This is a genomic window from Streptomyces sp. NPDC005496 (assembly GCF_042872045.1).
Lineage (GTDB): Bacteria > Actinomycetota > Actinomycetes > Streptomycetales > Streptomycetaceae > Streptomyces.
In genome coordinates, this window is sequence record NZ_JBIAJQ010000003.1 from 285,854 (window position 1) to 340,621 (window position 54,768).

The 54,768-nt window shown below is 71.2% G+C and carries 55 protein-coding genes, 1 pseudogene and 1 riboswitch (3 of these 57 cut by a window edge); of the genes and pseudogenes, 32 read left to right on the top strand and 24 right to left on the bottom strand.

All coding sequences use genetic code 11. From position 1 onward, the window contains the following. On the bottom strand, positions 1-216 hold the 5' end (the start) of the coding sequence (gene lon, locus ACFYQQ_RS09940) for an endopeptidase La (RefSeq protein WP_355785395.1). Its footprint begins 2,211 nt before the window's first position; the window shows 216 of its 2,427 coding nt (coding positions 1-216); the start codon lies at positions 214-216; the stop codon falls past the left edge of the window. Between the two features lie 174 nt (positions 217-390). Here lon and ACFYQQ_RS09945 point away from each other — a divergent pair, with 174 nt between their 5' ends. From ACFYQQ_RS09945 to ACFYQQ_RS09970, 6 genes are all read left to right on the top strand, one after another. Then, positions 391-1,059 carry a GNAT family N-acetyltransferase gene (locus ACFYQQ_RS09945; RefSeq protein ID WP_355785392.1) on the top strand — a complete coding sequence of 223 codons (669 nt, stop codon included), beginning with the start codon at positions 391-393 and terminating at the stop codon, positions 1,057-1,059. Positions 1,060-1,100: 41 nt separating this feature from the next. After that, positions 1,101-1,778 carry a spermidine synthase gene (locus ACFYQQ_RS09950; protein WP_355785389.1) on the top strand — a complete coding sequence of 226 codons (678 nt, stop codon included), beginning with the start codon at positions 1,101-1,103 and terminating at the stop codon, positions 1,776-1,778. 113 nt (positions 1,779-1,891) lie between these two features. Next, entirely contained in the window at positions 1,892-2,629 is a 738-nt protein-coding gene (locus tag ACFYQQ_RS09955) for a response regulator transcription factor (protein WP_054236710.1), read from the top strand. A gap of 40 nt (positions 2,630-2,669) precedes the next feature. Next, positions 2,670-3,770: a HAMP domain-containing sensor histidine kinase gene (locus ACFYQQ_RS09960; RefSeq protein WP_355785386.1), complete on the top strand. Its 1,101-nt coding sequence runs from the start codon at positions 2,670-2,672 to the stop codon at positions 3,768-3,770. Between the two features lie 280 nt (positions 3,771-4,050). After that, entirely contained in the window at positions 4,051-7,875 is a 3,825-nt protein-coding gene (locus ACFYQQ_RS09965) for a multifunctional oxoglutarate decarboxylase/oxoglutarate dehydrogenase thiamine pyrophosphate-binding subunit/dihydrolipoyllysine-residue succinyltransferase subunit (RefSeq protein WP_356168614.1), read from the top strand. A 180-nt stretch (positions 7,876-8,055) separates the two neighbouring features. Further along, complete coding sequence (locus ACFYQQ_RS09970) at positions 8,056-8,238, top strand: DUF6104 family protein (RefSeq protein ID WP_005312030.1); 183 nt, start codon at positions 8,056-8,058, stop codon at positions 8,236-8,238. A gap of 187 nt (positions 8,239-8,425) precedes the next feature. On the opposite strand, the gene ACFYQQ_RS09975 is transcribed toward ACFYQQ_RS09970, so the two are convergent. Then, a complete protein-coding gene (locus tag ACFYQQ_RS09975; protein WP_356168610.1) occupies positions 8,426-9,364 on the bottom strand; it encodes a hypothetical protein in 939 nt (312 codons plus the stop codon). Between the two features lie 180 nt (positions 9,365-9,544). Between ACFYQQ_RS09975 and ACFYQQ_RS09980 the strand changes: the two genes are divergently transcribed. Both ACFYQQ_RS09980 and ACFYQQ_RS09985 read left to right on the top strand, forming a co-directional pair. Next, positions 9,545-10,399 carry a DUF4097 family beta strand repeat-containing protein gene (locus ACFYQQ_RS09980; RefSeq protein WP_355786278.1) on the top strand — a complete coding sequence of 285 codons (855 nt, stop codon included), beginning with the start codon at positions 9,545-9,547 and terminating at the stop codon, positions 10,397-10,399. Between the two features lies 1 nt (position 10,400). Next, positions 10,401-11,483 carry a helix-turn-helix transcriptional regulator gene (locus ACFYQQ_RS09985; RefSeq protein WP_355786281.1) on the top strand — a complete coding sequence of 361 codons (1,083 nt, stop codon included), beginning with the start codon at positions 10,401-10,403 and terminating at the stop codon, positions 11,481-11,483. Between the two features lie 307 nt (positions 11,484-11,790). Here the strand turns inward: ACFYQQ_RS09985 and ACFYQQ_RS09990 are convergent, their stop codons facing one another. The 4 genes from ACFYQQ_RS09990 to ACFYQQ_RS10005 all read right to left on the bottom strand — a co-directional run bounded on the left by ACFYQQ_RS09990 (position 11,791) and on the right by ACFYQQ_RS10005 (position 15,318). Continuing rightward, positions 11,791-12,357 carry a Clp protease N-terminal domain-containing protein gene (locus ACFYQQ_RS09990; RefSeq protein ID WP_356168606.1) on the bottom strand — a complete coding sequence of 189 codons (567 nt, stop codon included), beginning with the start codon at positions 12,355-12,357 and terminating at the stop codon, positions 11,791-11,793. Then, entirely contained in the window at positions 12,357-12,566 is a 210-nt protein-coding gene (locus ACFYQQ_RS09995) for a helix-turn-helix domain-containing protein (protein ID WP_010984411.1), read from the bottom strand. Before ACFYQQ_RS09995 ends, ACFYQQ_RS09990 begins: the two co-directional genes overlap by 1 nt. A 132-nt stretch (positions 12,567-12,698) precedes the next feature. Continuing rightward, positions 12,699-13,664 (bottom strand): zinc-binding dehydrogenase, encoded by a 966-nt coding sequence (locus tag ACFYQQ_RS10000; RefSeq protein WP_355788302.1) that lies wholly within the window; start codon positions 13,662-13,664, stop codon positions 12,699-12,701. A gap of 430 nt (positions 13,665-14,094) precedes the next feature. Beyond that, on the bottom strand, positions 14,095-15,318 hold the full coding sequence (locus ACFYQQ_RS10005; RefSeq protein ID WP_355788304.1) for an NADP-dependent malic enzyme: 1,224 nt from the start codon (positions 15,316-15,318) through the stop codon (positions 14,095-14,097). Between the two features lie 540 nt (positions 15,319-15,858). Between ACFYQQ_RS10005 and ACFYQQ_RS10010 the strand changes: the two genes are divergently transcribed. The 3 genes from ACFYQQ_RS10010 to ACFYQQ_RS10020 are packed head-to-tail and all read left to right on the top strand — an operon-like array spanning position 15,859 to position 18,569. After that, a complete protein-coding gene (locus ACFYQQ_RS10010) occupies positions 15,859-16,812 on the top strand; it encodes an ABC transporter substrate-binding protein (protein WP_355788307.1) in 954 nt (317 codons plus the stop codon). A 30-nt stretch (positions 16,813-16,842) separates the two neighbouring features. Then, positions 16,843-17,781 carry an amino acid ABC transporter permease gene (locus ACFYQQ_RS10015; protein WP_355788310.1) on the top strand — a complete coding sequence of 313 codons (939 nt, stop codon included), beginning with the start codon at positions 16,843-16,845 and terminating at the stop codon, positions 17,779-17,781. Next, entirely contained in the window at positions 17,778-18,569 is a 792-nt protein-coding gene (locus ACFYQQ_RS10020) for an amino acid ABC transporter ATP-binding protein (protein ID WP_356168598.1), read from the top strand. Before ACFYQQ_RS10015 ends, ACFYQQ_RS10020 begins: the two co-directional genes overlap by 4 nt. Before the next feature lie 79 nt (positions 18,570-18,648). On the opposite strand, the gene ACFYQQ_RS10025 is transcribed toward ACFYQQ_RS10020, so the two are convergent. Continuing rightward, positions 18,649-19,428: a class I SAM-dependent methyltransferase gene (locus ACFYQQ_RS10025; RefSeq protein ID WP_355786291.1), complete on the bottom strand. Its 780-nt coding sequence runs from the start codon at positions 19,426-19,428 to the stop codon at positions 18,649-18,651. Between the two features lie 100 nt (positions 19,429-19,528). On the opposite strand from ACFYQQ_RS10025, the gene ACFYQQ_RS10030 reads away from it, so the two are divergent. Next, a complete protein-coding gene (locus ACFYQQ_RS10030) occupies positions 19,529-20,158 on the top strand; it encodes a CGNR zinc finger domain-containing protein (protein ID WP_356168594.1) in 630 nt (209 codons plus the stop codon). Here ACFYQQ_RS10030 and sodX read toward each other — a convergent pair. Next, positions 20,062-20,496 carry a nickel-type superoxide dismutase maturation protease gene (gene sodX, locus ACFYQQ_RS10035; protein WP_355792300.1) on the bottom strand — a complete coding sequence of 145 codons (435 nt, stop codon included), beginning with the start codon at positions 20,494-20,496 and terminating at the stop codon, positions 20,062-20,064. The genes ACFYQQ_RS10030 and sodX overlap by 97 nt on opposite strands. A gap of 145 nt (positions 20,497-20,641) precedes the next feature. Between sodX and sodN the strand changes: the two genes are divergently transcribed. The 4 genes from sodN to ACFYQQ_RS10055 all read left to right on the top strand — a co-directional run bounded on the left by sodN (position 20,642) and on the right by ACFYQQ_RS10055 (position 22,971). Further along, entirely contained in the window at positions 20,642-21,037 is a 396-nt protein-coding gene (gene sodN, locus ACFYQQ_RS10040; protein ID WP_023546844.1) for a superoxide dismutase, Ni, read from the top strand. A gap of 171 nt (positions 21,038-21,208) precedes the next feature. Then, complete coding sequence (locus tag ACFYQQ_RS10045; RefSeq protein ID WP_355792294.1) at positions 21,209-21,634, top strand: helix-turn-helix transcriptional regulator; 426 nt, start codon at positions 21,209-21,211, stop codon at positions 21,632-21,634. 61 nt (positions 21,635-21,695) lie between these two features. Continuing rightward, positions 21,696-22,112: a VOC family protein gene (locus ACFYQQ_RS10050; RefSeq protein ID WP_355792291.1), complete on the top strand. Its 417-nt coding sequence runs from the start codon at positions 21,696-21,698 to the stop codon at positions 22,110-22,112. 100 nt (positions 22,113-22,212) lie between these two features. Beyond that, positions 22,213-22,971 (top strand): VOC family protein, encoded by a 759-nt coding sequence (locus ACFYQQ_RS10055; protein WP_355792288.1) that lies wholly within the window; start codon positions 22,213-22,215, stop codon positions 22,969-22,971. Here ACFYQQ_RS10055 and ACFYQQ_RS10060 read toward each other — a convergent pair. The 7 genes and pseudogenes from ACFYQQ_RS10060 to ACFYQQ_RS10090 all read right to left on the bottom strand — a co-directional run bounded on the left by ACFYQQ_RS10060 (position 22,908) and on the right by ACFYQQ_RS10090 (position 28,866). Next, positions 22,908-23,414 carry a GNAT family N-acetyltransferase gene (locus tag ACFYQQ_RS10060; protein WP_356168586.1) on the bottom strand — a complete coding sequence of 169 codons (507 nt, stop codon included), beginning with the start codon at positions 23,412-23,414 and terminating at the stop codon, positions 22,908-22,910. The two genes, ACFYQQ_RS10055 and ACFYQQ_RS10060, sit on opposite strands and share 64 nt — an antisense overlap. 512 nt (positions 23,415-23,926) lie before the next feature. Then, positions 23,927-24,247, bottom strand: a pseudogene (locus ACFYQQ_RS10065) (DUF952 domain-containing protein); the annotation flags it as partial. 220 nt (positions 24,248-24,467) lie between these two features. Beyond that, the gene (locus tag ACFYQQ_RS10070) at positions 24,468-24,881 is read right to left on the bottom strand and encodes a YciI family protein (protein ID WP_355794040.1); all 414 of its coding nucleotides are present in this window, start codon (positions 24,879-24,881) and stop codon (positions 24,468-24,470) included. A gap of 107 nt (positions 24,882-24,988) precedes the next feature. Further along, a complete protein-coding gene (locus tag ACFYQQ_RS10075) occupies positions 24,989-25,186 on the bottom strand; it encodes a hypothetical protein (RefSeq protein ID WP_355794039.1) in 198 nt (65 codons plus the stop codon). 122 nt (positions 25,187-25,308) lie between these two features. Next, on the bottom strand, positions 25,309-25,905 hold the full coding sequence (locus ACFYQQ_RS10080) for a GNAT family N-acetyltransferase (protein WP_355794038.1): 597 nt from the start codon (positions 25,903-25,905) through the stop codon (positions 25,309-25,311). 297 nt (positions 25,906-26,202) lie between these two features. Beyond that, the gene (locus ACFYQQ_RS10085; protein ID WP_388904159.1) at positions 26,203-27,333 is read right to left on the bottom strand and encodes a family 2 encapsulin nanocompartment cargo protein polyprenyl transferase; all 1,131 of its coding nucleotides are present in this window, start codon (positions 27,331-27,333) and stop codon (positions 26,203-26,205) included. A gap of 126 nt (positions 27,334-27,459) precedes the next feature. Continuing rightward, positions 27,460-28,866 carry a family 2B encapsulin nanocompartment shell protein gene (locus tag ACFYQQ_RS10090; RefSeq protein ID WP_355782920.1) on the bottom strand — a complete coding sequence of 469 codons (1,407 nt, stop codon included), beginning with the start codon at positions 28,864-28,866 and terminating at the stop codon, positions 27,460-27,462. A 208-nt stretch (positions 28,867-29,074) separates the two neighbouring features. Here ACFYQQ_RS10090 and ACFYQQ_RS10095 point away from each other — a divergent pair, with 208 nt between their 5' ends. The 3 genes from ACFYQQ_RS10095 to ACFYQQ_RS10105 all read left to right on the top strand — a co-directional run bounded on the left by ACFYQQ_RS10095 (position 29,075) and on the right by ACFYQQ_RS10105 (position 31,064). Continuing rightward, positions 29,075-29,308, top strand: coding sequence for a hypothetical protein (locus ACFYQQ_RS10095; protein WP_355782923.1), 234 nt, complete (start codon positions 29,075-29,077; stop codon positions 29,306-29,308). A 177-nt stretch (positions 29,309-29,485) separates the two neighbouring features. Further along, positions 29,486-30,076: an N-acetylmuramoyl-L-alanine amidase gene (locus ACFYQQ_RS10100; protein WP_355782926.1), complete on the top strand. Its 591-nt coding sequence runs from the start codon at positions 29,486-29,488 to the stop codon at positions 30,074-30,076. 52 nt (positions 30,077-30,128) lie between these two features. Beyond that, entirely contained in the window at positions 30,129-31,064 is a 936-nt protein-coding gene (locus tag ACFYQQ_RS10105; protein ID WP_355782929.1) for a pyridoxal-phosphate dependent enzyme, read from the top strand. Between the two features lie 19 nt (positions 31,065-31,083). Here ACFYQQ_RS10105 and ACFYQQ_RS10110 read toward each other — a convergent pair whose 3' ends face one another. Further along, positions 31,084-32,679, bottom strand: a complete 1,596-nt coding sequence (locus tag ACFYQQ_RS10110; protein WP_355782932.1) for a Na+/H+ antiporter — start codon at positions 32,677-32,679, stop codon at positions 31,084-31,086. A 62-nt stretch (positions 32,680-32,741) separates the two neighbouring features. Between ACFYQQ_RS10110 and ACFYQQ_RS10115 the strand changes: the two genes are divergently transcribed. The 3 genes from ACFYQQ_RS10115 to ACFYQQ_RS10125 all read left to right on the top strand — a co-directional run bounded on the left by ACFYQQ_RS10115 (position 32,742) and on the right by ACFYQQ_RS10125 (position 34,770). Continuing rightward, on the top strand, positions 32,742-33,002 hold the full coding sequence (locus tag ACFYQQ_RS10115) for a UBP-type zinc finger domain-containing protein (protein WP_355782935.1): 261 nt from the start codon (positions 32,742-32,744) through the stop codon (positions 33,000-33,002). A gap of 260 nt (positions 33,003-33,262) precedes the next feature. Further along, positions 33,263-33,676 carry an anti-sigma regulatory factor gene (locus ACFYQQ_RS10120; protein ID WP_121405906.1) on the top strand — a complete coding sequence of 138 codons (414 nt, stop codon included), beginning with the start codon at positions 33,263-33,265 and terminating at the stop codon, positions 33,674-33,676. Continuing rightward, positions 33,673-34,770 (top strand): RNA polymerase sigma factor SigF, encoded by a 1,098-nt coding sequence (locus ACFYQQ_RS10125; protein WP_356168569.1) that lies wholly within the window; start codon positions 33,673-33,675, stop codon positions 34,768-34,770. The genes ACFYQQ_RS10120 and ACFYQQ_RS10125 overlap by 4 nt, the downstream gene beginning before the upstream one ends. 70 nt (positions 34,771-34,840) lie before the next feature. Here the strand turns inward: ACFYQQ_RS10125 and ACFYQQ_RS10130 are convergent, their stop codons facing one another. Continuing rightward, complete coding sequence (locus ACFYQQ_RS10130) at positions 34,841-35,290, bottom strand: hypothetical protein (protein WP_356168566.1); 450 nt, start codon at positions 35,288-35,290, stop codon at positions 34,841-34,843. A 170-nt stretch (positions 35,291-35,460) separates the two neighbouring features. On the opposite strand from ACFYQQ_RS10130, the gene ACFYQQ_RS10135 reads away from it, so the two are divergent. Both ACFYQQ_RS10135 and ACFYQQ_RS10140 read left to right on the top strand, forming a co-directional pair. After that, positions 35,461-36,429: a diacylglycerol kinase family protein gene (locus tag ACFYQQ_RS10135; RefSeq protein ID WP_355782980.1), complete on the top strand. Its 969-nt coding sequence runs from the start codon at positions 35,461-35,463 to the stop codon at positions 36,427-36,429. Between the two features lie 319 nt (positions 36,430-36,748). After that, complete coding sequence (locus ACFYQQ_RS10140; RefSeq protein WP_016639615.1) at positions 36,749-37,006, top strand: WhiB family transcriptional regulator; 258 nt, start codon at positions 36,749-36,751, stop codon at positions 37,004-37,006. A 304-nt stretch (positions 37,007-37,310) separates the two neighbouring features. On the opposite strand, the gene ACFYQQ_RS10145 is transcribed toward ACFYQQ_RS10140, so the two are convergent. Together ACFYQQ_RS10145 and ACFYQQ_RS10150 are read right to left on the bottom strand one after the other, a co-directional pair. Beyond that, entirely contained in the window at positions 37,311-38,777 is a 1,467-nt protein-coding gene (locus tag ACFYQQ_RS10145) for a PAS domain-containing sensor histidine kinase (RefSeq protein WP_355782983.1), read from the bottom strand. 477 nt (positions 38,778-39,254) lie between these two features. Continuing rightward, a complete protein-coding gene (locus ACFYQQ_RS10150; protein WP_388904393.1) occupies positions 39,255-39,938 on the bottom strand; it encodes a TetR/AcrR family transcriptional regulator in 684 nt (227 codons plus the stop codon). Between the two features lie 88 nt (positions 39,939-40,026). On the opposite strand from ACFYQQ_RS10150, the gene ACFYQQ_RS10155 reads away from it, so the two are divergent. Together ACFYQQ_RS10155 and nagB are read left to right on the top strand one after the other, a co-directional pair. Then, entirely contained in the window at positions 40,027-40,779 is a 753-nt protein-coding gene (locus ACFYQQ_RS10155; protein WP_355782976.1) for an SDR family oxidoreductase, read from the top strand. A 500-nt stretch (positions 40,780-41,279) separates the two neighbouring features. Then, positions 41,280-42,065, top strand: coding sequence for a glucosamine-6-phosphate deaminase (gene nagB, locus ACFYQQ_RS10160; protein WP_355782973.1), 786 nt, complete (start codon positions 41,280-41,282; stop codon positions 42,063-42,065). A gap of 168 nt (positions 42,066-42,233) precedes the next feature. Here the strand turns inward: nagB and ACFYQQ_RS10165 are convergent, their stop codons facing one another. The 4 genes from ACFYQQ_RS10165 to ACFYQQ_RS10180 all read right to left on the bottom strand — a co-directional run bounded on the left by ACFYQQ_RS10165 (position 42,234) and on the right by ACFYQQ_RS10180 (position 47,212). Beyond that, positions 42,234-43,805, bottom strand: a complete 1,572-nt coding sequence (locus tag ACFYQQ_RS10165) for a glycoside hydrolase family 3 protein (protein ID WP_388904165.1) — start codon at positions 43,803-43,805, stop codon at positions 42,234-42,236. A 9-nt stretch (positions 43,806-43,814) separates the two neighbouring features. Continuing rightward, positions 43,815-44,606 (bottom strand): carbohydrate ABC transporter permease, encoded by a 792-nt coding sequence (locus tag ACFYQQ_RS10170; RefSeq protein WP_355793536.1) that lies wholly within the window; start codon positions 44,604-44,606, stop codon positions 43,815-43,817. 89 nt (positions 44,607-44,695) lie between these two features. Then, a complete protein-coding gene (locus ACFYQQ_RS10175) occupies positions 44,696-45,682 on the bottom strand; it encodes a sugar ABC transporter permease (RefSeq protein ID WP_355793534.1) in 987 nt (328 codons plus the stop codon). Between the two features lie 243 nt (positions 45,683-45,925). Next, positions 45,926-47,212: an extracellular solute-binding protein gene (locus tag ACFYQQ_RS10180; protein WP_355787692.1), complete on the bottom strand. Its 1,287-nt coding sequence runs from the start codon at positions 47,210-47,212 to the stop codon at positions 45,926-45,928. 430 nt (positions 47,213-47,642) lie between these two features. Here ACFYQQ_RS10180 and ACFYQQ_RS10185 point away from each other — a divergent pair, with 430 nt between their 5' ends. The 6 genes from ACFYQQ_RS10185 to ACFYQQ_RS10210 all read left to right on the top strand — a co-directional run. Beyond that, positions 47,643-48,407 carry a GntR family transcriptional regulator gene (locus ACFYQQ_RS10185; protein ID WP_355787689.1) on the top strand — a complete coding sequence of 255 codons (765 nt, stop codon included), beginning with the start codon at positions 47,643-47,645 and terminating at the stop codon, positions 48,405-48,407. Between the two features lie 186 nt (positions 48,408-48,593). Continuing rightward, positions 48,594-48,866: a DUF3311 domain-containing protein gene (locus ACFYQQ_RS10190; RefSeq protein WP_355787686.1), complete on the top strand. Its 273-nt coding sequence runs from the start codon at positions 48,594-48,596 to the stop codon at positions 48,864-48,866. Further along, positions 48,863-50,473, top strand: a complete 1,611-nt coding sequence (gene mctP / locus ACFYQQ_RS10195) for a monocarboxylate uptake permease MctP (RefSeq protein ID WP_356168544.1) — start codon at positions 48,863-48,865, stop codon at positions 50,471-50,473. The genes ACFYQQ_RS10190 and mctP overlap by 4 nt, the downstream gene beginning before the upstream one ends. Before the next feature lie 82 nt (positions 50,474-50,555). Then, a complete protein-coding gene (locus ACFYQQ_RS10200) occupies positions 50,556-51,068 on the top strand; it encodes a GNAT family N-acetyltransferase (protein WP_356168541.1) in 513 nt (170 codons plus the stop codon). 53 nt (positions 51,069-51,121) lie between these two features. Continuing rightward, positions 51,122-51,281: riboswitch (cobalamin riboswitch) on the top strand. Between the two features lie 129 nt (positions 51,282-51,410). Then, positions 51,411-53,786: a ribonucleoside-diphosphate reductase subunit alpha gene (locus ACFYQQ_RS10205; RefSeq protein WP_355783019.1), complete on the top strand. Its 2,376-nt coding sequence runs from the start codon at positions 51,411-51,413 to the stop codon at positions 53,784-53,786. Continuing rightward, on the top strand, positions 53,786-54,768 hold the 5' portion of the coding sequence (locus tag ACFYQQ_RS10210; RefSeq protein WP_355783016.1) for a ribonucleotide-diphosphate reductase subunit beta. It continues 31 nt past the right edge of the window; 983 of the gene's 1,014 nt are visible here — the first part of the coding sequence; the start codon lies at positions 53,786-53,788; the stop codon falls past the right edge of the window. Before ACFYQQ_RS10205 ends, ACFYQQ_RS10210 begins: the two co-directional genes overlap by 1 nt. Further along, positions 54,712-54,768: the 3' end of a hypothetical protein gene (locus ACFYQQ_RS10215; RefSeq protein WP_355783013.1), read on the bottom strand. Its footprint extends 177 nt past the window's final position; the window shows 57 of its 234 coding nt (coding positions 178-234); the start codon falls outside the window, past its right edge; it ends in the stop codon at positions 54,712-54,714. The two genes, ACFYQQ_RS10210 and ACFYQQ_RS10215, sit on opposite strands and share 88 nt — an antisense overlap.

A 54,768-nucleotide genomic window follows, 5' to 3' on the forward strand; every position in this document is an offset into this window, starting at 1 on the left:
GCCGAGCACGCCGGTGCCCGGGTACGACCCGTCGATGCGTGGCACCAGCAGCACCTTCGGCTTGCCCGGTTCGGACCGCGCGGCGGCCTGGGCGGCCTCCACGGCGGCGCGGACGTCGGCGTCGTTCAGGTCCAGCGGAACCACCATCCCGGGCAGCACGACCTCGTCGTCGAGCGGCAGCACGGGCAGGGTGAGCGGTGTGGACGTCGAAGCCATGATCTCCCCTTCGGCAGTCAAGTTGAGCTATGCCGACTCAATGCGCCTGGGCCGTTGATTGTTCCCCGGGCCGCGTTCGCTCTCAGCGATCACCTCTGCCGCCCGGGGCGAGGACCCGCGTACCGTCCGAGAGGTAATACTCCATGACGACCAATGACCATTACGGGGGATGCGGTGACCGGGATCGTACGGGCCTGGGTGGACGGGTGGGTCGTCTCGCGCGGGGCGGCGCCGCCCGCGGTCGAGCCCTGGGGGTTCACGGTCGACGTGGGACTGCCGGAGCACGTGACCCGGCACGTCCTCGCGGCGACCGGGGACGCCGTCGAGGAGTCGGCCGTGCGCGAGGTGGCGGACACGGTGACCGGGGCCGGCGTGTGGCTCAAGGTCTTCGCGGACCCGGGGGTCGTGGGGCCCTGGCTCGGCCGCGGCTGGCACGTGGACCCGGAGCCGGGATTCCTCATGACCGGCCCGCTGACCACCGCCGGCCCGGCGGACCCGGGAGCGGCCGACGGCGGACGCGCGCTGCCGGACGGCTACCGGCTGCGCACCTGGTCGCGCGGCGGCGCCGGGCACGCCCTCGTCCTCGCGGCGGACGGCTCGTGGGCCGCGCACGGGCACGTCGCCCCGACCGGCGCGACCGCGGTCTTCGACCGGATCGAGACGGCCCCCGCGCACCGCCGCAGGGGCCTCGGCCGGACGGTGATGCGCGCGCTCACCGGTCTGGCGGTCGCCGGGGGCGCCGGCACGGGGGTCCTGGCCGGCACACCGGAGGGGCGGGCGCTGTACGAGTCCCTGGGGTGGCGGGTGGACGCGCCGCTGACGAGCGCCCGGTTCACCGGATAATTCCGCGGGACCGCGGCGCCGCTGATGCCAGGATGGGCGCCATGACTGCCACGTACGACACCCCTGTGGTCATCGATCGCCGGGAGGGCCCGTACGGCGAGGTCGTGCTGCGGCGCCACGGAGGGCTGCTGCAGATCATCGCCAACGGCTGCTTCCTGATGGACACCTCCGACGGCCGCTCGGAGCGGCTGCTCGTCGACGCCGCGTACGACGCCCTGGACGGACGCGCGCTGCCCAGCGTGCTGATCGGGGGGCTCGGCGTCGGCTTCTCGCTCGCACACGCCGCCGCCGATCCCCGCTGGGGCCGCATCACGGTCGTGGAGCGCGAACCGGCCGTCATCGCCTGGCACCGCGAGGGCCCGCTGTCCGCCCTGTCCGCTGACGCCCTCGCCGACCCGCGGACCGCCGTCGTCGAGGCCGATCTCGTCGCGTACGTCAATGAGACATCCGACACGTACGACGCGCTGTGCCTTGACATCGACAACGGACCCGGCTGGACGGTCACCGAGGGCAACGACAGCCTGTACTCGCAGGCCGGACTGGCAAGCTGCGCAAGGGCGTTGAGGCCCGGCGGGGTGCTCGCCGTGTGGTCCGCGCAGCCCTCTCCGGAATTTGAAGGAACCTTGCGGAATGCCGGATTCCAACAGGTGCGTACCGAAGAGATCCCCGTTGCCCGGGGCGTTCCCGACGTGGTGCATCTCGCGGTAAGGCCTGGATAGCCGAGCCGTGGTGACTGCCCGTACTCTGCTTCCCTGACGCCGATCATTCAAGCGTCAAGCGCAGTCATGGGATCACCCCACGGATTCCGGAAAGCACACTTCAGGGGCGGGCGATGGAGCAGACACACACCTCCCACAACGGCACGGCGGCGACACCCGGCGCACAGCGCCGGGTGCTGGTGGTCGAGGACGACCCGACGATCGTCGACGCCATCGCGGCCCGTCTGCGAGCCGAGGGATTTCTCGTCCAGACCGCCGGTGACGGCCCGGCCGCCGTCGACACCGCCGAGGCCTGGCAGCCCGACCTGCTGATCCTCGACATCATGCTGCCCGGCTTCGACGGCCTGGAGGTCTGCCGCCGCGTGCAGGCCCAGCGCCCGGTGCCGGTGCTGATGCTCACGGCCCGCGACGACGAGACGGACATGCTGGTCGGGCTCGGCGTCGGCGCCGACGACTACATGACGAAGCCGTTCTCGATGCGTGAGCTGGCCGCCCGCGTGCACGTCCTGCTGCGCCGCGTGGAGCGTGCCGTGGTGGCCGCCTCCACGCCCCGCAGCGGCATCCTGCGGCTCGGCGAGCTGGAGATCGACCACGCGCAGCGCCGGGTCCGCGTCCGCTCGGAGGACGTGCACCTGACGCCCACCGAGTTCGACCTGCTGGTCTGCCTGGCGAACACCCCGCGCGCGGTGCTCTCCCGGGAGCAGCTGCTCGCCGAGGTCTGGGACTGGGCGGACGCCTCCGGCACCCGCACCGTCGACAGCCACATCAAGGCCCTGCGCCGGAAGATCGGCGCCGAGCGGATCCGTACGGTCCACGGCGTGGGCTACGCGCTGGAGACCCCGACTCCCTGAGCCGGGCCGCTGATCGGGACCTCGTGAGGGGGCGGATGTGATGACCGGGTCCGGGGGACGCAAGGGTGCGGGCCCCTGGGGAGGCGTGCGCCCCTTCTCGATCAAGACGAAGCTCGGCACGCTGGTCGTGGTCTCCGTCTTCATCACCACCGGTCTGCTGATGATCGCGGTGCGCACCGAGACCGAGCTGCGCTTCATCACCGTCTTCTCGATGATCGCCACGCTCCTGATCACGCAGTTCGTGGCGCACTCGCTCACCGCCCCGCTGGACGAGATGAACACGGTCGCCCGCTCCATCTCGCACGGCGACTACACACGCCGGGTGAGCGACGGGCGCCGCGACGAGCTGGGCGACCTGGCCCAGACAATCAACCTCATGGCGGACGAGCTGGAGGCCCAGGACCGCCAGCGCAAGGAGCTCGTGGCGAACGTCTCGCACGAGCTGCGCACCCCCATCGCCGGCCTGCGCGCCGTCCTGGAGAACGTGGTGGACGGCGTCTCGGCCGCCGATCCCGAGACCATGCGCACGGCCCTCAAGCAGACCGAGCGCCTCGGCCGCCTGGTGGAGACCCTGCTCGACCTCTCCCGCCTCGACAACGGCGTGGTCCCGCTGAAGAAGCGCCGCTTCGAGGTCTGGCCCTATCTGTCGGGCGTGCTGAAGGAGGCCAACATGGTCGCCTCCGCGCGCGCGGGGATCGCCTCGGGCTCCGGCAGCCACACGCGCACGGACGTCCATCTGCACCTCGACGTGTCCCCGCCGGAGCTGACCGCGCACGCGGACCCGGAGCGGATCCACCAGGTCGTCGCCAACCTCATCGACAACGCCGTCAAGCACAGCCCGCCGCACGGCCGGGTGACGGTGAAGGCCCGCCGGGGCGCCTACCCGGAGTCGCTGGACCTGGAGGTCCTGGACGAGGGCCCGGGCATCCCGAAGTCGGAGTGGCACCGGGTCTTCGAGCGGTTCAACCGCGGCGGCGTGCCCTCGCCGCACGGCCCCGGCAGCGACGGCGGCACGGGGCTGGGACTCGCCATCGCCCGCTGGGCGGTCGATCTGCACGGGGGCCGGATCGGAGTGGCCGAATCCCAGCGCGGTTGCCGGATCCAGGTCACCCTTCCGGGCCTGCCTTCGATGCCGAGTTGACGTAGGGTTCGAAGCGGAGCCTCAAGATCCACCTCTGTCCGTCCTGGCGGACACGTGTGAGCAGGCACAGGCCCGCACCCCAAGGGCGGTGCGGCCGGGCAGGCGTGCCCGTTCCGAAGCGGAACCACGCTTGTTTCCCGCCATTTCCAGCCCCGAAACACGCATTCTGATGTGACTTACACGACGATGACCAGCCCGGCCTGACCTTCTCGGCCAGGGAGGCGTAGCCTTTATTCCCGCTGTCCATCACCTTGTGAAGCGGAAGAGGGCGGTTGCCGCCGTGTCGCCACAGTCCCCCAGTAACTCGAGCATCTCGACCGACGACCAAGCCGGGAAGAACCCCGCCGCGGCCTTCGGTCCCAATGAGTGGCTCGTCGACGAGATCTATCAGCAGTACCTCCAGGACCCGAACTCGGTAGACCGAGCCTGGTGGGACTTCTTCGCCGATTACAAGCCGGGCGGCGCGACCGCCACGGCTGCGGCGGGTACTGCGGCCACGGGGGCCGCAGGCACCAGCGCCCCGGCTCCGGCTCCGGCTCCGGCCGCACCCGCCGCTCCGGCGAAGACCGCGCCAGCGGCTCCCGCGGCTCCGGCCCAGGCCGCCCCGGCGCAGGCTCCGGCCGCTCCGGCAGCCGCTCCGGCGGCGCCGAAGCCCGCTGCCGCCGCCCCGGCTCCCGCCAAGGCCGCTCCGGCCGCCGCGAAGCCGAAGGCCGCCGAGCCCGCGGGCGAGGCCCCCGAGGGCCCCGAGTACGTGACCCTGCGCGGTCCCGCCGGTGCCGTCGCGAAGAACATGAACGCCTCGCTCGAGCTGCCCACGGCCACGTCCGTGCGCGCCGTGCCGGTGAAGCTGCTCTTCGACAACCGCATCGTCATCAACAACCACCTGAAGCGCGCCCGAGGCGGGAAGATCTCCTTCACCCACCTCATCGGGTACGCGATGGTGCAGGCCATCAAGGCCATGCCGTCGATGAACTGGCACTACGCGGAGAAGGACGGGAAGCCCACCCTCGTCAAGCCGCCGCACGTCAACTTCGGCCTCGCCATCGACCTGGTGAAGCCCAACGGCGACCGCCAGCTGGTCGTCGCGGGCATCAAGAAGGCCGAGACGCTGAACTTCTTCGAGTTCTGGCAGGCCTACGAGGACATCGTCCGCCGCGCCCGTGACGGCAAGCTGACGATGGACGACTTCTCCGGGGTCACCGTCTCGCTGACCAACCCCGGCGGCCTCGGCACCGTCCACTCCGTCCCGCGCCTGATGCCCGGACAGTCGGTCATCATGGGCGTCGGCTCGATGGACTACCCGGCGGAGTTCCAGGGCACCTCCCAGGACACCCTGAACAAGCTCGGCATCTCGAAGGTCATGACGCTCACGTCGACCTACGACCACCGGGTCATCCAGGGCGCCGCGTCCGGCGAGTTCCTGCGCATCGTCGCGAACCTGCTGCTCGGCGAGAACGGCTTCTTCGACGAGATCTTCGAGGCGCTGCGCATCCCCTACGAGCCGGTCCGCTGGCTCAAGGACATCGACGCCTCGCACGACGACGACGTCACCAAGGCCGCGCGGGTCTTCGAGCTGATCCACTCCTACCGGGTCCGCGGCCACGTCATGGCCGACACCGACCCGCTGGAGTACCGCCAGCGCAAGCACCCCGACCTGGACATCACCGAGCACGGGCTCACCCTCTGGGACCTGGAGCGCGAGTTCGCCGTCGGCGGCTTCGCGGGCAAGTCCCTGATGAAGCTCCGCGACATCCTCGGCGTCCTGCGCGACTCGTACTGCCGCACCACCGGCGTCGAGTTCATGCACATCCAGGACCCGAAGCAGCGCAAGTGGATCCAGGACCGCATCGAGCGCTCGCACACCAAGCCGGAGCGCGAGGAGCAGCTGCGCATCCTGCGCCGGCTGAACGCCGCAGAGGCGTTCGAGACCTTCCTGCAGACGAAGTACGTCGGCCAGAAGCGCTTCTCCCTGGAGGGCGGCGAGTCCGTCATCCCGCTGCTCGACGCGGTGCTGGACTCGGCCGCCGAGTCGCGCCTGGACGAGGTCGTCATCGGCATGGCCCACCGCGGCCGCCTGAACGTCCTCGCGAACATCGTCGGCAAGTCGTACGCGCAGATCTTCCGCGAGTTCGAGGGCAACCTCGACCCGAAGTCGATGCACGGCTCCGGCGACGTGAAGTACCACCTGGGCGCCGAGGGGACCTTCACCGGCCTGGACGGCGAGCAGATCAAGGTCTCGCTGGCGGCCAACCCCTCGCACCTGGAGGCGGTCGACCCGATCCTGGAGGGCATCGCCCGCGCCAAGCAGGACATCATCAACAAGGGCGGCACGGACTTCACGGTCCTGCCGGTCGCCCTGCACGGTGACGCGGCCTTCGCCGGCCAGGGCGTCGTGGCCGAGACGCTGAACATGTCCCAGCTGCGCGGCTACCGCACCGGCGGCACGGTGCACGTCGTCATCAACAACCAGGTCGGCTTCACCGCCGCCCCGGAGTCCTCGCGCTCCTCGATGTACGCCACCGACGTGGCCCGCATGATCGAGGCGCCGATCTTCCACGTGAACGGCGACGACCCCGAGGCCGTCGTCCGCGTCGCTCGCCTGGCCTTCGAGTTCCGCCAGGCGTTCAACAAGGACGTCGTCATCGACCTCATCTGCTACCGCCGCCGCGGTCACAACGAGTCGGACAACCCGGCGTTCACCCAGCCGCTGATGTACGACCTGATCGACAAGAAGCGCTCGGTGCGCAAGCTCTACACCGAGTCCCTGATCGGTCGCGGCGACATCACCCTGGAAGAGGCCGAGCAGGCGCTGCAGGACTACCAGGGCCAGCTGGAGAAGGTCTTCACCGAGGTCCGCGAGGCCACCTCGCAGCCGGGTGAGGCGCCCGTCTCCGACCCGCAGGCCCAGTTCCCGGTCGCCGTGAACACCGCGGTCTCCGCGGAGGTCGTCAAGCGGATCGCCGAGTCCCAGGTCAACATCCCCGACCGGGTCACCGTCCACCCGCGCCTGCTGCCCCAGCTGCAGCGCCGCGCGGCGATGGTCGAGGACGGCACGATCGACTGGGGCATGGGCGAGACGCTCGCCATCGGCTCCCTGCTCCTGGAGGGCACCCCGGTGCGCCTCTCGGGCCAGGACTCCCGCCGCGGCACGTTCGGCCAGCGCCACGCGGTCCTCATCGACCGGGAGACCGGCGAGGACTACACCCCGCTGCTGTACCTGTCCGAGGACCAGGCCCGTTACAACGTCTACGACTCGCTCCTCAGCGAGTACGCGGCGATGGGCTTCGAGTACGGCTACTCGCTCGCGAGGCCGGAGTCCCTGGTCATGTGGGAGGCCCAGTTCGGCGACTTCGTCAACGGCGCCCAGACGGTCGTGGACGAGTTCATCTCCTCGGCGGAGCAGAAGTGGGGCCAGACGTCCGGCGTCACGCTGCTGCTGCCGCACGGCTACGAGGGCCAGGGCCCGGACCACTCGTCCGCCCGCCCGGAGCGCTTCCTCCAGCTGTGCGCGCAGAACAACATGACGGTCGCGATGCCGACCCTGCCGTCGAACTACTTCCACCTCCTGCGGTGGCAGGTGCACAACCCGCACCACAAGCCGCTGGTGGTCTTCACCCCGAAGTCGATGCTGCGCCTGAAGGCGGCCGCGTCGAAGGCGGAGGAGTTCACGACGGGCCAGTTCCGCCCGGTCATCGGCGACGCGTCGGCCGACCCGGCCGCGGTCCGCAAGGTGGTGTTCTGCGCCGGCAAGGTCTACTACGACCTGGAGGCGGAGCGCACCAAGCGCGGTGTCACGGACACGGCCATCATCCGCATCGAGCGCCTGTACCCGCTGCCGGGTGCCGAGCTCCAGGCGGAGATCGCCAAGTACCCGAACGCCGAGAAGTACCTGTGGGCCCAGGAGGAGCCGGCGAACCAGGGCGCGTGGCCCTTCATCGCCCTCAACCTGATCGACCACCTGGACCTGGCGGTCGGCGCGGACGTCCCGCACGGCGAGCGGCTGCGGCGCATCTCGCGTCCGCACTCGTCCTCCCCGGCGGTGGGTTCGGCCAAGCGCCACCAGGCCGAGCAGGAGCAGCTGGTGCGTGAGGTGTTCGAGGCCTGAGCCTCTGAGCACCGCCGAGCGAGCACGAGCCGGCCCCGCCGCCCCACCGGGCGGCGGGGCCGGCTTCGTCGTCGGGGGGGGGGAGCCGGAGGCGGTACGGGGAGGCGTGCGGGTGCCGCCTAACCTGGAGGGGTACGACCCCCGGCCGGTCAGCGCCGGCCCAGCCCCAGGAGAGCATCCGTGTACTTCACCGACCGTGGCATCGAGGAACTGGAGAAGCGGCGCGGCGAGGAGGAGGTCACCTTCGAGTGGCTCGCCGAGCAGCTGCGCACGTTCGTCGACCTCAACCCGGACTTCGAGGTGCCGGTCGAGCGGCTCGCGACCTGGCTGGCGCGGCTGGACGACGAGGACGACGAGGAGTAGGACGGCCCCCGGCACGGACGGGGACCGCCGCCGTACGGCTCGCCCTCGGCTGCGGCGGCACCGTCCTGCTGGCCGCGGCGGCCCGGCGCGGGGCCGGACCGCCGCGGGAGCCACGGCAGGAGCTGATCGACCGGTGAACCCGGCCGGTGACCCGGCGGCCGGGGTCAGCCGAGGGGACGGCGGGGCGTCAGCCGCGGTCGCGGAGGCGGTCGTACGCGAGGCCGAGGACGCCGTGGGTCAGCAGCAGGGCCCCGGAGGCGATCCAGCCGCCGCTGCGGCACCGGACTCCGTAGGCGCCGACGGCCAGCCCCACGGCGAGCTGCACGGCCGCCAGTGCCCGCACCGGCGGCCGGTGGCCGCCCGGTGCGGGCCGGTGTCCGAGGTGACCGGCCCGGACGGCCCGGAACGCGGGCTCCGCATGGGCGTCCTCGACGGCCCCGGGCTCCAGGCGAACGTCTTCGGCGGCCCCAGTTTCTACGCCGACTTCCGGACGGACGCCTTCAGGCACCGTCCCGGCGTCCTCGTGGCCGTCGGACCAGGTGATCGTGCGGGCGCCGGGCAGGGCGCGGGCGTTCTCGCACAGGCGGCCGGCCGGGAGGCCGGGGGCCAGGCCGTCCGGCAGGGTCACGCCCGCGCGCATGAGGACGGCGAGCAGACCGCGCAGGCGGGCCCGGGCGTCGGCCGCCGCGTCGGGCCGGGTCAGCCGCTCCAGTGCCTCCATGTCGAGGACGGGGTCGAGGCCGAGGCGAGCGGCGAAGGTGCGCATCGCCTCGTCCTGGGCCACCGGGGTGCCGTTCGTGAGCCATTCGTAGCTCACGGGGCGGCGGAATCCCGAGGCCAGGCTGTAGCCGCTGCGGTCGGCGTCCCACCACAGGGCGAGCACCGGCCAGGGAGCGCTCACGGCGAGGGCCGCCGCCCAGCCGGTCAGGACCCGGTCGACCGGTTCGGTGCCATCGGCCCAGGGCGTGCCCGCGGGCACGAGGGCGCTCCACTCGCCGCCGGCCCCGATGAGCTCCATCCGCTCCCGCAGCAGCCGGGCGGCGGGGGCCACGGTGTCGGGGTCCGCCCGGCAGAGCAGGACGGCGCCGGCGGGCGAGGCCGCGGGCACGTCGGGGGTGGTCGGCATGCTTCTACGGTAGGTCGACCCGCGCCCGAAGTGCCCCTTTTGTTGCCCCCGATGGCCATGGTGACCCTGCGTCACGTTCACGGAAACGAGTGTCTTGACTTTCCGGACCCGCGATATATCGTGTTCCGTGGAAGACGCGATATGGCGTGTCGCGTCCCATCCGGCCGAGGAGGTCGCATCATGTCCGAGTGGTCCGTCGCAGAGCCCGGGAAACTGACGTTCGACGACCCCGTGACGACGCTCCACGTGCGCATCGTCAACGGAACGGTGAACGTCGTGGGCACCGACGAGGGTTCCGCCCGGCTGGAGGTCTCCGAGCTGGAGGGCCCTCCCCTGGTCGTGAAGCAGACGGGCGGCACCCTGACCGTCGCCTATGAGGACCTCCCCTGGAAGGGCTTCCTCAAGTGGCTCGACCCGATGGGCTGGCGCCGCAGCGCGGTCGTCTCGCTGGCCGTCCCGGCGGGGACCCGGATCGAGGTGGGCGTCGTGGGCGCCGCCGCCGTGGTGTCCGGCACGGACGGCCGGGTGGAGGTCAAGGGCGTCTCGGGCGACACGACCCTGGTCGGAATAGCGGGCCCGGTCCGCGTGAGCACCGTCTCGGGGAATCTGGAGGCCCAGGCGGTCACCGGCGACCTGCGCTTCAACTCCGTCTCGGGCGACCTGACCGTCGTCGAGGGCTCCGGTTCCTGCGTGCGGGCCGAGTCCGTGAGCGGCTCGATGATCGTGGACCTCGACGCCACGGCCAGCGCGACCGACGTCCAGCTGACGAACGTGTCGGGTGAGATCGCCGTCCGGCTGCCGCATCCGGCGGACGCCGAGGTGGAGGCCAACACCGCGAGCGGCACGGTCTCCAGTGCCTTCGAGGACCTGCGGGTCAGCGGGCACTGGGGCGCCAAGACCATCACCGGCCGGCTGGGCGCGGGCAACGGCAGGCTGAAGGCGACGACCACCTCCGGCTCCATCGCCCTGCTGCGGCGGCCACCCGCGGAGGACGAGCCGCCGACCGACGGACCGACCGACAAGAAGGTGCTCTGAGATGCCTCCCGTCTTCGCCCACGGCCGCCTGCGGCTCTATCTGCTCAAGCTGCTGGACGAGGCCCCCCGCCACGGGTACGAGGTGATCCGCCTCCTGGAGGAGCGCTTCCAGGGGCTGTACGCCCCCTCGGCCGGCACCGTCTACCCCCGCCTCGCCAAGCTGGAGGCCGAGGGACTGGTCACCCACACCACCGAGGGCGGCCGCAAGGTGTACGCCATCACGGACGCGGGCCGCGCCGAACTGGCCGACCGCAGCGGTGAGCTGGCCGACCTGGAGCTGGAGATCCGCGAGTCGGTCGCCGAGCTCGCCGCCGAGATCCGGGCCGACGTGCGGGGCGCCGCGGGCGATCTGCGGCGCGAGATGCGGGCGGCGGCCCGGGAGGCCCGGCGCGGGTCCCCGGGGGACTCCGCGGCCGGCGAGCGGCAGGGGCACGCGGGCGGCTTCGGAACCGCCGCCGGTTCCGGCGACTTCGGCGACAAGGAGTCGTGGCGGCTCGCGAAGGAGGAGATGCGGCGGGTCAAGCAGGAGTGGAAGGAGCAGGCCCGGCGCGCCAAGGACGAGAGCCGGCGCGCCCGCGACGAGGCCCAGCGGGCCCGGCGGCAGGCCAAGGAGGCGCAGGAGAAGGTGCGCGCTCAGGCCCAGGAGGAGATGCAGCGCATGGCCAAGCGGGTCCAGGAGCAGGTGCAGGACCACTTCGCCCGCGGCGACTGGCCGACCGGGGTGCGCGAGGGCCTCAGCGAACTGGCCAAGGAGTTCGGCGACTTCGGCAAGGACTTCGGCAAGGGACTCGGCAAGGACTTCGGCTTCGGCCGCCCTGGACCGGCGACCCCGCCCGGACCGGAGCCCGAGTACACGGTCACGCGCGAGGACTTCCCCGCCGGATACGAGCCCTCCTGGGCGCACGAGGACTCCACCGGCGACCCGGCCCGCGACCTCGACCGTCTCCTGGACCGCTTCCGCGACGACATCCGCGACGCGGCCCGCGACCACGGCGTGACCGAGGCCCAACTGCGCGACGCCCGCCACCACTTGTCGACGGCGGCGGCACACATCGGAGCGACCCTGCGCGCCCCGAAGCCCTGAGCGGGCCGGCCCGGCGGGCAGTAGGGCGCGGGGTGGGCCCTCGGGGTCGCCCGGGGGCCCGGGTCGGCGCGATGTCGACCGGCGATCCAGACCGGACGCGACGCCACCCCGCGTCACGGAGCCGCGAATTGTTCCCGTCAGCCCGGCTCATGGGCGGGCGGCCATCCGGCAACCCGGGCCGCCGTACGTCTCCCGGCAGCTGAGGCCCGCCGTATGTCACCCGACGACCCGGACCCGCCGTAGGTGCCCAGGCGGCCCAGACCCCTGGGGCCACACCCGACGGCCAGGGGTCGGGCCGTGGGGGCCGTCACCCCGCCTTCGCCGCTCCCCCGCCCCAGAGGACGCGTCGCACGCCGTCGTACGTCACCCCGTGGTCGGCCAGGACCTCGGCGGGGACGCCGGGGCGGGCCGTGAGGGCGAGGAGCAGGTGCTCGTCGCCGATGTGCCGTTCCCGGTGGGCGAGGGCGACCCGGAGGGACTCGGTGAGCAGGTCCTTGGCCCCCCGGGTGAAGGAGGGCCGGCCCGGCCACCGGCCCCGGAGGCCACCGCCACCGGCGGCCAGGGCGCCGGAGCCGTGCGCCTCCTCGACGCGGGAGACGATCTCGGTGAGGTCGATACCGAGCCCGGAGAGGGCGTCGGCGTCGGCGCGGGTGAACCCTCCGCGGCGGCGGGCCTCGGCGAGGTCCCGGGCCACCGCGTCCCGGCGGTCGGCCAGCCCGAGCGAGGTCAGGGCGAACGACCCGCGGCTGCCCTTCCGGTCGAGCAGGGCGAGCAGCATGTGCGCCTCCTCGACCCGCTTCTCCCCCGCCTGTTCACAGTGCTCGACGGCACCCGTGACCACGGCGCGGGCGTCCTTGGTGAATCGCTCGAACATCACTGCCTCCCGTACTTCTTGTGCACGGCCTGTCTGCTCACGCCGAGTTCGGCCGCGATCTCCTGCCACGACCAGCCCTGGTTGCGCGCACTGCGCACCTGGACGGCCTCCAACTGCTCCAGCAGCCTTCGCAGGGCGGAGACGGCCCGCAGGCCGATCCGCGGATCACGGTCACCCGCACGCTCGGCGAGATCCGTCGCTTCGGTCATGATGTCAACGTACGTTGACACACGAGCCCTGTCAACCATGGTTGACATGACAGGCGCGGTGGAACGAAGGCGGACATGCCGACGGCGGGCCCGGAGAGTCCGGACCCGCCGTGGGGTGGAGCGGAGGGGGCGTCAGCCCGTGGTGAGCACGATCTTGCCGAACTGGTCGCCCGACTCCATCCGCGCGAAGCCCTCGCGGGCGCGGTCGAGCGGGAGGACGTCGTCGATCACGGGCCGCACACCGGTCGCGGCGCAGAAGGACAGCAGGTCCTCCAGCTCGTCCTTGGTGCCCATCGTGGAGCCGACGACCTTGAGTTCCAGGAAGAAGATCCGGGTCAGCTCCGCGTGGGAGGGGCGGTCCCCGCTGGTGGCACCGGAGATGACCACGGTGCCGCCGGGACGCAGGGACTTGACCGAGTGGGACCAGGTGGCGGCGCCGACGGTCTCGATCACGGCGTCCACCCGCTGCGGCAGCCGCGCACCGGACTCAAGGGCCTCCACGGCACCGAGCTCGACGGCACGCTTGCGCTTGGCCTCGTCGCGGCTGGTGGCGAAGACACGCAGCCCGGCTGCCTTGCCGAGCACGATCGCGGCGGTGGCGACACCGCCGCCGGCGCCCTGCACGAGGACGGAGTCACCGGGCCGTACGCCCGCGTTGGTGAAGAGCATGCGGTACGCCGTCAGCCAGGCGGTCGGCAGGCAGGCGGCCTCCTCGAAGGAGAGCTCCTTGGGCTTGGGCAGCACGTTCCATGTCGGGACGGACACCTGTTCGGCGAAGGTGCCCTGGTAGCGCTCGGTGAGGATCGAGCGCGGTTCGTCCGGTCCCACGCCGTGGCCGCTCTGGCCGATCACGGAGTGCAGGACGACTTCGTTGCCGTCCTGGTCGACGCCCGCGGCGTCACAGCCGAGGATCATCGGCAGCTTGTCGTCGGACAGGCCGACTCCACGCAGGGACCACAGGTCGTGGTGGTTGAGGGAGGCGGCCCTGACGTTCACGGTCGTCCAGCCGGGCCTCTGCTCGGGGGCCGGGCGCTCCCCCAACTCCAGGCCGTTCAGCGGCTGGTCACGGTCGATTCGGGCGGCGTAGGCAGCGAACATGACCATGACGATAGGCTCCGCCCCTCCCCGAAGGAACCACACCACTCTGTGACACGCGTCCCGTCACAAACCGGAAGGGCCAGGGGCCTGGGGCCAGGCCGGCCCATCCAACCTTCGAGCACGAGCGCACCCCGCGCCCCCCCAGGGGGGCATTCAGCGCATCCGGGGTTCGAGCACGGGCGCGCCCCACGACCCAGGGGGGGCAAAGTCAGCCCGTCCGGCGTTCGAGGACGAGCGCGGAGCGCGAAGGGGGGTCCGGGGGCGCAGCCCCCGGGGACGGGACGGGTAGGGGCGGAGGGGGCGAAAAACACCCGACCGGACCACCTGGCAGGTAAAAAATAGGGCGCCGCCGAAACCCCGGCGGAAAACACGCGGCCCCGCCGGGACGCATCCCGACGGGGCCACAGGCACAGACACAGGCACCGGCACCTCAGCGCCGAGCCACCCCCTCCGCCCGAGCGGCAGCGGCAACCGCGGCGGTCACCGCAGGAGCCACCCGCTCGTCGAACGGCGAGGGGATCACGTAGTCCGCGGCGAGGTCGTCCCCGACCACCGCGGCCAGCGCCTCGGCCGCCGCGATCTTCATCGTCTCCGTGATCCGGGAGGCCCGGACCTGGAGCGCACCGGCGAAGATGCCGGGGAAGGCGAGCACGTTGTTGATCTGGTTCGGGAAGTCGGACCGGCCGGTCGCCACGACGGCCGCGTACTTGTGCGCGACCTCCGGGTGGACCTCGGGGTCCGGGTTGGCCATGGCGAAGACGAACGCGCCCTCCGCCATCGAGGCCACCGCCGGCTCCGGGACCGTGCCGCCGGAGACGCCGATGAAGACGTCGGCGCCCGCGAGCGCCGACTCCAGCGAACCGGAGATGCCGGCCTTGTTGGTGATCTCGGCGAGCTCCCGCTTGACCGGGGTGAGGTCGTCCCGGTCCCGCGACACGATGCCCTTGCGGTCCGCGACGGCGACATCGCCGAGCCCCGCCTCCAGCAGGAACTTGGCGATGGCGATCCCGGCCGCACCGGCGCCCGAGATCACCGCGCGCAGCTCACCGAGCGAGCGCCCGGTCAGCCGTGCCGCGTTGCGCAGGGCGGCGAGGGTGACGACGGCGGTGCCGTGCTGGTCGTCGTGGAAGACCGGGATGTCCAGGCGCTCCTGGAGCTTGCGCTCGATCTCGAAGCACCGGGGTGCCGAGATGTCCTCCAGGTTCACGCCGCCGAAGGACGGGGCGAGCCGGACCACGGTCTCGACGATCTCGTCGACGCCCGTGCAGTCGAGGGCGATCGGCACGGCGTCGACGCCGCCGAACTGCTTGAAGAGGATGGCCTTGCCCTCCATGACGGGGAGCGAGGCCTCCGGACCGATGTCACCGAGTCCGAGCACGGCCGTGCCGTCGGTCACGACGGCGACGACGGACGACTTCCACGTGTAGTCGTGGACGAGTTCCGGCTGCTCGGCGATGGCGCTGCACACTTTCGCCACGCCGGGCGTGTACGCCAGGGACAGGTCGTCCTTGTCGCGGATCGGCACGGTGGCCTGCACGGCCATCTTGCCGCCACGGTGCAGCGCGAATGCCGGGTCGAAGGAATCGAGGGGCTCGGCCCCTCCCTCCTGATCCGTACTGCTGTCGCTGCGAGGATTGACGATCTCCGCTGCCACTTTGTTTTACCCCTTAAGTCTTCAAGGTTTGAGGGTGACCACTCCTGGTTGAGGCGTGGGCGGGCACCGCGTATGCCCTGCCGCCGTGGTTGCGTACGGGCGTATACGCGACGGGCGCGCCGCACACGCGCCCTGAGCCCCGGATGAGGGGTGTAAGGAACCTTCTTACCCGACGGACCACGCCCCGGACGAGTCCATAGTGCGAAGGTCACACGCGCGTGACATGACTCATGCCCGGATATGTGGACAAGTCCTCGCTTGGTCCTCAAGCCGCACAAGTGCGCAGAAGCGGTCGCTCACAAAGAGCGGAGTACCGAAGATCTTCCGGCCGGAAGGGGGGATTCCCGCACAAGATCCGGCCCGGGTGGACCGGCATGGTGTGGTCCGGCGGTGACCCGTTATCCGATTTTGACATAGCGAGTCACCTGAATGCGCAAGTCCGAATGGCAAGATGCCGTCATCACACGAGGTCGCGACACCCGATGGTGTGTGTTCTCGTCGACCCATCGGCAACTCCCTCATCCGCCGGAGGAACCCACCATGACCGCAAGCTCCACCCGTCGTACCCCCGCCGCCCGGTCCCGGATAGCAGCGGTCGGTGCGATCGCGGTCGCCGGCGCGCTGCTCGTCACCGGCTGCGGTGACCAGACCAAGGACACGGGGTCGGACAGCACGAAGACGAGCACCGCCCCGCTGGCGGACAAGCTCCCCCAGGCCATCCGTGACAAGGGCGTCATCAAGGTCGGCTCCGACATCGCGTACGCGCCGGTCGAGTTCAAGGACGACTCGGGCAAGACCGTCGGCATCGACCCCGACCTCGCGGACGCCCTGGGCAAGCAGCTCGGCGTGAAGTTCGAGTTCGAGAACGGCACCTTCGACACCCTGCTGACCGGTCTGCGCTCCAAGCGCTACGACATGGCGATGTCGGCCATGACGGACACCAAGGACCGTCAGGAGGGCATCGACTCCGAGACCGGCAAGAAGGTCGGCGAGGGCGTCGACTTCATCGACTACTTCACCGCCGGTGTCTCCATCTACACGCCCAAGGGCAAGACGCAGGGCATCAAGACCTGGTCCGACCTGTGCGGCAAGAAGATCGCCCTCCAGCGCGGCACGGTCTCCGAGGACCTCGCCAAGGCCGAGTCGAAGAAGTGCACCGGTGGCAAGAAGATCACCATCGAGGCCTACGACAACGACCAGCAGGCCCAGACCCGGCTGCGCGCCGGTGGCGCCGACGCCGGCTCCTCCGACTTCCCGGTCGCCGCGTACGCGGTGAAGACCTCGGGCGGCGGCAAGGACTTCGAGATCGTCGGCGACCAGGTCGAGGCCGCTCCGTACGGCATCGCGGTGGCCAAGTCCAGCACCCAGCTGCGGGACGCCCTGAAGGCCGCGCTCGACGCGATCATCAAGGACGGCTCGTACGACAAGGTCATCTCCAAGTGGGGTGTCGACGCGGGCGCTGTGAAGTCGGCCGAGATCAACGGCGGCAAGTGACCGCGACAGCGGCGCTGAAAGGCAACATCCGTGACTGCTGACATCGACAAGAAGACGGGCCCCGGGGACACTCCCCCGGCCGGACCGGAGGCCATCAAGGCCATTCCGGTCCGGCACTACGGCCGCTACGTCTCCGCCGTCATCGCGATCGCGATCTTCGTCGCGATCATCTACGCGTTCGGCCAGGGCAAGATCAACTGGAACGCTGTTCCGGACTACTTCTTCGACCACCGCATCCTCACGGGCGTCGGCAAGACGCTCCTGCTGACGGTGCTGTCGATGCTGATCGGCATCGTCGGCGGCATCATGCTGGCCGTGATGCGGCTGTCGAAGAACCCGGTGACGTCGTCCATCGCGTGGTTCTACATCTGGTTCTTCCGGGGCACCCCGGTGCTGGTCCAGCTGATCATCTGGTTCAACCTGGGCCTGGTCTTCGAGTACATCAACCTCGGTCCTATCTACAAGGACTACTGGTCGAGCTTCATGACGCCGCTGCTGACGGCGCTCCTGGGTCTCGGTCTGAACGAGGCCGCCTACATGGCGGAGATCTGCCGCGCCGGTCTGCTCTCGGTCGACGAGGGCCAGACCGAGGCCTCGCACGCGCTCGGCATGAGCCACAGCAAGACGCTGCGCCGGATCGTGATCCCGCAGGCGATGCGCGTGATCGTGCCGCCGACGGGCAACGAGGTCATCAACATGCTGAAGACCACGTCGCTGGTCTCGGTGGTCCAGTATCCGGAACTCTTCCGGTACGCCCAGGACATCGGCCAGACCTCCGGCGCACCGGTGGAGATGCTGTTCCTCGCCGCCGCCTGGTACCTGATCATGACCTCGGTCCTCAGCGTCGGGCAGTACTACGTGGAGCGCTACTACGCACGCGGTTCCAGCCGCAGCCTGCCGCCCACCCCGTTCCAGAAGATCAAGGCCAACCTGCTGTCGCTGGGCCGCCCGAAGGGAGGCGCGGCATGACCGCGAACGTGACCAAGGCGGACGACACCACCCCGATGGTGAAGTCCGAGGGTGTCCACAAGTCCTTCGGCCCCGTGGAGGTCCTCAAGGGCATCGACCTGGAGGTGAGGTCCGGCGAGGTCTTCTGCCTCATCGGACCCTCGGGCTCCGGCAAGTCGACGTTCCTGCGGTGCATCAACCACCTGGAGAAGGTCAACGCCGGCCGGCTGTACGTCGACGGCGAGCTGGTCGGCTACCGGCAGAAGGGCGACAAGCTCTACGAGCTCAAGGACAGCGAGGTCGCCCTCAAGCGCCGGGACATCGGCATGGTCTTCCAGCGCTTCAACCTGTTCCCGCACATGACGGCGCTGGAGAACGTCATGGAGGCGCCGGTGCAGGTCAAGGGCATCAGCCGGGCCCAGGCGCGGGAGCGCGCGGGCCAGCTGCTGGAGCGCGTGGGCCTCGCGGACAAGGCGCGCAACTACCCCTCGCAGCTGTCCGGCGGCCAGCAGCAGCGTGTGGCGATCGCCCGCGCGCTGGCGATGGACCCGAAGCTGATGCTCTTCGACGAGCCGACCTCGGCGCTCGACCCGGAGCTGGTCGGTGACGTCCTCGACGTCATGCGCGACCTCGCCGAGTCCGGCATGACGATGGTCGTCGTCACGCACGAGATGGGCTTCGCCCGGGAGGTCGGCGACTCGCTGGTCTTCATGGACGGCGGTGTCGTGGTCGAGTCCGGCAACCCGCGCGACGTCCTGACGAACCCGCAGCACGAGCGGACGCAGTCCTTCCTGTCGAAGGTGCTCTGACCGGTCGGCCGCGGCGGACGCCGCACGCGAAAGGGGCGGTACGGAAGTCTCCGTACCGCCCCTTCGCATGGGCCGGGCCTCACTTCAGGGCGAGGACCAGCGCGTCCGACGGCGAGCGCCACACCGGGCGCGCCTCGGCGAAGCCCTTCTCCCGCAGCACGCGGGCGTGCCAGTCGGCGGAGGGGGTGTCGCCGTCGGCGTGCTCGCCGTAGATCTCGAAGCGGCGGGCGGTCGGCCCGGCGAGCACCGGGTCGGCGGCGGCCAGCTCCCACCACTGGGCCCAGTCGAGGGCGCCGTCCTGCCGGGCTCGGTCCATCCGCTCGTGCCGGCGGGCGCGGTCCGCCGCGTTGATCCTCGGCGTGGACTCGTCGATCATGTGGTCGGCGTTCATGAAGACGCCGCCGTCGCGGACGAGTTCCGCGATCTGCCCGTAGAGGACCGCGAGGGGTTCGCAGTGCAGCCAGTGCAGGGCCGTCGCGGTCAGGACGGCGTCGTACGACGTGTACGGCAGTGCCGTCCGCCACTCGGGGTCCTTGAGGTCGGCGGTGACGAAGGAGACCCGGTCGTCCCCGTCGAAGGTGCCCCGGGCGATGGCGAGCAGGGCGGGGTCGAGGTCGACGCCGGTGCTGCGGGCGTCCGGGAACCGGTCGAGGAGCCGGGCGGTGACGGTGCCCGTGCCGCAGGCGAGGTCGAGGACGCGCGGCGCGGTGCCCACGAGGGCCTCCACCATGTCGAGCATCACCCGGAACCGCTCCTCGCGGTCGGGCATGTACCACTCCTGCTGCCGGTCCCAGCTCTCCTGCCACGCCTGCCAGTCGGTTCCGGCCGTCGCCCTGCCCGTTCCGGTCGTGCTCGTCATGGCCGCTCCTTCTCCACTCCACCGCGTAATACCCTGTAAGCACAGTCATCTCTTACCCGACCGCAGCCACGACGATAGAGCGCTCCAGTAAGGACTACAAGTGGAACTGGCCTATTACTCGGATTACGCGGTACGACTCGTCAACAGCGAGGAACCCGCCCGGGGCAAGGACGCGCTCACCTCGGTCGAGGCCATCCGCGACCTCTTCGCGGGCAACGCGTCCGCGGCCCGGCGCGCCACGGACGCGGACGTCACCCGCTTCCGCTCGGTGCGCGGCCGGCTGCGCGCGGTCTTCGAGGCGGCGGACTCCGGGGACGAGACGCTGGCCGTGGACCTGCTGAACTCGCTGCTGCTGGAGTTCCCCGTGAGCCCGCAGATCTCGGGCCACGACCACCGCGACGACAACGGGCGCCCGCTGTGGCACATGCACCTCGCGGACCACCCCTCGAACGTGACCGCGGGTTACGCCGCCATCGCCGCCATGGGACTGGCGTTCCACCTCACCGAGTACGGCGTCGACCGGCTCGGCCTGTGCGAGGCCGCGCCCTGCCGCAACGCCTTCCTCGACACCTCCACCAACCGCTCCCGGCGCTACTGCTCGGACCGCTGCGCGACCCGGGCCAACGTCGCCGCCTACCGCGCCCGCAAGCGCCTGGAGGCGGACCGGCCGGAAAGCACGGGCCTCGCCGCGGACAGCGCCCAGCGGGCCAGCGCGAGCGGCGACCGCTGACCGTCCCTGGGCGGCCGGTAGCGGAAGAGCACCTTCCCCAGGACCAGTTCCTCGGGGACCGTGCCGTAGTCGGTGCTGTCCCCGCCGGCGAACGCGTTGTCCCCGAGCACCCACCAGCCGCCCTCGCGCCGCTCCGCCGCGCGCTTGACGACGAGCAGGTCCTGCTGGAACGGATGCCGCAGCACCACGACGTCACCGGGGCGCACGCGAGCCCCGTACTGCACGACCAGGCGGTCCCCGTGGTGGAGCGTGGGCACCATCGACGGCCCCGTCACCTCGGCCACCCCGAAGGGCAGCACGGCCGTCCCGCGCTCGCCGTCCTGCGACAGTTCCGGCATCACCGGCACCTCCCCGGTCCGATCCTCCACCAGTCTCAGTCTCACCCCGGACTTTTGTCCTAAGCCCATGGGGGCACCCGCGAAATCCCGTCCCGCACGGAGTAATGTCCCACCTGAGAAGACGATCACGAGGAAGGACAGCTCAATGCTTTCCCGCCTGTTTGCCCCCAAGGTCAAGGTCAGCGCGCACTGCGACCTGCCCTGCGGCGTGTACGACCCGGCCCAGGCCCGCATCGAGGCGGAGTCGGTGAAGGCCGTCCAGGAGAAGATGGCCGGCAACGACGACCCGCACTTCCAGGCTCGCGCCACGGTCATCAAGGAGCAGCGCGCCGAGCTCGCCAAGCACCACGTGTCGGTGCTCTGGAGCGACTACTTCAAGCCCCCGCACTTCGAGAAGTACCCGGAGCTGCACCAGCTGGTCAACGACGCCCTCAAGGCCCTCTCGGCCGCCAAGGCGTCGACCGACCCGGCCACCGGCCAGAAGGCTCTGGACTACATCGCCCAGATCGACAAGATCTTCTGGGAGACCAAGAAGGCCTGATCCTCGGCCGCGCTCCCCGACCTGCGATCTCTTCGTCGCCCGGTCTTTCGACCGCACCCGGTCCGCACACCGCCCGAACGGCGGCGAGGCGGACCGGGTGCGGTCTTTCCGGTCCGCGGCCGGCTCGCGAAGCCCGGGACCGGGCGGGCCGCGCCGTGCCATCCTGGGGGCGTGACGCTGGAGGACCTGGTGCGGCTGCGGCGGGCTCGTGACCGCATGGACCGCGAATACACGCAACCGCTGGACGTGGCCGAGCTGGCGCGTACCGCGCTGATGTCGCCGGGGCACTTCCAGCGCAGTTTCCGCGCGGCCTTCGGCGAGACGCCGTACACGTACCTGATGACGCGCCGCATCGAGCGGGCCAAGGCGCTGCTGCGGCGCGGCGACCTCACGGTCACCGAGGTGTGCTTCGCCGTCGGGTGCACCTCGCTCGGGTCCTTCAGCTCCCGCTTCACCGAGCTGGTGGGCGAGACCCCGAGCGCGTACCGGGCCCGCCCGCACGACCACGGGGCGCCGATCCCCTCCTGCGTGGCGCAGCGCCTCACCCGTCCGACCAGGCACCGCAAGCCGGAGGCGGAACCGGGTACGTGGCTCTGAGGATCCAGCTCGCGGCACGCGGCACGGGCGCGAAACGGACGGCAGGGCCTAGCGTGACGTCATGGATCTGAAACTGTCACAGTGCTTCATCGCCGTCGACGACCACGACAAGGCGCTCGCGTTCTACCGCGACGTCCTCGGTCTCGAGGTGCGCAACGACGTGGGGTTCGAGGGCATGCGCTGGGTGACCGTGGGCTCCCCGCTCCAGCCCGACGTGGAGATCGTCCTGGAGCCGCCGGCCGCGGACCCGAACACCTCGCCCGCGGACAAGCAGGCGATGGCCGAGCTCCTCGCCAAGGGCGTGCTGCGCGGGGTCATCTTCCGCACCGGCGACTGCGACGCCCTGTTCGAACGCGTCCGCGCCTCCGGCGCCGACGTGATCCAGGAGCCGATGGACCAGCCCTACGGCGTGCGGGACTGCGCGTTCCGCGATCCGGCGGGCAACCTGCTGCGCTTCAACGAGCCCCGCAAGGGCTGAGCCGGCCGCTGCACCGGAAAACGTCGTTGCGCGGCCGGGCGCTCCGGGAGACGGTACGGACCGTACGAACGTACGAACCGTCCGACAGGGAGCGCGCACCATGACCGAACCGATCCGGTGGAGCTACGCCTTCGTCGACCGGCCCGCCGCGCGGGCCGGGACGGCCCGCGACTTCTGGACGGCGGTCACCGGGACGCGTCCCTCCGCGCCCCGCGGCGAGTTCCTGACCCTGCTGCCCGACGGGGCCGACCCGTGCGTGAAGGCGCAGGGCGTCGACGCGGGCGAGGGCGGCGCGCATCTCGACCTCGCCGTCGAGGACGTCCCGGCGCTGGTGGCGGCGGCACGTGAGCTGGGCGCGGAGGTGCTCGCCGACCACGGGGAGTGGACCGTGCTGCGCTCCCCGGCCGGGCAGGCGTTCTGCGCGGTGCCCTGGCTCGGGGAGTCGGTGCGGCCGCCCGTGGTGCGGGGCCCGGAGGGCGCGACCAGCCGGCTCGACCAGGTGTGCCTCGACCTCGCGCCGTCCGTGTACGCGGCGGAGGTCGCGTTCTGGGGCGCTCTCACGGGATGGACGTCCCGCCCGAGCACGCTCCCGGAGTTCCACGTCGTCGAACCGCCCGCGGACCTGCCCGTGCGCATCCTGCTCCAGCGCCTCGGCACCGAGCGCCCCGCCTCCGCGCACCTCGACGTCGCCTGCTCCGACGTCGAGGCGGTACGGGCCCGGCACGAGGAGCTCGGCGCCACCGCCGTCGGCCGCGGGACCGGCTGGACGGTGATGCGGGACCCGGCGGGCGGCACCTACTGCCTGACGGGCCGTGACCCGGAGACCGGCGGGCGGCTCCCGTCCGCAGGCAGCGAGTAGCGGCGCTTCTCCCTGCCGCGGGCGCCGAGGCGGTCGTAGAAGCGGATCGCGCCCTCGTTCCAGAGGGGGGTCTGCCACTGGACCTCGCCGAGACCGAGGGTCCGCGCCTCCGCGAGCACCGCCTCCATCAGCAGCGGGCCGAGGCCGAGGCCCCGCCGGCCCTCGCGCAGGAAGAGGCAGTCCATGTGCAGGTACTCCGCGCCGTCCCAGGTGGACAGCTCGGGGGCGCAGGTCGCGTAGCCGACGATCTCGCCGTCGCCCGACTCCGCGACCAGGCACCGCAGCCGGGGCGCCGCGACTCCGAACAGCAGCCCTTCGAGGCGGCCGGCCAGTCCTGGGGCGGGCGGCCCGGCATGCTCGTAAGCGGCGTGCTCGGCGGCCAGCGCGGCCACGTGCGGGAGGTCCTCGCGCACCGCCCGCCGCACCCGTGGCGTGCCGGTCACCGCACCGCGCCCGTCAGGACGTCGGCACCCCACGCGGTCAGCCGGCGCGCTAGCGGACCCTCGCCGTCCAGGACGTGCCGGGCGAACGCGCCCCGCTCGTGGGCCAGCACCGCCGCCTCCCAGACGCACGGGGCGAGCCCCTGCCTGCCGGGCCGCAGCAGCGCCGGCTCACCGGCCGGTCCGGCGAACACCGCGAGGTCGGACATGTACCCCTCGACCCAGGTGTGCACGAGGACGTAGTCGCCGTCGCCTCCCGCGTGCACCAGCAGGACGGCGAGGCCCAGCGACCCGCGGGTCGCGCCCAGCGCCAGCTGGTCCGCCGCGATCCGCAGCGCGGCCGTCTCCTCGTCGTCGCCGACCACGCGCCCGGGCGCCTCGACGGCGTACACCTTCAGGAGGTGCCCGGCGCTTTCCCGCACGCCCAACGCCCTTACGGCGCGCGCGTGATGCCCGTCGGCGAGCGCGGTCAGGGCGGCCAGGTCCACGGCCGGCGGCAGTGCCGCACCCGCGTCCCAGGGCTCGACGTCCACCACGGCCTCCACCGGGATCGGCCCGTAGATGTGAGGGAACTCCTCGCCGCCGGGCTCCGGGGACTCGTGGCGGACCTCCGCGCCGAGCCGTCCGGTGTCGATCACCAGGACCACCAGTTCGTCGGGCCCGGTGTACGAGCCGTACAGGAAGTTAGCCACTCTCGGGAGCTGGTGGCGCAGCGAGCAGTGGATGAAGCCCTCCTCCTGGAGGGTCCGGCCGCGGGTGGACATCTCGTAGGTGCCCGCGGCGCGGGCGGCGTCCCACAGGGAGCGCTCGGTGATGTGCAACAGGTGTTCGGGCATGGCGCCACGCTACGTCTTCGGCCCCGCGGCCCGCCCCGCGGACAGGGCCGCTCCGGCAGGCTGGGGGACCGCTCGGCCGGTGGCCGGACCGCCGGGGCCTCCCGTACGGTGTCCTCGGCCGCGTCGACGGGCCCGTTCCGGCGGACGAGCGCGCCGAAGACCTGCGGCGCCCGCCGACGCAGCAGGTCCGCGATCTCGGTCGGTCCGCCGCGCGGCGGGGTCACACGTCCCCGGCGTCGCCGCCGACGGGCCGGATCACCACCGGATGGTCGGTGGCCCCCTCCGGTCCCGGACAGCGGGTCACGCGGGCGGCGATCTCGGTGACCCGGTCCAGGCTCTCGCACTCCACGAGCCAGTAGCCGGCCAGCACTTCCTTGGTCTCGCCGTAGGGCCCGTCGGTGATCACCGGCGCGCCGTCCTTGCCGGCGGCGACCAGCCGGGTCCGGGCCGGTTCGGCGAGCCCCTGGGCGTCGAGGAGTTCACCGGACTCGGAGAGGTCGTCGCTGACCGCGCCCATGTACGCGTACATGGCCTGGATCTCCTGCTCGCTCCAGGCCGGGGAAGTGTCGGAGGGCTTGCCCTGCATCGCCTCGTAGTCGGCCTGGGTGCCCTGCACCATCACCAGGTACTTCATGACTCGGCTCCTTCGTCTCCCGGTCCAGGCCGCCCGGGTGCGGGGCGGCTCTCACAGGGGACGTCGGGGCCGGGTCCGGTTTCTCGACACGGCCGCGCGCCTGTTTCTCAGGACGTGTCGGACACGGGCCGGGCCGGTGCCTCCCGGTGCCCCTCCTCGGACTCGCCGGAGTGCGACGCGCACTCCGGGTTCCGGCAGGGACCGGCCACCCAGGTGGGGACCCAGGCGCCCAGGGTCTTGTGGCGTTTGACGACCGTGGCGACCGGCTGCCCGCAGACGGAACAGACATGCTCTTCGGTGCCCATGCTTCAAGGGTAGGCCGAAAGGGGGACCCGCGCTCCTTGCCGTACGTCCCCGCCGCGAGGCCGTTCACGGGCGGGCGCGGGCCGGGTCGCCGCAGGCGAGTCCGGGGCCCTTCCGGTGGCCGTCAGCTCTGTGGATCCCGCCACATCGGCCACATGAGCGGGCCGTCCGGCAGCTCGACCGCGCGGCCGGTGAAGGCGAAGCCCAGCCGCTCGTAGAGCGCGCGGCTGCGGGCGCTGCTCGCCTCCAGATAGGCGGGCAGACCTTCCCGGTCGCAGCGGTCGAGGACCGGCTGCATCAGCGCGGAACCGAGGCCCTCGCCCTGCCGGCCCGGTTCCACGGCGATCATCCACAGGTACGCGTGGGCGCGGTCGGTGGGGTGCGCCGCGTTCGTCAGGCGGCCGACCAGTTCGACGCGTTCGTTGCCCGGGTCGACCGCCTCGCGCAGCAGTGCGGCGTCGTCGTCCTCGCCCTCGTGCCCCGCTCCGGCCGGCACCGACAGCCACAGCGCGCAGGCGGTGCCGTCCTCGGTGACGTCGACCCAGCCCTCGGCGAGCACGATATCGAGGAAGGCCGCCATCAGCTTGGGATGCGTGCCGCGGCGGTACGTCTCGTCGGGGAAGATCCAGCCGCTCACCGGGTCGTCACGGAACGCCTCGTCGAGCAGCCGCACGATCAGTTCGCGGTCTCCCCTGCCGGCCGCCCTGATGGCCACGCCCATGTCCCGCCCCTTCGCCTCAACAGCCGTCCAGCGTACGGCGGTTCAGCCTAGTGGGTGGCAGTGCCCGGGCCCCGGGCACCCGGGTGCACGGGGTTCGCACCGGCCGGGATCCAGGCCGGCGGGTCTCGGTCTGGGCCCCGGGCCCGTACGGAGGTCAGGTGCCGTACGGGCCCGGAGGTTCTGGGGGGCCGGTCCCCGGGGCGCCGCCCGTCACGGCGGACGACGGTCCCGGGTGTCCGCCGCCGGGGCGGTGGACGACGGTCCCGGGTGTCCGCCACCGCGGCGGCGGACGGGCCCTCAGGTGGTGCGGCGGGTCACGAACTCGGCCAGGGCGAGCAGGCCGCCCGCCGCCTCCGGCTCCGGGACCGCCCGGGACAGCTCGTGCATCGCCCGGGCCATCCGGTCGGCCGCCTGGGCCTGCGCCCAGTCGCGGCCCCCGGCCCGCTCGACGGCCAGCACGGTGCGCTCCAGATCCCCTTCCGTGTAGGGAGCCGTGTACAGCTCGGCCAGTTCTGCCGCCGCCGGGGTGCCCGAGGCGAGCGCCGCGACCACGGGCAGGGACTTCTTGCGGGCGACGAGGTCCGCCCCGGCCGGCTTGCCGGTGCGGCCCGGGTCCCCCCAGATCCCGATGACGTCGTCGATCAGCTGGAAGGCGAGCCCGGCCTGCCGGCCGAACGCGTCCAGTGCCTCGACGTCCTCCTCGTCCGCGCCCGCGTACAGCCCGCCGAGTGCGCACGCGCAACCGAGCAGCGCGCCCGTCTTGGCCTCCGCCATGGCCAGGCACTCCTCCAAGGTGACCTCCCCCGGAGCGCGTCTCTCCATGGCCGTGTCGGTGTGCTGCCCCTCGCACAGTTCGATCACGCAGTCCGCGAGCCGGGTGGCGGCCGCCGAGGACGCCGGGTGCGGATCCTCGGCGAGCAGGCGCAGGGCGAGTGCCTGGAGCGCGTCCCCGGCGAGGATCGCGTCGGCGTCCCCGAACACCGTCCAGGCCGTCGGCCGGTGCCGGCGGGTCGTGTCCCGGTCCATGACGTCGTCGTGCAGTAGCGAGAAGTTGTGGACCAACTCCACCGCCGCGGCCGCCCGTACGGCCGCCGTGTCCCGCCCGCCGAGGGCCCGGGCCGCGGTCAGCACGAGCGCGGGCCGGATGGCCTTGCCCGCGTTGCCCGCGGCCGGGGTGCCGTCCGCGTGCTGCCAGCCGAAGTGGTAGAGCGCGGTCCTGCGCATCGCGCCGGGCAGCGACTCGACGGCCCGGCGCAGCTCGGGGTCGACGGACGTCCGGGCGCGCTCCAGGATCGCCGCCGCCTCCTGCCCGTCGGACGCACCCGGTGGGTGCTGCCTCCCGACGGAAGCGGTGGAGGGCGGCCCTTGCCTGTCGATGGGGCGGTGCCTTTCGAGTGTCTCGGTCGGACTCTGCTTCGTCTCCGTCATGAACTCACCCATGGGATCGCCTCGGAGAGCCGGCGGACGGTGGCTGTTCCGGCGCGCACTGGGCGCGTACCCCCGGGGTGTACCCGCCCGGCGGGGCGGGGACACGGCGTCCAGTGCGCTCCGGGGTCACCGCCAGCGGCCGATCTCGACGTTCTCCAGGATGCCGAGCGCGTCGGGCACGAGGACGGCCGCGGAGTAGTAGGCGGTCACCAGGTAGGAGATGATCGCCTGTTCGTTGATGCCCATGAAGCGCACCGACAGGCTCGGCTCGATCTCGTCCGGGATGCCCGACTGCTGGAGTCCGATGACGCCCTGTTCGGCCTCGCCGGTTCGCATGGCGATGATCGAGGTCGTACGGGCGTCGCTGACCGGGATCTTGTTGCACGGGAAGATCGGGACTCCGCGCCAGGTCGGGATGCGGTTGCCCGCCATCTCGACGGTCTCAGGGACGAGTCCGCGCTTGTTGAGTTCGCGGCCGATCGCGGAGATCGCGCGCGGGTGGGCGAGGAGCATCTTGGTGCCGCGCCGGCGGCTGAGCAGTTCGTCGAGGTCGTCGGGGCTGGGGACGCCGTCGTGCGGCTGGAGCCGCTGGTCGTACTCGCAGTTGTTGAGGAGGCCGAACTCGCGGTTGTTGATGAGCTCGTGCTCCTGGCGCTCCTTCAACGCCTCGACCGTGAGCCTGAGTTGCTGCTCGGTCTGGTTCATCGGCTGGTTGTAGAGGTCGGCGACGCGCGAGTGCAGGCGCAGCACGGTCTGGGCGATGCTGAGTTCGTACTCGCGGGGGGCGGACTCGTAGTCCACGAAGGTGCCCGGGATCTCCGGCTCCCCGGTGTGGCCGGCCGCGAGGTCGATCTCCTTCTCGCCGTACTTGTTCGTCCGCTGGTGGGGGATGGAGCGCATCTCCCGGAGGTGACCGCTCAGCGACTCGGAGCGCTCCGCGACCTGTTCGAGGTCCTGGCGGGGCAGGAAGAGCACGGTGCAGGCGGTGACCGCGCGCGCCGTGTACTCCCAGATGGCGTCCGGGTCGATCAGGGCCTGCTCGCCGAAGTACGCGCCGTCCGCGAGGTTCCCCAGGACGGCGTCGTCGCCGTACGGCCCGGTGCCGACCTTCTCGACCCGGCCGTGCGCGAGGAGGAAGACACCCTCGGCCGGACTGCCGAACTCGGTGAGGACCGCGCCCGGTTCGAACTCCCGCTGCCGGCAGCGGGCGGCGAGCTCACCGAGGACCTCCTCGTCCTCGAACGTCCGCAGGATCGGCAGCTCGCCGAGCTCCGCGGGGATGACCCGCACCTGGTCACCGGTCTTCACGAACGTCACGCGGCCGTCGCCCACCGAGTAGCTGAGCCGCCGGTTCACCCGGTACGTACCACCCTGCACGTTCACCCAGGGCAGCATGCGCAGCAGCCAGCGCGAGCTGATCTCCTGCATCTGCGGCGCGGACTTGGTCGTGGTGGCCAGGTTCCGCGCGGCCGTTGTGCCGAGACTCTGCTGCGGCCTGTCCTGACCCGCGCGGACCTCTTCGCCTACCGACATGAAAATTGCCCTCCTGGTCGTGCACTGATCTGCGAGGACAAGCCTTCCATCACGCAGCGTGTTGGTGCTATTACACGAATGAGCGGGAATGGACTCTGCGACGGCTGGGCATGGGGTGCGGCACGTGACCCGGGGAACTCCGAGATCCAGCCAACCGTTTGATCTCCCGACCACACCCTCGACGGACGACCAAGGACGGGAGAGGGCCATGGCGGGCTTTCTGGACCGCGCGAAGGAGCAGGCGCAGCGCGGCCTGACGCAGGGCAGGCAGAAGATCGACGACGTGCAGGCGCAGCGCGCGGGCGGCGATCTGCTGAAGAGACTGGGCGCCGCGTACTACGCGGAGCGGCGCGGCAGCGGTTCCCCCGAGGCGACGCGGCAGGCACTCCAGGCGCTGGAGAGTCACATCGCGTCAAACGGGGACGCTTTCCTGCGTAGTTGATCGCCCGTCGATCGATCCGGGACAGGGTCGATCATCGCTGGTCATCGCCGTCGCGCCCCGATGACCGGTTCGGCTCGCACGCTGTGCGAACGGCTGGTCCCGGCCATCTCGTCACGGGTACAAGCACCGTACGAGGCGGTCGCGACGGGCGGTCGTCGCGCAGCGAAGGGGGCAGTCGTGGCCCCACCCATGTCCGCCCGGCGTTTCCTGGACCGGCTCAGAGCGGAAGGCGTCACCGTCGTCGAGGTCGGCGACTGGGAGCACCACAACCGCAATCACAAGGGCCCCTGGGGGCCGGTGCACGGCGTCATGATCCATCACACCGTGACCTCGGGTGCCGCGCGCACGGTCGAGATGTGCCGCGTCGGCCACCCGGATCTGCCGGGGCCCCTGTGCCACGGCGTGATCACCAAGGACGGCGTCGTCCACCTCGTCGGCTACGGGCGCGCCAACCACGCAGGTCTCGGGGACGACGACGTCCTGCGCGCGGTGATCGCCGAGAAGGCGCTCCCGCCGGACAACGAGGCGAACACCGACGGCAACCGCCACTTCTACGGCTTCGAGTGCGAGAACCTAGGCGACGGCGAGGACCCGTGGCCGGCGGAGCAGCTCGACGCCGTCGAGCGGGTCTCGGCCGCCATCTGCCGTCACCACGGCTGGACCGAGCGCTCCGTCGTCGGTCATCTGGAGTGGCAGCCCGGCAAGGTGGATCCGCGGGGGTTCAAGATGGCCTCCCTGCGCGAGCGCGTCCGCGACCGCCTGAAGTGACCTGACCCGGTCGCCGGCGGCGGGGTCCGCCCGCGAGCCCGCTGCCGTACAGATGTCCGACAATGGCGGGGTGACCAGCTCCGACCGCCCCGAGGCGCTCTCCCCCGCCGGACTGCGCCCGCGGCTGCCGTCGCCGCTCCAGGAGGCCGCGGACGCGCGGCTGGCGCGGCACGGCGTGCGGCTGCTGCTCAAGCGGGACGACCTGATCCACCCGGAGCTGATCGGCAACAAGTGGCGCAAGCTCGTGCCGAACCTGACGGCGGCGGCGGGCCGCACGCTGCTCACCTTCGGCGGCGCGTACTCGAACCACCTGCGGGCGACGGCCGCGGCCGGCCGTCTCCTGGGCCTGCCCACCGTCGGTGTGGTCCGCGGCGACGAGCTGGCCGGACGTCCCCTCAACCCCTCGCTCGCCCGGTGTGCCGCGGACGGCATGCGGCTGCACTTCGTCGACAGGCCGACGTACCGCCGCAAGAGCGAGCCGGAGACGCTGGCCGCTCTCCTGCGCGCGGCCGGCGCCGAGGACGCGTACGTGGTGCCGGAGGGCGGCAGCAACTCCCTCGCCGTACGCGGCTGCCGGGCGCTCGGCGAGGAGCTGGACGCCCACGCCGACGTGGTCGCCGTCGCCTGCGGCACCGGCGGCACGCTGGCCGGCCTCGCCGCGGGGCTCGCGCCGGGCTGCCGCGCCCTGGGGATACCGGTCCTGAGAGGCGGCTTCCTCGGCGGTGACGTGCGGGCCCTCCAGCGGGAGGCCTTCGGCGGCCCCCGGGGCGACTGGTCCCTGGACGACCGCTTCCACTGCGGCGGCTACGCGCGTACGACTCCGGAACTCGACCGCTTCGCCGCGGACTTCGAGCAGCGCCACGGACTGGCCGTCGAGCGTCTCTATGTCGCCAAGACGCTCTACGGACTTGTCGCCCTGGCGGACGAGGGCGCCTTCCCGCGCGGGACGACGGTGGCCGCCGTGATCACCGGCACACCGCTCGCCTGAACCGCCCGCGCGGCACATCTCACTGCGTCTCCCGGAAGGCCGCCGCCTCCTCCAGGTCCAGCCGCCGCAGCAGGCTCCGCAGCATCTCGTCGTCGATGTAGCGCAGGTCGCGCAGCTTCACGAAGACCTCGCGCTCGGCGCTGATCATCTCCCGCGAGAGCCGACGGTAGGTGTCGTCCTGGGTCTCCCCGGTGGTCGGGTTGACCGCCCCGAGCCGTTCCCAGACGGCGTTGCGGCGCCGCTCCAGGACGCTGCGCAGCCGGTCGGCGAGCGGTCCGGGGAGGGCGTTGCGCTCGTCGACGAGAAGTTCGTCGAGCCGCTTCTCGGCCGCCCGGGACGCCTGGGCCTGCGCGTTGGCCTCCGCGAGCGTCTCGGCCTGCTGGTCCCGGCCCGGGAGCTTCAGCAGCCGGATCAGCGGCGGCAGGGTGAGCCCCTGGACGACCAGCGTCCCGATGACCGTGGTGAAGGTCAGGAAGAGGATGAGGTTGCGCCCGGGGAACCCGCCGCCGTCGTGCATGGTCAGCGGGATCGAGAAGGCGATGGCGAGGGACACCACCCCCCGCATCCCGGCCCAGGAGATCACGAACGGCGCCTTCCAGGTGGGGTCCGCCTCACGGCCCCGGACGCGCGCGGAGATCATCCGGGGCACGTACGTCGCCGGGTACACCCACACGAACCTGGTGGCGACCACCACGAGGAACAGCGCCACCGCGTACCAGGCGGCCCGGCCCCCCTCGTACGCCCCGAGCCCCTTCAGCACCACGGGCAGCTGGAGTCCGATGAGGGCGAACACGGCCGACTCCAGGATGAAGGCGACCATCTTCCACACGGCCTCCTCCTGGAGGCGGGTGGCGAAGTCGACCTCCCAGGAGCGGTGGCCGAGGTACAGGGCGACGACGACCACGGCGAGCACCCCGGAGGCGTGCACCTGCTCGGCGACCCCGTACGCGACGAAGGGGATCAGCAGCGAGAGCGTGTTCTGGAGCAGCGCCTCCCCGAGGTGCGTGCGCAGCCAGTGCAGAGGCACCATCAGCACGAGTCCGACGACCACGCCGCCGACGGCTGCCACCAGGAACTCGCGCAGGCCGCCCGCCCAGGTCGCGCCCTCGCCGACCGCGGCCGCGAGGGCCACCTTGAAGGCGGTGATCGCGGTGGCGTCGTTCACCAGGGACTCGCCCTGAAGGATCGTGGTGATCCGCGACGGCAGCCCCACCCGGCGTGCCACCGCCGTCGCCGCGACGGCGTCCGGCGGCGCCACCACCGCGCCGAGCACCAGCGCGGCCGTCAGCGGCAGGCCCGGCACGATCAGGTACGCGGCGTACCCCACGACGACGGTCGCGAAGAGGACGTAGCCGACCGACAGCAGGGCGACCGGCCGCATCTGCGCCCGCAGGTCGAGATAGGAGCTGTCCGCCGCCGCCGTGTACAGGAGCGGCGGCAGCAGCAGCGGCAGCACCACGTCGGGTTCGAGCGTGTAGTCGGGCACCCCGGGGACGTAGGAGATCAGCAGTGCGGCCGCGACCAGCAGCAGCGGGGCGGGCACCGGCGTACGCCGGGCGGCCCCCGCGACCGCCGCACTGCCCGCCACCAGCATCAGCAGTGGCAAAACATCCATCGTCCTCAGCCCGCCCTCGGATTCCGCGCGGCTTCCCGCACACCCGTCGTAACCTGGCAATCATGAAACAGTGCACGCACTCCGACGCGCTGCCGCACCCCGAGCCCGCGGCCCTGAGCGAGACCTGTCTCGAGTGCCTGGCCGCCGGTACGCATCCGGTGCAGCTGCGCCAGTGCCTGAGCTGCGGCCATGTGGGCTGCTGCGACTCCTCGCCGCTCCGGCACGCCGACGGGCATTTCCAGGAGACCGGCCACCCGGTGATGCGTACGCTCGAACCCGGCGAGAGCTGGCGTTGGTGCTTCGTGGACCACGTACTCGTGTGACCCTGGACCGGAACGGTTCGACGGTCTGAGGCCTGGGTACGTCAACCCGGCGCGCGCTCTTCCTATTTGGGGCCGCAGACCCCTAGCCACTGTCCGTACTCATAGGCTTACTATGAGTGACAGCACGGGGGCGGGGTCCCCGGGACAAGGGACTTGGGAGCGCGATAGCGTCACCGCTGAACCACGTATCGGTCATCGCGTTACCCCGGGGGGTCACACCCTCGGCCCCTGAAAGAGCTTGTACCACCTTGGAGGTGAGGGTGTCCCAGATCGCAGGCGAGCCCGCGACCCAGGACTTCGTCGAAGTCCGGCTGCCGGCTGCGGGTGCCTACCTGTCGGTGCTGCGTACGGCCACGGCCGGACTCGCGGCGCGTTTGGACTTCACCCTCGACGAGATCGAGGACCTGCGCATCGCGGTCGACGAGGCCTGCGCGATCCTGCTGCAGCAGGCCGTCCCCGGCTCCGTGCTGAGCTGTGTCTTCCGACTCGTCGACGACTCACTGGAGGTCACCGTCTCGGCGCCGACCACGGACGGTCACGCCCCTTCGCGGGACACCTTCGCCTGGACCGTCCTCTCGGCCCTCGCGGGCCAGGTCGACTCCTCCGTCGCCGAAGACAAGACCGTTTCGATCAGTCTCTACAAGAAGCGCGGCGCGGGACCCGGGCCGGCGTGAGGAACGGGGACGGGCCGGTGCGGGACGACAAGCGCGGCACACGGGAACTTCCCGCCGAGGGCATCGGTGGCCCCGGCGGGCCGCGGCCTCTGGCGGCCGGCGTCGACGGCATCCCCGAGCAGGCCCGGCCGCATCCGGAGGACGACACCCTCCCGGCGGTGCCCCAGGCGTCCCGGCCCGGGGGGCCACCCGGCTCCGGCGCGGCCGCGACCTTGGGGGAAGAGCCGGGAGCTCGGGGAATGGTGACGGGCGGGACTATGAGCGAGCACGAGCGAGACGCGGAGCAGAGCGTGCAGGGCGCGCAGCACGGGCCGAGCGCCCAGCACACGCGGCACGACCCCCAGGACCGCAGCGGGGCGCGGCTGATGTTCATCGAGCTGCGCAAGCTGAGCGACAGCAGTGCCGAGTACGCGGAGCTGCGCAACCAACTGGTCCGCATGCATCTGCCGCTCGTCGAGCACCTGGCCCGCCGCTTCCGCAACCGCGGCGAGCCGCTGGACGACCTGACCCAGGTCGCCACGATCGGCCTGATCAAGTCGGTGGACCGCTTCGACCCCGAGCGCGGCGTCGAGTTCTCCACGTACGCGACACCGACGGTCGTGGGCGAGATCAAGCGCCACTTCCGCGACAAGGGCTGGGCGGTGCGGGTGCCGCGGCGCCTTCAGGAGCTGCGCCTCGCGCTGACCACGGCGACCGCGGAGCTCTCGCAGCAGCACGGCCGCTCCCCCACGGTGCACGAACTGGCCGAGAAGCTGGCCATCTCGGAGGAGGAGGTCCTGGAGGGCCTGGAGTCCGCCAACGCGTACTCCACGCTGTCCCTGGACGTTCCCGACACGGACGACGAGTCCCCGGCCGTCGCGGACACGCTCGGCGCCGAGGACGAGGCGCTGGAGGGTGTGGAGTACCGCGAGTCCCTCAAGCCGCTGCTGGAGGACCTCCCGCCCCGGGAGAAGCGGATTCTGCTCCTCCGCTTCTTCGGCAATATGACCCAGTCCCAGATCGCGCAGGAGGTCGGCATCTCGCAGATGCACGTCTCGCGCCTGCTGGCCCGCACCCTGGCCCAGCTCCGGGAGAAGCTCCTCGTCGAGGAGTAGGCCGGTCCGCTCCGATCAGGAGTGGACCGAGGAGCGGTGGGCGGGGCTCAGCGGCAGCCGGCCGGGGCGCTCACTTCTCGTCCCGCGAGCCGCCCGGCCCCCGGATGCCGAGCGCGCGGGTCGTCGCGGGGTTCAGCAGCAGCACCAGCGCCACGACCGCGACGACGGCGAGCACGATCCCGGCGGGGATGGCCATACTGTCGGCCTGGAGCAGGCTGTAGGCCACCGGCAGGGCCATGACCTGCGTGATCACCGCCGGGCCCCGGCTCCAGCCGCGGCGCAGCAGCAGACCGCGCGCGGCCAGCAGCGGCAGCAGCGCGAGGGCGATCAGGGTGATGCCGCCGGTGACGGCCTGTCGGCGGTCGTCCGTGTCCCCGGTGAGGCCCAGTACGACGATGTAGACGCCCCCCGCCACCAGGGCCAGACCCTCCAGAGCGGCCAGCGCCGCCGCGGCGGTCAGCCGTCCCGGACGGGGTTCGGCGGTGGAGAGGTCGGGGGCGGTGTTCTGCTCAGGACTCACCCCTGAAGAGTAGCCCGGGGCCACCGGCCGCCGAGGGGCCCGGGTGCCCGCTCCGCGCCCCGGCGCACGGCTCCCCTGGCCCGCCCCGGGTACGCGCCGTCGTCCCGATCTTTCACCGGATCCGCACCTCGGTCTGGGTCGGGTACCACCCAGTAGGTACGCTGCATCGCATGCGTGCACTTCTCGTGGTCAATCCGGCGGCAACCACCACGAGTGCGCGTACGCGCGACGTGCTCATCCACGCACTGGCCAGTGAGATGAAGCTGGACGCGGTCACCACCGAGTACCGCGGGCACGCCCGGGACCTCGGGCGGCAGGCCGCGGAGAGCAAGGACATCGAGCTGGTCGTGGCCCTCGGCGGCGACGGCACGGTCAACGAGGTCGTGAACGGTCTGCTCCACCACGGCCCCGACCCGGACCGCCTCCCCCTCCTCGCGGTGGTCCCGGGCGGCTCCACCAACGTCTTCGCCCGCGCCCTCGGCCTGCCGAACGACGCGGTCGAGGCGACCGGAGCCCTGCTGGACGCCCTGCGGGAGAAACGGGAACGCACGGTCGGGCTCGGTCTGGCCGCCGGCACCCCTGGCACGGAGGACGAGGCGGCACCGGCGCGCTGGTTCACGTTCTGCGCGGGGCTCGGCTTCGACGCGGGTGTGGTCGGACGGGTCGAGCAGCAGCGCGAGCGCGGCAGGCGCTCCACTCATGCGCTGTATCTGCGCCAGGTGCTACGGCAGTTTCTGGACGAACCTCACCGCAGACACGGGACGATCACACTGGAGCGCCCCGGGCAGGACCCGGTCACCGATCTGGTGCTGTCCATCATCTGCAACACCTCGCCGTGGACGTTTCTCGGCAATCGTCCGGTGTACGCGTCACCTAAGGCCTCGTTCGATACCGGACTCGACGTACTGGGCCTCAGCCGCATGTCCACGGCCTCGGTTGCCCGGTATGCCACCCAGTTGCTCACTTCGTCCCCCGAGCGGGGCCCCCGCGGAAAGCACGCCGTGTCCCTGCACGACTTGACGGACTTCACCTTGCATTCGAAGGTGCCGTTGCCCCTGCAGATGGACGGTGACCACCTCGGGCTGCGAACGAGCGTGACGTTCACAGGCGTACGCCGTGCACTGCGTGTGATTGTGTGAGTGGAAGGGGCCAAAGTCCTTTCACTCGAACGTTTAGGCCAGGGTCCACCCCATGGAAGTACGGCTGTGACCTAGTCGACACCGAGGAATCAAAAAAAACTTTCCGGAAGGGGTTGTATCCGCCGCTGAGGTTTGCGAGTCTCTACGTGGCGCTCGGGGCGGCCCGCAACATCGGCCCCCACAGAGAGTCCGAATCCCTCCTCAACCCACAGGACCACGTCAGTCCGTCTGACGCTCGGCCCTTCACTTGTTGAGGGATTCGTGAAAGCGTTCACATTCACAAGCAATCCGCATGTAATACCAAGGAGAGGTAGCAGCCATGGACTGGCGTCACAACGCCGTTTGCCGCGAGGAAGACCCCGAGCTCTTCTTCCCCATCGGCAACACCGGTCCTGCGCTGCTGCAGATCGAAGAAGCCAAGGCCGTCTGCCGTCGCTGCCCGGTTATGGAGCAGTGCCTGCAGTGGGCGCTCGAGTCCGGCCAGGACTCCGGCGTCTGGGGTGGTCTCAGCGAGGACGAGCGCCGCGCGATGAAGCGCCGCGCCGCCCGCAACCGGGCCCGTCAGGCCTCCGCCTGACACCCACCCCCGCGACGAGCCTCAGCTTGGCGGCGCGTACAGCGAGTACGCATCTCCCGCTATCGAGCCGCAGCGCGCAGTACCCCCGATGCGCATAGCAACGAGCTTTAGCCCCGGACCGGTTCCACGGTCCGGGGCTCACTGCTGTTCCGGGCCCCTCCAACGGGCCGGCTCCCCGGTATGCGGCCACCCAGGAGGCCGGTCGCCCGCGATCTGCTCGTACGACCCGTCGCACGGATGTGCTCTTCGCGTAAGCGACGGGTGAAGAGGTGGCACCGGCCGGGGCCGAAGAGGGGGCGCCCGCCTACTTGTTGGCCTGCACCGGGACGTCCAGGATCACCCGCGTGCCGCGCTCGGGAGCCGGGACCATGTCGAACGTGCCGCCCAACTCGCCCTCCACCAGCGTCCGTACGATCTGCAGGCCGAGGTTGCCCGAGCTGTGCGGGTCGAAGCCCTCCGGCAGACCGACCCCGTCGTCCTGGACGGTGACCAGGAGGCGGGCCTCCTTGCTGGTGCCGCCGCGGACCGCGGAGACCTCGACGGTGCCGCGGTCGCCCTCGCGGAAGCCGTGCTCCAGGGCGTTCTGGAGGATCTCGGTGAGGACCATGGACAGCGGCGTCGCGACCTCGGCGTCCAGGATGCCGAAGCGTCCGGTGCGCCGGCCGGTGACCTTTCCGGGCGAGATCTCGGCGACCATCGCCAGCACCCGGTCGGCGATCTCGTCGAACTCCACGCGCTCGTCCAGGTTCTGCGAGAGCGTCTCGTGCACGATCGCAATCGATCCGACCCGGCGGACGGCCTCTTCGAGCGCCTCGCGGCCCTCTTCGGAGCCGATCCGGCGGGCCTGGAGCCGCAGGAGTGCCGCCACCGTCTGCAGGTTGTTCTTCACCCGGTGGTGGATCTCACGGATCGTGGCGTCCTTGGTGATCAACTCGCGCTCGCGGCGGCGCAGTTCGGTGACGTCGCGGAGAAGGACGAGCGAACCGACGCGAGTGCCCTTCGGTTTGAGCGGGATCGCACGCAGCTGGATGACGCCGTCGCTGCTCTCGATCTCGAACTCGCGGGGCGCCCAGCCGCTCGCGACCTTGGCCAGCGCCTCGTCCACCGGGCCGCGGGACGGGGCGAGTTCGGCGGTCGTCACGCCGAGGTTGTGACCCACCAGGTCGGAGGCCAGGCCCAGCCGGTGGTACGCGGACAGGGCGTTCGGCGACGCGTACTGGACGATGCCGTCCGCGTCCAGGCGGATCAGGCCGTCGCCCACCCGGGGCGAGGCGTCCATGTCGACCTGCTGGTCCGGGAACGGGAAGGAGCCGGCGGCGATCATCTGGGCGAGGTCGGAGGCGCTCTGCAGATACGTGAGCTCCAGCCGGCTCGGCGTACGCACGGTGAGGAGGTTGGTGTTGCGGGCGATCACTCCCAGTACCCGGCCCTCCCGGCGCACGGGGATGGACTCCACCCGCACCGGGACCTCCTCGCGCCACTCGGGGTCGCCCTCGCGCACGATCCGGCCCTCGTCGAGGGCGGCGTCCAGCATGGGGCGGCGGCCGCGCGGCACCAGGTGGCCGACCATGTCGTCCTGGTACGAGGTGGGGCCGGTGTTGGGCCGCATCTGGGCGACGGAGACGTAGCGCGTGCCGTCGCGCGTGGGGACCCACAGCACGAGGTCGGCGAAGGAGAGGTCGGAGAGCAGCTGCCACTCCGAGACCAGCAGATGCAGCCACTCGAGGTCGGAGTCGTCGAGGGCCGTGTGCTGGCGTACGAGGTCGTTCATGGAGGGCACGTGTGCGAGCGTACCCGCCGTGTACGACGGGGCCCGAAAAGCGTATGCCCGTACGAGTCCGGTGGTGTCGCGCCCGGTGGCGGCCCGGAGCTCCCGGCCCCGAAGACACCCGCGGGCCGCGGCGCCTGAGAGGGACCCTCAACCCTCCCGGCACCGCAGCCCGGAGCAACAACGGCCACGGGGTGTGCGGTCCCGATCGGCCGAAGGAGAGGAGCCGGAGCAGTCAGGGCAGAGAGCGCCGGTTCCTCGGTCCGCCTTCCTGTGCGGGGAAGGCGGAGGCTGTGCGTTCACATGCTGTCACGTCGATGTCGGCATGCTCGACCTGTGCATTGTGGACTAGACCATATTCCTGCGTCCATGCGCCGCTGTCCATGCGTTGGCGGATGTTCGCCGCTGTCTGTTTATCCAACATCTCTCGATGACCTACACGCAGAGTAGCCCGCCGGGGTTCACCCGGGGGGCCGGATCTCAGGAGCTCGGCCAGATTGCCATGGCGAGTTCGGCGAGGGCTTCCAGCTCCTCGCGGGTCGCACCGTCGCGGGCCTGCTGGGACATGCCCTGGATCACCGCTCCGGTGTGCCGGGCGAGGGCGGCGGCGTCCGTGCCGGCGGGCAGCTCACCGGCCGCGATCCCCGCCCTTATCCGGCTCTCGAAGGCGGCGATGTTGGCGTTGCGCCGCTCCCGCAGCGACCCCTCGACCTCGGGCGAGGTGCAGTTGGTCGCCGCGTGGATCACCAGGCAGCCGTGCGGGCGGCCGGGGTCGGTGTACTCCGCCGCGGCCTCGCGCAGTATCCGCTCGACGGCGCCGCGGACGGTGGGCTCCTCGGCGAGGGCGCGCTCGGGGAACGACCCGTACCTCGTGCCGTACTCCTGGACGACCTCTTCGAACAGCGAGCGCTTGTCGCCGAAGGCCGCGTACAGGCTCGGGGCCCCGATCCCCATGACCCGGGTGAGGTCGGAGACGGACGTCCCCTCGTAGCCGTGCTCCCAGAACGCCAGGATCGCTTTCTCCAGCGCGGTCTCCCGGTCGAAGGAACGGGGGCGCCCCCGTTGCTTGGCCGGAGCGCTCCGCTCGATCCGGGGCTTCGCCGCCGTCGCGTCCTCGGGCCCGACCCGCGGCCCCGCCTGCTGCCTGCTCACCATGGAGTGGATTTTATAGCGCGTACTAGAGAAATGTCGGCGGGCTGTTGTACGGTTTTTTTCTGTAGCGACCGCTAGGTAAATGCGAAGGGGGTCCGGCATGGGCGCGCTCACGGGCAGGACGGCGTTGGTCTCGGGCGGCGGGAGGGGTATCGGACGGGGCATCAGCGAGCGGCTCGCACGCGACGGCGCGCGCGTGGCCGTGCACTACGGCAGCAACGCGGCGGCGGCGCGGGAGACGGTGGCCGCGATCGAGGCGGCGGACGGGTCGGCGTTCGCCCTGGGGGTGGAGCTGGGCGTGCCGGGGGACGCGGAGGCGCTCTGGGACGCCTTCGACCGGCAGGCGGACGGCCTGGACATCCTGGTGAACAACGCCGGCATCGGCACGTCGAACGCCTTCGACCGGATCGAGGAGGCGGAGTACGACCGCCTCTTCGCGGTGAACGTGAAAGCGCCGCACTTCATCACCAGGCTGGGCCTCACCCGGCTGCGGGACGGAGGGCGGGTCGTCAACATCTCCTCGGGCCTGGCGCGGGCCGCGGTGATGCCGGACAAGATGGCGTACGCGATGACCAAGGCCGCCCTGGACGTCCTCACCCGCGACCTGTCCAAGCTGCTCGGCCCACGCGGCATCACGGTCAACACGGTCGCCCCCGGGATCGTCGAGACCGACCACACGTCCGAGTGGCTGCGCTCCAGCGACGAGGCCCGGACAGAGGCCGCCTCGATATCGGCACTGGGCCGGGTGGGCGCCCCGGCGGACATAGCGGACGTGGTGGCGTTCCTGGCGTCACACGAGGGGCGCTGGGTGACGGGTCACCGGATGGATGCGACGGGGGGTTCGCTGACGTAGGGCGTCGGATGGGCGGTGGGGTGCGGGCTCGGGAGTTCACTGGGGCTGAGGGCGGGCGGGCCTGGCGTGGGGCCGGTGTGGGCCTGGCCTGTGCGCGGGACGACTCCTCGGGGTGGCCGGCGACTGCGACGCAGAGGCGGGGTCCGGTGAGGGCACGGGATGTCACCTCGGGGCGGCCGGCGAACGTGGCGTGGACGGGTCCGGCGTGGGCGCGGGGTGCCGCTCTGGGCGGTCGGCGACCCCGGGGGTGGCCGGGTCCGGCGTGGGCGCGACATGTCCCCTCGGGGTGGCCGTTAACCGCGACAGAGGGGCGGGGTCCGGCGGGGCGTGAAGAGCCCCTCGGGGCTGTTGGCGACCGCGCCGAAGCGGGGGCCAGGTGGCGGCGCGGGATGGCGCGTTCCGCGCGACTCTGGTTGGGAGGCTCTGCTAGATTGGTCTATACCACATGCGTCCCCCTTTCGGGTCCAGTTGAGTCCCCTCTCCAGATCGGCAGGCCCAGCGTGGAAGTTGTCATCGTCCAGGACGCCAAGGCGGGCGGCGAGCTCATCGCCGAGGCCATGGTGGAGCTGCTCCGGCGCAAGCCCGACGCCCTGCTCGGCGTGGCCACCGGCTCGACCCCGCTGCCCATCTACGAGGCGCTGGCGGCCAAGGTCGGCTCGGGCGCCGTGGATGCCTCGCGTGCGCGGATCGCCCAGCTCGACGAGTACGTGGGGCTGCCGCCCGAGCACCCCGAGTCCTACCGGTCGGTGCTGCGCCGCGAGGTCCTGGAGCCGCTCGGACTGGGCATGGACGCGTTCATGGGCCCCGACGGCACCGCCGAGGACGTGCAGGCCGCGTGCGAGGCGTACGACAAGGCACTGGCCTCGGTGGGCGGGGTCGACCTCCAGCTGCTGGGCATCGGCACGGACGGGCACATCGGGTTCAACGAGCCGTGCTCCTCGCTCGCCTCGCGGACCCGGATCAAGACGCTGACCGAGCAGACCCGCGTCGACAACGCCCGATTCTTCGAGGGCGACATCGAGCAGGTCCCGCACCACGTCATCACCCAGGGCATCGGCACGATCCTGGAGGCGCGGCACTTGGTGCTGCTCGCGACGGGCGAGGGCAAGGCGGACGCGGTCGCGGCGACGGTGGAGGGACCGGTAGCGGCGGTGTGCCCGGCGTCGGCGCTCCAGCTCCACCCGCACGCCACGGTCGTCGTGGACGAGGCGGCGGCCTCCAAGCTGAAGCTCGCGGACTACTTCCGCCACACCTTCGCGAACAAGCCGGACTGGCAGGGGATCTAGGCAGCCCACCGGCGCGACGGCGTCCACTGCTCACGCCACGCGGGTCGCGGACGGCGTGAGCCGGCACTCCCCACCCCGCAACCGAAAAGGCGCCGGAGTCCCCCGTCAGGGACCCCGGCGCCTTTCCGTGCCAGGAGCAGGATTGGCGTGGCCGTCGGCGGCCCGGGCTCACGTTCCCGCGATGACCTCCGCCGCGGCGCGGCCGCAGACCCTGGCCGCTCCGTGGGTCGCGATGTGCAGGGCGCCCCGGGGCGTGGCCTGGGGGACGCCCATCTCGACGACGACCGTGTCGGGGCGGGCGGCCAGGAGGGTGTCGAGCGCCGCGCCCATCCAGGGATGGCGGTGCTCGTCGCGGACGACGGCGACGACCCGGCGCGGTCCCGCAGCCGCGAGGGCGCTGGTGCCGGCCTCCTCCCCGGAGAAGCTGCCCGTCTCCGTACCGGGCAGCAGTCCGGCGAGTTCGGCGGCGACGCCCCACGGGGTCTCGTCCCCGACGGCGATGTTCGCGACCGGGGTCAGCGCGGCGACGTACGGCGGCTCGGTGAGCGGGGCGTACGTATCGGAGTGCGTCACCGTGAGTGCGCGCCGGGCGGCGACGAGGCCGATCTCGGTGCTCGCGCCGGACGCGCCCCCCGGGCGTCCGGTGCCGAGGTCGACGGAGTCGGCAGAGGCGGCGGAGGCTGCGGAGCCCGCCGGGTCCACGGGGTCCGGGGACGCCCCGGTCACCGCGGCGGCGGTCCACCGTGCCAGCGCGCGGACGCGGGCCGCGGCGTCGGCGAGGCGCTCCTCGGCCAGTTCGCCGCTGCGGACGGCGGAGACCAGGGCGTCGCGCAGTCGCCGTACGGTCTCGTCGTCCGCCAGGCCGCCGCCCACGCAGATCGCGTCGGCGCCGGCCGCGATCGCGAGGACGCTGCCGCGTTCGATGCCGTAGGTGGCGGAGATGGCCTGCATCTCCATGCCGTCGGTGACGATGAGGCCGTCGTAGCCGAGTTCCTCGCGGAGCAGTCCGGTGAGGATGCGGCGGGAGAGCGTGGCCGGACGGTCGGGGTCGAGCGCCGGGACGAGGATGTGCGCGCTCATCACGGCCCGGCTGCCCGCGGCGATCGCGGCCCGGAACGGGACGAGTTCGCGGGCGTGGAGGACCGACAGGTCGGCGTCGATGCGCGGCAGCGCGTGGTGCGAGTCGACCGCCGTGTCCCCGTGTCCCGGGAAGTGCTTGGTGCAGGCGGCGACGCCCGCGGCCTGGAGGCCGGTGACGTACGCGGCGGTGTGCCGGGCGACCAGGTCGGTGTCGGCGCCGAAGGACCGTACGCCGATGACCGGGTTGCCGGGGTTGGAGTTCACGTCGGCGGACGGGGCCCAGTTGAGGTTGACGCCGCAGGCGGCCAGGCGGTGGCCGAGTGCGAGGGCCACCTCCCGGGTCAGCTCGACGTCGTCCACCGCGCCGAGGGCGTGGTTGCCGGGGTAGGAGGACCCGGTGCGCACCTCCAGACGGGTGACGTCGCCGCCCTCCTCGTCGATGGCGACGAGCACGTCGTCGCATTCGGCGCGCAACTGGGCGGTGAGTGCGGCGAGTTGAGCGGCGGAGGTGATGTTGCGGCCGAACAGGCCGACCGACGTGAGGCCTTCGCCGAGCCTGCGCAGCAGCCAGTCCGGCGCGCTGGTCCCGGTGAACCCGGGCTGCAGCACCGCGAGGGCGTCGCGCGTGAGCGTGTCGGTACCACTGGCGAGTGTCGTCATCGGGTGGCGTTATCCCTTCACGGCGCCCGCGGTCAGCCCCGCGGCCATCTTGCGCTGGACGATGAGGAAGAGGACGACGATCGGCACGGCCATCATCGTGGAACCGGCCATCATCGGGGCGTACTCGGTGCCGTGCTTGGTGGTGAAGTTGCCGAGCCAGACCGTGGCGGTCTGGTTCTTCTGGCTCATGAGCATCAGGGCGTAGAGGTACTCGTTCCAGGCCTGGATGAAGCCGTAGACCGAGGTGGCGACCATGCCCGGGGCCAGCAGCGGGAAGACGACGCGGACGAAGGCGCCCGTGCGGGAGCAGCCGTCGACCATCGCGGCCTCCTCCAGCTCCTTCGGGATGTTGACGATGAAGCCGCGCAGCGTCCACACCGTGAAGGGCAGGATGAAGGTCAGATAGGTGATGATCAGGCCGGTGAGCTTGTCGTACTGACCGAGGTCGTTCAGCAGCAGGAAGACCGGGATGATCATGGCGACGAGCGGCACCATCTGGACCGCGAGGATGCCGACGATCACGATCTTGCGGCCGCGGAAGGCGAACCGGGAGATGGCGAGGGCGGCCAGCATGCCGACCACGATGCCGATCAGCACCACGGCCAGCGAGACGACCAGGCTGCGGCCGACCGGGCCCCAGAAGTCGGCGATGTCGAGCGCCCGGCGGAAGTTGTCGAGCGTGACCGCCGTGGGCAGCAGGCTCGGGTCCGGGTCGATGGCGTCCTTCGCCGGCTTGAACGCCGTGTTGAGCATCCAGTAGACGGGGAAGCCCGCGGTGGCGAAGACGAACAGGCCGAGCAGGTTCCAGCCGAGCCGGGACCTGCGGGGCCGGGCGGCGGGGACGGCGGCCGTCTTGCGCGGCCCGGCGGCGGGAGGAGCGGTGGTCGTGGTCACTCGACCTCTCCGATCTTGAGCATCTGGCGCATGTAGACGGCGACCACACCGAGCAGCAGGAGCACGGTGAGCAGGGCGATCGCCGACCCCTGCGCGTAGTCGTTGACCACGAAGGCGCGGTCGTACGAGTACGTGGTGAGCAGCTGGAACTCGGCCTCCGGGTGGCCGCCGCGCATCACGAAGACCTGCGGGAAGACACCCATGTCCCAGATGACGGAGAGCGTCGTGAGCATCACGATGATCGGCTTCAGGATGGGCAGCGTGACGTACCGGAAGACGCCCCAGGCGCCCGCGCCGTCGAGGCGCGCCGCCTCCTCCAGTTCGGCGGGCACCTGGGTGAGTCCCGCGCTGAGCGTGATGACGACGAACGGCACCGCGCCCCAGACCACGAGCAGCATGATCACGGCGAGGCCCTGGGGGCCGCTGGCGAACCAGTTGTGGCCGATCATGTCGACGCCGGGGAGCCTGCTGAGCACCGCGTTGAAGACGCCGTAGTCGGAGTCGAAGAGCCACTTGAAGACGGTGGTGGCGACGATGATGGGCATGCCCCAACTGGCCACCAGCGCGATGTTGATGAGGGTCTTCACCCAGCCGGAGACCCGCTGCAGGAGCAGCGCGATCAGCATGCCGATGACCATCGTGAAGACGACGGAGCCCCCGGCGAAGACGATCGTGCGGACGACGACGGCCCAGAACTCGTCGTCGCCCAGCACCTTGCCGAAGTTGTCGAAGCCCACCGACTCGGCCGGCTTGAAGCCCCAGAGCTGGGACTGCCCGAACTCCTGGAAGGACAGGGTGACCAGGCGGACCAGGGGGTAGCCGAGCACCAGGACGAGGATCAGCAGGCAGGGCGCGAGCAGGGCCCACGGGACGGCCGTCCCGCCGGCGGTCCGCTTCCGGCGTGGTGGTGCCACGGGGGCGGGGGGTGGTGGCGACTGCCGCGTCGGCGGCACTTTGGCAGTGGTCGTATCAGCGGCACTCATCCGCGCGCTCCTCAGCGGTCCCTCGGGTCCACGGGTGGCAGGTCCCGTCCCCGACCGGGTCGTACAGGTCGTACGGGAGGCGGGCTCCCGCGCCCCGGCCGGCCCGTACGCGTCGTACGGGCGGCAGGCCGTCCGGCCCCGGCGTCTTCGTGCGGGGCGTGCGGGGGCGGGGAGCGGGCCCCGCCTCCCGGCAGGGTCGTACGGAAAGCAGGGCCCCGCCGACAACGGGGCCCTGCCTGACGGTCACTTGTTGTTGATGACCTTGTCGATCGCGGCGTCCGCGTCCTTCGCGGCTTCCTCGACCGACTTCTTTCCGGTGCCGATGCTCTGCAGCATGGTCTGCAGGACCTGGGCCTTCTCGACCTGCCCCCAGCCCGGCGCCATCGGGACGAACCAGTTGCTCTCGGCCGCGGTGGCCGGGACGGCCGTCTTCGGGTCGCTCTTCAGCGTCGCGAGGTCGGTCTTGTTGTTCGGCAGGTTGCCCTTGCCGATCAGGCCCTTCTGGCCCTCGGCGCCGGTGAGCGCGTTGATCCACTCGGCGGCGAGTTCCTGGGCGTCGGACTTCACCGGGACGGCGAGGTCGGAACCGCCGAGGAAGACGGGGAGGTTCTTGCCGGACGGGCCGGGGACCACGAAGTTCTCGAGGTTGCCCTTGAGCTTGCCGGTCTTGTCGTTCTTCGGGTCCTCGGAGGTCGCGCCCTCCCAGGCGGCACCGAAGATCATGCCGGACTTGCCCTGGCCGTAGACGATGTAGCGGTCGGACTCGTCCTTGGTCTTGTCGCCGTGCATGTACTTGTCGACGACCGACTTGAACGCCTTGAGGCCCTTGACGGACTCCGGCGAGGAGAGGTTGCCCTTCCACTGGCCGCCGGACTCCTCGGCGATGGAGCCGCCGGCGTCGTAGACGAAGGACATCGCGGCGTACCAGTCACGGGTCGGCTGGTACCAGGCGCTGAACTTGTCGCCCTGCTTCTTCTGGATCTTGTCCAGGGCGGTGGTGAGTTCCTTGTACGTCTTCGGCGTGGACTTGACGCCGGAGGCGGCGGCGATGTCCTTGCGCCAGTTGCCGACGCGGCCACCGGCGTAGTACGGCACGCCGTAGGTCTTGCCGTCGTAGGTGACGGACGCCTTGAGGCCGTCCAGCCACTGGTCCGCGTTGTCGAACTTCGACGCGTCGACGGGAGCGAAGGCGCCCTTGACCATGTAGCCGAGCATCTCGGTGTTGCCCATCTCGACGACGTCGGGGGCCTTGTCGGTGGCGAGGACCGCGTCGAGCTTGGCGTTCTTGTCCGGCCAGCCGTAGTACTCGTGATTGATCTTGACGCCGGGGTGCTTCTTCTTGACCGCCGCGTCGGCGGCCTTGACCAGCTCGGGCCAGTTGTTCTGCGCGTCCACCGTCAGCCAGACGGTGAGTTCCTTGGCCTCCGCGCCGCCCTTGCCGCCCCCGGAGTCCTTGTCACTGTCCCCGCACGCCGCGATGGAAACCATCATGCCCGCGATACCGATCGCGGCTATCAGCTTGCGCTTCACGCCACCCTCCTCAGGGATGCCATAAACCCCCCTGCCCACCGCGGTGACCTGTGACGAGTACTGCCCGTGGGGCCGGGACCTGGACCAATGGTGTAGACCAGTACGGGGAGCTTGGCCTAGACCTAGAGGGGTGTCAAGGGTGAAGAAGACCCTCCAGGTGAGCGTTACGGGACCGACATATGCAGGGACCTTTCATTGCTCAACCGACAGAAGGGACAGGGGTGTTCCGGTGGCACGAACAGGGCACCCCGGACCTGGGCGGCGACCCTCCGACGGACGCGATGGACTAGACCAACGGGGACCCCGACGGTATATAGAGGGGATCACGGAGCGTGCGGGGGACACTCGCGCGCGAAGCCGTGCCACGATGTGAGCCGTGGCCGATCGGGTATGTCGGTCGCTTCGGCATCCGGAGCCGGGAAGGCAGAGCATGAGCACCGACGTCAGCAGTGCGGAGAACGAGGGTGGGGCACCCATCCGTACCGCGCGCGTGCCCAAGTACTACCGCCTGAAGAAGCACCTGCTCGACATGACGGAGACGCAGTCGCCCGGCACCCCGGTGCCGCCCGAGCGCACCCTCGCCGCCGAGTTCGACACCTCCCGCACGACCGTGCGCCAGGCACTCCAGGAGCTGGTCGTCGAGGGCCGCCTCGAACGCATCCAGGGCAAGGGCACCTTCGTCGCCAAGCCGAAGGTCTCCCAGGCGCTCCAACTCACCTCGTACACCGAGGACATGCGCGCCCAGGGTCTCGAACCCACCTCGCAGCTGCTGGACATCGGCTACATCACCGCGGACGAGACGCTCGCGGACCTGCTCGACATCACCGCCGGCGGACGCGTGCTGCGCATCGAGCGGCTGCGGCTGGCGAGCGGCGAGCCGATGGCCATCGAGACGACCCACCTCTCCGCCAAGCGCTTCCCCGCCCTGCGCAGGTCGCTCGTCAAGTACACCTCTCTCTACACCGCGCTCGCCGAGGTCTACGACGTCCACCTCGCCGAGGCCGAGGAGACCATCGAGACCTCGCTGGCCACCCCACGCGAGGCCGGCCTGCTCGGCACCGACGTCGGGCTGCCCATGCTGATGCTCTCCCGGCACTCGCTCGACAGGACCGGTCAGCCGGTGGAGTGGGTGCGCTCGGTGTACCGGGGCGACCGGTACAAGTTCGTGGCCCGCCTCAAGCGGCCTATGGACTAGATCGCCCGGGTCCCCGCATGAAGCGAGCCCTCATGAGTGCGGAAAACGCCGTCGTGGGGCATTCGCCGCCGCGGAGAATCCCCAGGTCGGGACCGATATGCGGACGGGGGGTTCCGTCTGCGTGACACCGTCGCCTACATTGCCTGCGCATTACACAGGTGATCAGCGAGGGGACGGAGCCGCGGAATGTCAGATGTGCCCGAAGTCAAGCCACCGGTGGTGACACCGGTCCGCGTGGTCATTGCCGTCTGCCTCGTCGCGCCGTTCGTGGCGATGCTGTGGGTCGGCTCCTACGCGAAGACCGACCCGACGTTCATCGGAATCCCGTTCTTCTACTGGTACCAGATGCTGTGGGTGCTCATCTCCACGCTGCTCACGATGACCGCGTACCAGCTCTGGCAGCGTGACCAGCGTGACCAGCGCGCCCGCGCGACGAAGGACGGGGGTGCGTCGAAGTGAACGACGGCGTGAACGGAGTCGCCCTCGGCGTCTTCATCTTCTTCTTCCTGGCCGTCACGGTCATGGGCTTCCTGGCCGCGCGCTGGCGCAAGGCCGAGAACGAGCACAGCCTCGACGAATGGGGCCTGGGCGGACGGTCGTTCGGCACCTGGGTCACCTGGTTCCTGCTCGGCGGCGACCTCTACACGGCGTACACGTTCGTCGCCGTCCCCGCGGCGATCTACGCGGCGGGCGCGGCCGGCTTCTTCGCGGTGCCGTACACCATCCTCGTCTACCCGCTGATCTTCACCTTCCTGCCGCGGCTGTGGTCGGTCTCGCACAAGCACGGCTATGTGACGACCTCCGACTTCGTGCGCGGGCGCTTCGGCTCCAAGGGGCTGTCGCTCGCGGTCGCCGTCACCGGCATCCTCGCCACGATGCCGTACATCGCCCTGCAACTCGTCGGCATCCAGGCGGTGCTGGACGTGATGGGCGTCGGCGGCGGCGAGAACACCAACTGGTTCGTGAAGGACCTGCCGCTGCTCATCGCGTTCGGCGTGCTGGCCGCCTACACCTACTCCTCGGGGCTGCGGGCGCCCGCCCTGATCGCGTTCGTGAAGGACACCCTGATCTACATCGTGATCGCGGTGGCCATCATCTACATCCCGATCAAGCTGGGCGGGTTCGACGAGATCTTCAAGGCGGCGGGCGAGAAGTACACGGCCGCCGGCGCGGGCGGGGTCGTGCCCGCCGAGGCCGGGCAGTGGACGTACGCCACCCTCGCGCTCGGCTCGGCGCTCGCCCTGTTCATGTACCCGCACTCGATCACGGCGACGCTGTCCAGCCGCAGCCGTGACGTGATCCGGCGCAACACCACGATCCTGCCGCTGTACTCCCTCATGCTGGGCCTGCTCGCCCTGCTCGGGTTCATGGCGATCGCGGCCGGGGTGAAGGTGCAGAACGGGCAGCTGGCGATCCCGCAGCTGTTCGAGAACATGTTCCCGGACTGGTTCGCGGGCGTGGCCTTCGCGGCCATCGGCATCGGCGCGCTGGTGCCGGCGGCGATCATGTCGATCGCGGCGGCGAACCTCTTCACCCGCAACATCTACAAGGACTTCATCAAGCCGGACGCGACGCCGCAGCAGGAGACCAAGGTCTCCAAGCTGGTCTCGCTGCTGGTGAAGGTGGGCGCGCTGGCCTTCGTCCTCACCATGGACAAGACGGTCGCGATCAACTTCCAGCTGCTGGGCGGCATCTGGATCCTCCAGACCTTCCCGGCGCTGGTCGGCGGCCTGTTCACCCGCTGGTTCCACCGCTGGGCGCTGCTCGCCGGCTGGGCCGTCGGCATGGTCTACGGCACCTTCGCCGCGTACGGGGTCGCCTCCCCGACGCAGCGGCACTTCGGCGGCAGTTCGAAGGAGATTCCCGGCATCGGGGAGATCGGCTACATCGGGCTGACGGCCTTCGTGCTGAACCTGGCGGTCACGGTCGTGCTCACCTTCGTCCTGCGTGCCGTGAAGGCTCCCGACGGCCTGGACGAGACGTCGCCGGAGGACTACACGGCGGACGCCGGGGACCCGGGCGTCCAGGTGGAGCTGCCGCCGGCCACGGCGGGCACCTCGCACTGAAGTCCCTCTCGTACACACCATGTCGGGCCGCCGGAGGAAAACCGGCGGCCCGACGTCGTTCCCGTCCGGCAGACTCACCCGCATGGACATCATCGTCAGGCGGGCGCTGCCCGGGGAGTACGGGACGCTCGGGGAGATCACCGCACAGGCGTATCTCGGTGACGGTCTGCTCGACTTCGGGGAGGGCGACGGCTACCTGGTGCACCTGCGGGACGTCGCGCGGCGCGCCGCCGCGGCCGAGGTCCTGGTCGCCGTGGACCGGGACGCCACCGTGCTCGGCGGGGTGACGTACGTGCCGTCGGCCGGCAACGCCATGGCCGAGCTGGCCCGTCCCGGCGAGGCCGAGATCCGCATGCTGGCGGTCGCCCCGCAGGCGCGCGGAAGAGGAGCGGGCGAGGCCCTGGTGCGCGCCTGCGTCGACCGCGCGCGGGCCACGGAGGGCTGCGTCCGCGTCGTGCTGTCGACCCAGCGGACCATGCGCGCCGCGCACCGGATCTACGAGCGGCTCGGCTTCGTCCGGACCCCCGAGCGCGACTGGAATCCCGTCCCGGAGCTCGACGACATCCTGCTGCTGACCTACGAACTGACGCTCTGACAGCTGCGTCCACCGCGGCCGACTGACACCCTCCGGAGCCGACACGACACAACATGTGGGGGTGCGTCGACGGCCCGGCACAAGATGTATGCTCATGCTCGCTGTCGCCGCAGGGGAATCCGGTGCGAATCCGGAACTGTCCCGCAACGGTGTACTTGTGCGTGTTCGCGCACACGGTCAGTCCGAGGACCTGCCGACAGTGCGCCCGGCCCGTCCGGTCCGGGTGCCCAGACGTCCGGGCCTCGTGGAGTGGGCCGGTGGACGCACGCGTACCCGTGCCGGGGTGACGTGTGCCCCGCTGCCCTCCCTCCAGGCCCCGTGCCGAGCGAGGGAGAGCCCCACGTGACCATCGCGCCAGCCGATCCGGCCGCAGCGACACCGTCCGCGACAGCGGCGGAGACGGACGGTCCCGGTGCCGCGTTGCTGCGGACCCTGACCGACCTCACCGCAGACCTCCCCGGCGCCGACCCCGGCCGGGTCGCCGCCGCCGCCCTGCGCGGCCGGTCCGCGCGGGCGGACGGGGCGGAGCTGCGCGAGCTGGCCACCGAGGCCGCGGCGGGACTCATCTCCGAGGACCCCGTCTACTCGCGCCTCGCCGCCCGGCTGCTGACGATCGGCATCGCCGCCGAGGCCGCCTCCCAGGGCGTCACCTCCTTCTCCGCCTCGGTCGCCGTCGGCCACCGGGAGGGGCTGATCGCGGACCGCACCGCCGAGTTCGTCCGCCTGCACGCGGAGCGCCTGGACGCGCTCGTGGACACCGCCGGGGACGACCGCTTCGGCTACTTCGGCCTGCGCACGCTGCACAGCCGCTACCTCCTGCGGCACCCGATCACCCGGCAGGTGATCGAGACCCCGCAGCACTTCATGCTGCGCGTCGCCGCCGGCCTCGCCGAGGACGACACCCCGCGCGCCGTCGACGAAGTGGCCGCGCTCTACGGCCTGATGAGCCGGCTCGAGTACCTGCCGTCCTCCCCCACGCTCTTCAACTCCGGTACGCGGCACCCCCAGATGTCGTCCTGCTACCTCCTCGACTCGCCCCTGGACGAGCTGGACTCCCTCTACGACCGCTACCACCAGGTGGCCCGCCTCTCCAAGCACGCCGGCGGCATCGGCCTGTCCTACTCCCGCATCCGCTCCCGGGGTTCGCTGATCCGCGGCACGAACGGGCACTCCAACGGCATCGTCCCGTTCCTGAAGACCCTGGACGCCTCGGTCGCCGCCGTGAACCAGGGCGGCCGGCGCAAGGGCGCGGCGGCGGTGTACCTGGAGACCTGGCACTCCGACATCGAGGAGTTCCTGGAGCTGCGCGACAACACCGGCGAGGACGCCCGCCGTACGCACAACCTGAACCTCGCCCACTGGATCCCGGACGAGTTCATGCGCCGGGTCGACGCGAACGGCGTCTGGTCGCTGTTCTCACCGTCCGACGTGCCCGAGCTGGTCGACCTGTGGGGCGAGGAGTTCGACGCCGCGTACCGCGCGGCCGAGGAGGCCGGGCTCGCGCGGAAGACGATCCCGGCCCGGGACCTGTACGGCCGGATGATGCGCACGCTGGCGCAGACCGGCAACGGCTGGATGACCTTCAAGGACGCCGCCAACCGCACCGCCAACCAGACGGCGGAGCCCGGGCACACCGTGCACTCCTCGAACCTGTGCACCGAGATCCTGGAGGTCACGGACGACGGGGAGACCGCGGTCTGCAACCTGGGCTCGGTCAACCTCGGGGCGTTCGTGGTGGACGGGGACATCGACTGGGAGCGGCTGGACGAGACCGTCCACACCGCGGTGACGTTCCTCGACCGGGTCGTGGACATCAACTTCTACCCGACCGAGCAGGCGGGCCGCTCCAACGCCCGCTGGCGCCCGGTGGGCCTCGGCGCGATGGGCCTCCAGGACGTCTTCTTCAAGCTGCGGCTGCCCTTCGACTCCCCGGAGGCGAAGCGGCTCTCCACCCGGATCGCCGAGCGCGTCATGCTGGCCGCCTACGAGGCGTCCGCGGACCTCGCCGAGCGCAACGGCCCGCTGCCCGCCTGGGAGAAGACCCGCACCGCCCGCGGTGTGCTGCACCCCGACCACTACGCGACCGAGCCGGCCTGGCCGGAGCGGTGGGCGGCCCTGCGCGAGCGGATCGCGGCCGTCGGCATGCGCAACTCGCTGCTGCTCGCCATCGCGCCGACCGCGACGATCGCCTCCATCGCCGGCGTGTACGAGTGCATCGAGCCGCAGGTGTCCAACCTGTTCAAGCGCGAGACGCTGTCCGGCGAGTTCCTCCAGGTCAACTCCTACCTGGTGGACGAGCTCAAGCGGCTCGGCGTGTGGGACGCGCAGACCCGGGAGGCGCTGCGCGAGTCGAACGGCTCGGTGCAGGGCTTCACCTGGGTGCCGCAGGAGGTGCGGGACCTGTACCGCACGGCCTGGGAGATCCCGCAGCGCGCGCTGATCGACATGGCCGCCGCCCGGACCCCGTACCTGGACCAGGCGCAGTCGCTGAACCTGTTCCTGGAGACGCCGACCATCGGCAAGCTCTCCTCGATGTACGCGTACGCCTGGAAGTCGGGCCTGAAGACGACGTACTACCTGCGCTCGCGTCCCGCGACCCGCATCGCCCGCGCCGCCCGGGCGCAGACCCCCGTCCCCGTGCAGGCGGCCCCGAACGCCGACGCCGACGCCGTCGCCTGCTCCCTTGAGAACCCCGAGTCCTGCGAGGCCTGCCAGTGATGTCCAGCGAGACCAAGAACCTGCTCGACCCGGGCTTCGAGCTGACGCTCCGCCCGATGCGCTACCCGGACTTCTACGAGCGCTACCGGGACGCGATCAAGAACACCTGGACCGTCGAGGAGGTCGACCTCCACTCGGACGTCGCCGACCTGGCGAAGCTGTCACAGGGCGAGCAGCACATGATCGGCCGGCTCGTCGCGTTCTTCGCGACCGGCGACTCGATCGTCGCGAACAACCTGGTGCTGACGCTCTACAAGCACATCAACTCCCCGGAGGCGCGGCTGTACCTGTCGCGCCAGCTGTTCGAGGAGGCCGTGCACGTCCAGTTCTATCTGACGCTGCTCGACACCTATCTGCCGGACCCGGAGGACCGCGCGGCGGCCTTCGACGCGGTCGAGAACATCCCGTCCATCCGGGAGAAGGCCGAGTTCTGCTTCCGCTGGATGGACTCGGTGGAGAAGCTGGACCGGCTGGAGTCGAAGTCCGACCGCCGCCGCTTCCTGCTGAACCTGATCTGCTTCGCGGCGTGCATCGAGGGGCTGTTCTTCTACGGCGCCTTCGCGTACGTCTACTGGTTCCGCAGCCGGGGTCTCCTGCACGGCCTGGCGACCGGCACCAACTGGGTGTTCCGCGACGAGACGATGCACATGTCGTTCGCGTTCGAGGTGGTCGACACGGTCCGCAAGGAGGAGCCCGACCTCTTCGACGAGCGGCTGGAGGAGCAGGTGACCGCCATGCTGCGGGAGGCCGTCGAGGCCGAGCTGCAGTTCGCGCGCGACCTGTGCGGTGACGGCCTCCCGGGGATGAACACGGACTCCATGCGGCAGTACCTGGAGTGCGTCGCCGACCAGCGCCTGACGCGCCTCGGCTTCGCCCCGGTGTACGGCTCGGAGAACCCGTTCTCCTTCATGGAGCTCCAGGGTGTTCAGGAGCTGACCAACTTCTTCGAGCGCCGTCCCTCGGCGTACCAGGTCGCGGTGGA

Excerpts from the sequence above, each read along its gene's own strand:
- ACFYQQ_RS09950 (WP_355785389.1), top strand. The coding sequence starts at position 1,101 with ATGACTGCCACGTACGACACCCCTGTGGTCATCGATCGCCGGGAGGGC.
- ACFYQQ_RS09955 (WP_054236710.1), top strand. The coding sequence starts at position 1,892 with ATGGAGCAGACACACACCTCCCACAACGGCACGGCGGCGACACCCGGC.
- ACFYQQ_RS09960 (WP_355785386.1), top strand. The coding sequence starts at position 2,670 with ATGACCGGGTCCGGGGGACGCAAGGGTGCGGGCCCCTGGGGAGGCGTG.
- ACFYQQ_RS09975 (WP_356168610.1), bottom strand. The coding sequence starts at position 9,364 with ATGCCGACCACCCCCGACGTGCCCGCGGCCTCGCCCGCCGGCGCCGTC.
- ACFYQQ_RS09980 (WP_355786278.1), top strand. The coding sequence starts at position 9,545 with ATGTCCGAGTGGTCCGTCGCAGAGCCCGGGAAACTGACGTTCGACGAC.
- ACFYQQ_RS09985 (WP_355786281.1), top strand. The coding sequence starts at position 10,401 with ATGCCTCCCGTCTTCGCCCACGGCCGCCTGCGGCTCTATCTGCTCAAG.
- ACFYQQ_RS09990 (WP_356168606.1), bottom strand. The coding sequence starts at position 12,357 with ATGTTCGAGCGATTCACCAAGGACGCCCGCGCCGTGGTCACGGGTGCC.
- ACFYQQ_RS09995 (WP_010984411.1), bottom strand. The coding sequence starts at position 12,566 with ATGACCGAAGCGACGGATCTCGCCGAGCGTGCGGGTGACCGTGATCCG.
- ACFYQQ_RS10000 (WP_355788302.1), bottom strand. The coding sequence starts at position 13,664 with ATGTTCGCTGCCTACGCCGCCCGAATCGACCGTGACCAGCCGCTGAAC.
- ACFYQQ_RS10010 (WP_355788307.1), top strand. The coding sequence starts at position 15,859 with ATGACCGCAAGCTCCACCCGTCGTACCCCCGCCGCCCGGTCCCGGATA.
- ACFYQQ_RS10020 (WP_356168598.1), top strand. The coding sequence starts at position 17,778 with ATGACCGCGAACGTGACCAAGGCGGACGACACCACCCCGATGGTGAAG.
- ACFYQQ_RS10025 (WP_355786291.1), bottom strand. The coding sequence starts at position 19,428 with ATGACGAGCACGACCGGAACGGGCAGGGCGACGGCCGGAACCGACTGG.
- sodX (WP_355792300.1), bottom strand. The coding sequence starts at position 20,496 with ATGCCGGAACTGTCGCAGGACGGCGAGCGCGGGACGGCCGTGCTGCCC.
- sodN (WP_023546844.1), top strand. The coding sequence starts at position 20,642 with ATGCTTTCCCGCCTGTTTGCCCCCAAGGTCAAGGTCAGCGCGCACTGC.
- ACFYQQ_RS10050 (WP_355792291.1), top strand. The coding sequence starts at position 21,696 with ATGGATCTGAAACTGTCACAGTGCTTCATCGCCGTCGACGACCACGAC.
- ACFYQQ_RS10055 (WP_355792288.1), top strand. The coding sequence starts at position 22,213 with ATGACCGAACCGATCCGGTGGAGCTACGCCTTCGTCGACCGGCCCGCC.
- ACFYQQ_RS10070 (WP_355794040.1), bottom strand. The coding sequence starts at position 24,881 with ATGAAGTACCTGGTGATGGTGCAGGGCACCCAGGCCGACTACGAGGCG.
- ACFYQQ_RS10075 (WP_355794039.1), bottom strand. The coding sequence starts at position 25,186 with ATGGGCACCGAAGAGCATGTCTGTTCCGTCTGCGGGCAGCCGGTCGCC.
- ACFYQQ_RS10080 (WP_355794038.1), bottom strand. The coding sequence starts at position 25,905 with ATGGGCGTGGCCATCAGGGCGGCCGGCAGGGGAGACCGCGAACTGATC.
- ACFYQQ_RS10085 (WP_388904159.1), bottom strand. The coding sequence starts at position 27,333 with ATGACGGAGACGAAGCAGAGTCCGACCGAGACACTCGAAAGGCACCGC.
- ACFYQQ_RS10090 (WP_355782920.1), bottom strand. The coding sequence starts at position 28,866 with ATGTCGGTAGGCGAAGAGGTCCGCGCGGGTCAGGACAGGCCGCAGCAG.
- ACFYQQ_RS10095 (WP_355782923.1), top strand. The coding sequence starts at position 29,075 with ATGGCGGGCTTTCTGGACCGCGCGAAGGAGCAGGCGCAGCGCGGCCTG.
- ACFYQQ_RS10105 (WP_355782929.1), top strand. The coding sequence starts at position 30,129 with ATGTCCGACAATGGCGGGGTGACCAGCTCCGACCGCCCCGAGGCGCTC.
- ACFYQQ_RS10110 (WP_355782932.1), bottom strand. The coding sequence starts at position 32,679 with ATGGATGTTTTGCCACTGCTGATGCTGGTGGCGGGCAGTGCGGCGGTC.
- ACFYQQ_RS10115 (WP_355782935.1), top strand. The coding sequence starts at position 32,742 with ATGAAACAGTGCACGCACTCCGACGCGCTGCCGCACCCCGAGCCCGCG.
- ACFYQQ_RS10135 (WP_355782980.1), top strand. The coding sequence starts at position 35,461 with ATGCGTGCACTTCTCGTGGTCAATCCGGCGGCAACCACCACGAGTGCG.
- ACFYQQ_RS10140 (WP_016639615.1), top strand. The coding sequence starts at position 36,749 with ATGGACTGGCGTCACAACGCCGTTTGCCGCGAGGAAGACCCCGAGCTC.
- ACFYQQ_RS10145 (WP_355782983.1), bottom strand. The coding sequence starts at position 38,777 with ATGAACGACCTCGTACGCCAGCACACGGCCCTCGACGACTCCGACCTC.
- ACFYQQ_RS10155 (WP_355782976.1), top strand. The coding sequence starts at position 40,027 with ATGGGCGCGCTCACGGGCAGGACGGCGTTGGTCTCGGGCGGCGGGAGG.
- ACFYQQ_RS10165 (WP_388904165.1), bottom strand. The coding sequence starts at position 43,805 with ATGACGACACTCGCCAGTGGTACCGACACGCTCACGCGCGACGCCCTC.
- ACFYQQ_RS10175 (WP_355793534.1), bottom strand. The coding sequence starts at position 45,682 with ATGAGTGCCGCTGATACGACCACTGCCAAAGTGCCGCCGACGCGGCAG.
- ACFYQQ_RS10185 (WP_355787689.1), top strand. The coding sequence starts at position 47,643 with ATGAGCACCGACGTCAGCAGTGCGGAGAACGAGGGTGGGGCACCCATC.
- ACFYQQ_RS10190 (WP_355787686.1), top strand. The coding sequence starts at position 48,594 with ATGTCAGATGTGCCCGAAGTCAAGCCACCGGTGGTGACACCGGTCCGC.
- ACFYQQ_RS10200 (WP_356168541.1), top strand. The coding sequence starts at position 50,556 with ATGGACATCATCGTCAGGCGGGCGCTGCCCGGGGAGTACGGGACGCTC.